The 57671-nt window shown below is 39.9% G+C and carries 52 protein-coding genes, 4 tRNA genes and 1 pseudogene (2 of these 57 cut by a window edge); 24 read left to right on the forward strand and 33 right to left on the reverse strand.

The features are described 5' to 3' along the window. The 3 genes from proB to FTU13_RS00270 all read right to left on the reverse strand — a co-directional run. A protein-coding gene (gene proB, locus FTU13_RS00260) for a glutamate 5-kinase (RefSeq protein ID WP_180133180.1) crosses the window boundary here: on the reverse strand, positions 1 to 524 show its beginning. The gene continues 610 nt to the left of window position 1, outside the view; only the first 524 of its 1134 coding nucleotides appear in the window; its start codon is at positions 522 to 524; the stop codon falls past the left edge of the window. A gap of 40 nt (positions 525 to 564) precedes the next feature. Then, positions 565 to 1779: an Obg family GTPase CgtA gene (gene cgtA / locus FTU13_RS00265; protein ID WP_078190204.1), complete on the reverse strand. Its 1215-nt coding sequence runs from the start codon at positions 1777 to 1779 to the stop codon at positions 565 to 567. A gap of 213 nt (positions 1780 to 1992) precedes the next feature. Continuing rightward, on the reverse strand, positions 1993 to 2367 hold the full coding sequence (locus FTU13_RS00270) for a helix-turn-helix domain-containing protein (protein WP_078191873.1): 375 nt from the start codon (positions 2365 to 2367) through the stop codon (positions 1993 to 1995). A 115-nt stretch (positions 2368 to 2482) separates the two neighbouring features. On the opposite strand from FTU13_RS00270, the pseudogene FTU13_RS00275 reads away from it, so the two are divergent. Then, positions 2483 to 3338, forward strand: a pseudogene (locus FTU13_RS00275) (SDR family oxidoreductase). Between the two features lie 56 nt (positions 3339 to 3394). Here the strand turns inward: FTU13_RS00275 and FTU13_RS00280 are convergent. From FTU13_RS00280 to uvrB, 7 genes are all read right to left on the reverse strand, one after another. Beyond that, positions 3395 to 4075, reverse strand: a complete 681-nt coding sequence (locus FTU13_RS00280; RefSeq protein ID WP_078190209.1) for a hypothetical protein — start codon at positions 4073 to 4075, stop codon at positions 3395 to 3397. A gap of 3 nt (positions 4076 to 4078) precedes the next feature. Beyond that, on the reverse strand, positions 4079 to 4780 hold the full coding sequence (locus FTU13_RS00285) for an MFS transporter (RefSeq protein WP_218955122.1): 702 nt from the start codon (positions 4778 to 4780) through the stop codon (positions 4079 to 4081). A 306-nt stretch (positions 4781 to 5086) separates the two neighbouring features. Next, positions 5087 to 6544: a glyceraldehyde-3-phosphate dehydrogenase gene (locus FTU13_RS00290; protein WP_180127254.1), complete on the reverse strand. Its 1458-nt coding sequence runs from the start codon at positions 6542 to 6544 to the stop codon at positions 5087 to 5089. A gap of 710 nt (positions 6545 to 7254) precedes the next feature. Continuing rightward, positions 7255 to 8931 (reverse strand): hypothetical protein, encoded by a 1677-nt coding sequence (locus FTU13_RS00295; RefSeq protein WP_180127256.1) that lies wholly within the window; start codon positions 8929 to 8931, stop codon positions 7255 to 7257. A gap of 218 nt (positions 8932 to 9149) precedes the next feature. Next, positions 9150 to 10082 carry an EamA family transporter RarD gene (rarD, locus tag FTU13_RS00300; protein WP_180127258.1) on the reverse strand — a complete coding sequence of 311 codons (933 nt, stop codon included), beginning with the start codon at positions 10080 to 10082 and terminating at the stop codon, positions 9150 to 9152. 127 nt (positions 10083 to 10209) lie between these two features. After that, positions 10210 to 10803, reverse strand: coding sequence for a lipocalin family protein (locus FTU13_RS00305; protein ID WP_180127260.1), 594 nt, complete (start codon positions 10801 to 10803; stop codon positions 10210 to 10212). A 154-nt stretch (positions 10804 to 10957) separates the two neighbouring features. Continuing rightward, the gene (uvrB, locus tag FTU13_RS00310) at positions 10958 to 12979 is read right to left on the reverse strand and encodes an excinuclease ABC subunit UvrB (RefSeq protein ID WP_180040495.1); all 2022 of its coding nucleotides are present in this window, start codon (positions 12977 to 12979) and stop codon (positions 10958 to 10960) included. 294 nt (positions 12980 to 13273) lie between these two features. Here uvrB and FTU13_RS00315 point away from each other — a divergent pair, with 294 nt between their 5' ends. Continuing rightward, the gene (locus tag FTU13_RS00315; RefSeq protein WP_180127262.1) at positions 13274 to 14062 is read left to right on the forward strand and encodes a hypothetical protein; all 789 of its coding nucleotides are present in this window, start codon (positions 13274 to 13276) and stop codon (positions 14060 to 14062) included. Positions 14063 to 14261: 199 nt separating this feature from the next. After that, positions 14262 to 15719 (forward strand): sensor domain-containing diguanylate cyclase, encoded by a 1458-nt coding sequence (locus FTU13_RS00320; RefSeq protein ID WP_180127298.1) that lies wholly within the window; start codon positions 14262 to 14264, stop codon positions 15717 to 15719. Between the two features lie 60 nt (positions 15720 to 15779). Here the strand turns inward: FTU13_RS00320 and FTU13_RS00325 are convergent, their stop codons facing one another. Next, positions 15780 to 15959, reverse strand: coding sequence for a hypothetical protein (locus FTU13_RS00325; protein WP_078190224.1), 180 nt, complete (start codon positions 15957 to 15959; stop codon positions 15780 to 15782). Positions 15960 to 16401: 442 nt separating this feature from the next. Here FTU13_RS00325 and FTU13_RS00330 point away from each other — a divergent pair, with 442 nt between their 5' ends. The 4 genes from FTU13_RS00330 (at position 16402) to FTU13_RS00340 (ending at position 20219) form a co-directional block, all read left to right on the forward strand. Then, positions 16402 to 17460 carry an OmpW family protein gene (locus FTU13_RS00330; RefSeq protein WP_180093471.1) on the forward strand — a complete coding sequence of 353 codons (1059 nt, stop codon included), beginning with the start codon at positions 16402 to 16404 and terminating at the stop codon, positions 17458 to 17460. 242 nt (positions 17461 to 17702) lie between these two features. Then, positions 17703 to 18914: an MFS transporter gene (locus FTU13_RS00335; RefSeq protein ID WP_180127264.1), complete on the forward strand. Its 1212-nt coding sequence runs from the start codon at positions 17703 to 17705 to the stop codon at positions 18912 to 18914. Next, on the forward strand, positions 18907 to 19041 hold the full coding sequence (locus FTU13_RS17375; protein ID WP_257226722.1) for a hypothetical protein: 135 nt from the start codon (positions 18907 to 18909) through the stop codon (positions 19039 to 19041). The genes FTU13_RS00335 and FTU13_RS17375 overlap by 8 nt, the downstream gene beginning before the upstream one ends. Before the next feature lie 221 nt (positions 19042 to 19262). After that, the gene (locus FTU13_RS00340; RefSeq protein ID WP_180127266.1) at positions 19263 to 20219 is read left to right on the forward strand and encodes a TauD/TfdA family dioxygenase; all 957 of its coding nucleotides are present in this window, start codon (positions 19263 to 19265) and stop codon (positions 20217 to 20219) included. A gap of 107 nt (positions 20220 to 20326) precedes the next feature. On the opposite strand, the gene FTU13_RS00345 is transcribed toward FTU13_RS00340, so the two are convergent. Beyond that, positions 20327 to 21238 carry a LysR substrate-binding domain-containing protein gene (locus FTU13_RS00345; protein WP_180127268.1) on the reverse strand — a complete coding sequence of 304 codons (912 nt, stop codon included), beginning with the start codon at positions 21236 to 21238 and terminating at the stop codon, positions 20327 to 20329. Between the two features lie 102 nt (positions 21239 to 21340). On the opposite strand from FTU13_RS00345, the gene FTU13_RS00350 reads away from it, so the two are divergent. Further along, positions 21341 to 22192 (forward strand): pirin family protein, encoded by an 852-nt coding sequence (locus FTU13_RS00350; protein WP_180108286.1) that lies wholly within the window; start codon positions 21341 to 21343, stop codon positions 22190 to 22192. Between the two features lie 94 nt (positions 22193 to 22286). On the opposite strand, the gene FTU13_RS00355 is transcribed toward FTU13_RS00350, so the two are convergent. Continuing rightward, a complete protein-coding gene (locus FTU13_RS00355) occupies positions 22287 to 23270 on the reverse strand; it encodes an alpha/beta hydrolase (protein ID WP_257226728.1) in 984 nt (327 codons plus the stop codon). A gap of 335 nt (positions 23271 to 23605) precedes the next feature. Here FTU13_RS00355 and chrA point away from each other — a divergent pair, with 335 nt between their 5' ends. Then, on the forward strand, positions 23606 to 24844 hold the full coding sequence (gene chrA / locus FTU13_RS00360) for a chromate efflux transporter (protein WP_180127272.1): 1239 nt from the start codon (positions 23606 to 23608) through the stop codon (positions 24842 to 24844). Between the two features lie 34 nt (positions 24845 to 24878). Here the strand turns inward: chrA and FTU13_RS00365 are convergent, their stop codons facing one another. Beyond that, positions 24879 to 25991 (reverse strand): AAA family ATPase, encoded by a 1113-nt coding sequence (locus tag FTU13_RS00365; RefSeq protein WP_180127274.1) that lies wholly within the window; start codon positions 25989 to 25991, stop codon positions 24879 to 24881. 143 nt (positions 25992 to 26134) lie between these two features. Further along, entirely contained in the window at positions 26135 to 27550 is a 1416-nt protein-coding gene (sthA, locus tag FTU13_RS00370) for a Si-specific NAD(P)(+) transhydrogenase (protein WP_078190237.1), read from the reverse strand. Between the two features lie 206 nt (positions 27551 to 27756). Here sthA and lipA point away from each other — a divergent pair, with 206 nt between their 5' ends. The 3 genes from lipA (at position 27757) to FTU13_RS00385 (ending at position 32239) form a co-directional block, all read left to right on the forward strand. Continuing rightward, positions 27757 to 28770: a lipoyl synthase gene (lipA, locus tag FTU13_RS00375; protein ID WP_180004941.1), complete on the forward strand. Its 1014-nt coding sequence runs from the start codon at positions 27757 to 27759 to the stop codon at positions 28768 to 28770. A gap of 409 nt (positions 28771 to 29179) precedes the next feature. Beyond that, positions 29180 to 31693 carry an acyl-CoA dehydrogenase gene (locus tag FTU13_RS00380; protein ID WP_180127276.1) on the forward strand — a complete coding sequence of 838 codons (2514 nt, stop codon included), beginning with the start codon at positions 29180 to 29182 and terminating at the stop codon, positions 31691 to 31693. A gap of 159 nt (positions 31694 to 31852) precedes the next feature. Continuing rightward, complete coding sequence (locus tag FTU13_RS00385) at positions 31853 to 32239, forward strand: carboxymuconolactone decarboxylase family protein (protein ID WP_180127278.1); 387 nt, start codon at positions 31853 to 31855, stop codon at positions 32237 to 32239. Between the two features lie 104 nt (positions 32240 to 32343). Here FTU13_RS00385 and FTU13_RS00390 read toward each other — a convergent pair whose 3' ends face one another. Both FTU13_RS00390 and FTU13_RS00395 read right to left on the reverse strand, forming a co-directional pair. After that, positions 32344 to 32601: a hypothetical protein gene (locus FTU13_RS00390; RefSeq protein WP_078191893.1), complete on the reverse strand. Its 258-nt coding sequence runs from the start codon at positions 32599 to 32601 to the stop codon at positions 32344 to 32346. 185 nt (positions 32602 to 32786) lie between these two features. Continuing rightward, a complete protein-coding gene (locus tag FTU13_RS00395; RefSeq protein WP_078191894.1) occupies positions 32787 to 33965 on the reverse strand; it encodes a S1C family serine protease in 1179 nt (392 codons plus the stop codon). Positions 33966 to 34134: 169 nt separating this feature from the next. Here FTU13_RS00395 and FTU13_RS00400 point away from each other — a divergent pair, with 169 nt between their 5' ends. The 8 genes from FTU13_RS00400 (at position 34135) to FTU13_RS00435 (ending at position 37774) form a co-directional block, all read left to right on the forward strand. Then, the gene (locus FTU13_RS00400; protein WP_180127280.1) at positions 34135 to 34893 is read left to right on the forward strand and encodes a Nif3-like dinuclear metal center hexameric protein; all 759 of its coding nucleotides are present in this window, start codon (positions 34135 to 34137) and stop codon (positions 34891 to 34893) included. A 156-nt stretch (positions 34894 to 35049) separates the two neighbouring features. Continuing rightward, on the forward strand, positions 35050 to 35676 hold the full coding sequence (locus FTU13_RS00405) for a superoxide dismutase (protein WP_180127282.1): 627 nt from the start codon (positions 35050 to 35052) through the stop codon (positions 35674 to 35676). A 259-nt stretch (positions 35677 to 35935) separates the two neighbouring features. After that, on the forward strand, positions 35936 to 36400 hold the full coding sequence (locus FTU13_RS00410) for a hypothetical protein (RefSeq protein ID WP_180127283.1): 465 nt from the start codon (positions 35936 to 35938) through the stop codon (positions 36398 to 36400). Positions 36401 to 36487: 87 nt separating this feature from the next. Further along, positions 36488 to 36563, forward strand: a tRNA-Asn gene (locus FTU13_RS00415). 5 nt (positions 36564 to 36568) lie between these two features. Beyond that, positions 36569 to 36644 (forward strand) — tRNA-Asn (locus FTU13_RS00420). A gap of 217 nt (positions 36645 to 36861) precedes the next feature. Further along, a tRNA-Asn gene (locus FTU13_RS00425) sits at positions 36862 to 36937 on the forward strand. Between the two features lie 256 nt (positions 36938 to 37193). Beyond that, positions 37194 to 37269 (forward strand) — tRNA-Asn (locus tag FTU13_RS00430). Between the two features lie 22 nt (positions 37270 to 37291). After that, positions 37292 to 37774, forward strand: coding sequence for a DUF2726 domain-containing protein (locus FTU13_RS00435; protein ID WP_218947253.1), 483 nt, complete (start codon positions 37292 to 37294; stop codon positions 37772 to 37774). A 75-nt stretch (positions 37775 to 37849) separates the two neighbouring features. Here the strand turns inward: FTU13_RS00435 and FTU13_RS00440 are convergent, their stop codons facing one another. From FTU13_RS00440 to FTU13_RS00455, 4 genes are all read right to left on the reverse strand, one after another. Then, positions 37850 to 38110, reverse strand: coding sequence for a hypothetical protein (locus FTU13_RS00440; RefSeq protein WP_180101918.1), 261 nt, complete (start codon positions 38108 to 38110; stop codon positions 37850 to 37852). 182 nt (positions 38111 to 38292) lie between these two features. Next, positions 38293 to 39753, reverse strand: coding sequence for a S9 family peptidase (locus tag FTU13_RS00445; protein WP_180127285.1), 1461 nt, complete (start codon positions 39751 to 39753; stop codon positions 38293 to 38295). Positions 39754 to 39875: 122 nt separating this feature from the next. Beyond that, positions 39876 to 40757, reverse strand: coding sequence for a 4-hydroxybenzoate octaprenyltransferase (gene ubiA, locus FTU13_RS00450; RefSeq protein WP_180127286.1), 882 nt, complete (start codon positions 40755 to 40757; stop codon positions 39876 to 39878). A gap of 22 nt (positions 40758 to 40779) precedes the next feature. Further along, positions 40780 to 41265, reverse strand: coding sequence for a chorismate lyase (locus tag FTU13_RS00455; RefSeq protein WP_180127287.1), 486 nt, complete (start codon positions 41263 to 41265; stop codon positions 40780 to 40782). A gap of 203 nt (positions 41266 to 41468) precedes the next feature. On the opposite strand from FTU13_RS00455, the gene FTU13_RS00460 reads away from it, so the two are divergent. After that, positions 41469 to 42383: a polysaccharide deacetylase family protein gene (locus FTU13_RS00460; RefSeq protein ID WP_180127288.1), complete on the forward strand. Its 915-nt coding sequence runs from the start codon at positions 41469 to 41471 to the stop codon at positions 42381 to 42383. A gap of 84 nt (positions 42384 to 42467) precedes the next feature. On the opposite strand, the gene FTU13_RS00465 is transcribed toward FTU13_RS00460, so the two are convergent. Both FTU13_RS00465 and glnA read right to left on the reverse strand, forming a co-directional pair. Next, complete coding sequence (locus tag FTU13_RS00465; RefSeq protein ID WP_180084127.1) at positions 42468 to 42746, reverse strand: hypothetical protein; 279 nt, start codon at positions 42744 to 42746, stop codon at positions 42468 to 42470. 95 nt (positions 42747 to 42841) lie between these two features. Next, positions 42842 to 44257 carry a type I glutamate--ammonia ligase gene (glnA, locus tag FTU13_RS00470; protein WP_171263711.1) on the reverse strand — a complete coding sequence of 472 codons (1416 nt, stop codon included), beginning with the start codon at positions 44255 to 44257 and terminating at the stop codon, positions 42842 to 42844. 1065 nt (positions 44258 to 45322) lie between these two features. Between glnA and FTU13_RS00475 the strand changes: the two genes are divergently transcribed. From FTU13_RS00475 to FTU13_RS00485, 3 genes are read left to right on the forward strand one after another with little or no spacing between them, the layout of a single operon-like run. Continuing rightward, on the forward strand, positions 45323 to 46534 hold the full coding sequence (locus tag FTU13_RS00475; protein ID WP_180161086.1) for a tyrosine-type recombinase/integrase: 1212 nt from the start codon (positions 45323 to 45325) through the stop codon (positions 46532 to 46534). A 9-nt stretch (positions 46535 to 46543) separates the two neighbouring features. Further along, entirely contained in the window at positions 46544 to 46768 is a 225-nt protein-coding gene (locus FTU13_RS00480; protein WP_180161048.1) for a hypothetical protein, read from the forward strand. Then, complete coding sequence (locus tag FTU13_RS00485) at positions 46761 to 47429, forward strand: hypothetical protein (protein WP_180161049.1); 669 nt, start codon at positions 46761 to 46763, stop codon at positions 47427 to 47429. The genes FTU13_RS00480 and FTU13_RS00485 overlap by 8 nt, the downstream gene beginning before the upstream one ends. Before the next feature lie 135 nt (positions 47430 to 47564). On the opposite strand, the gene FTU13_RS00490 is transcribed toward FTU13_RS00485, so the two are convergent. The 10 genes from FTU13_RS00490 to FTU13_RS00535 all read right to left on the reverse strand — a co-directional run. Then, entirely contained in the window at positions 47565 to 47936 is a 372-nt protein-coding gene (locus tag FTU13_RS00490) for a hypothetical protein (RefSeq protein WP_373684814.1), read from the reverse strand. Continuing rightward, a complete protein-coding gene (locus tag FTU13_RS00495) occupies positions 47936 to 48442 on the reverse strand; it encodes a lysozyme (RefSeq protein ID WP_180161050.1) in 507 nt (168 codons plus the stop codon). The genes FTU13_RS00490 and FTU13_RS00495 overlap by 1 nt, the downstream gene beginning before the upstream one ends. After that, complete coding sequence (locus tag FTU13_RS00500; protein ID WP_180026358.1) at positions 48426 to 48683, reverse strand: holin; 258 nt, start codon at positions 48681 to 48683, stop codon at positions 48426 to 48428. The genes FTU13_RS00495 and FTU13_RS00500 overlap by 17 nt, the downstream gene beginning before the upstream one ends. A 70-nt stretch (positions 48684 to 48753) precedes the next feature. After that, entirely contained in the window at positions 48754 to 50673 is a 1920-nt protein-coding gene (locus FTU13_RS00505) for an SGNH/GDSL hydrolase family protein (RefSeq protein ID WP_180161051.1), read from the reverse strand. Between the two features lie 52 nt (positions 50674 to 50725). Next, entirely contained in the window at positions 50726 to 53518 is a 2793-nt protein-coding gene (locus FTU13_RS00510) for a host specificity factor TipJ family phage tail protein (protein ID WP_180161052.1), read from the reverse strand. Continuing rightward, positions 53496 to 53864, reverse strand: a complete 369-nt coding sequence (locus FTU13_RS00515) for a hypothetical protein (protein WP_180161088.1) — start codon at positions 53862 to 53864, stop codon at positions 53496 to 53498. The genes FTU13_RS00510 and FTU13_RS00515 overlap by 23 nt, the downstream gene beginning before the upstream one ends. Continuing rightward, a complete protein-coding gene (locus FTU13_RS00520; protein ID WP_180161053.1) occupies positions 53861 to 54367 on the reverse strand; it encodes a hypothetical protein in 507 nt (168 codons plus the stop codon). Before FTU13_RS00520 ends, FTU13_RS00515 begins: the two co-directional genes overlap by 4 nt. Beyond that, positions 54368 to 54835 carry a hypothetical protein gene (locus FTU13_RS00525; RefSeq protein WP_180161054.1) on the reverse strand — a complete coding sequence of 156 codons (468 nt, stop codon included), beginning with the start codon at positions 54833 to 54835 and terminating at the stop codon, positions 54368 to 54370. A gap of 8 nt (positions 54836 to 54843) precedes the next feature. Next, positions 54844 to 57321 (reverse strand): hypothetical protein, encoded by a 2478-nt coding sequence (locus tag FTU13_RS00530; protein WP_180161055.1) that lies wholly within the window; start codon positions 57319 to 57321, stop codon positions 54844 to 54846. A gap of 55 nt (positions 57322 to 57376) precedes the next feature. Next, on the reverse strand, positions 57377 to 57671 hold the end of the coding sequence (locus tag FTU13_RS00535) for a hypothetical protein (RefSeq protein ID WP_180161056.1). The gene runs 368 nt beyond the window's last position; the window shows 295 of its 663 coding nt (coding positions 369–663); its start codon lies off the right edge, out of view — the gene reads right to left on this strand; it ends in the stop codon at positions 57377 to 57379.

Consider the following 57671-nt stretch of genomic DNA (forward strand, 5'->3'; position numbering starts at 1 on the left):
AATAAGTCTGCATGTACCTGACCCGCCACCATAGCTGCCAAAGTATCGTTATCACCAAAACGAATTTCATCTGTCGAAACAGTGTCATTCTCATTGATGACTGGAATGACACGCCAGTCGATCAAGTGTTGCAACGCATCACATGAGTTTAAATAGCGACGACGGTCTGCCAAGTCATCATGCGTTAACAATACTTGCGCTGTGCGTATCGAACGTTGTTCTAATACGCTAGACCAAGTATGAATTAAGCCCATCTGACCAATGGCAGCACAAGCCTGTAGACTGGGTAGATCTGTGGGTCGGTTGTCCAAATTCATACGAACCATCCCTTCAGCCACAGCACCGGAAGACACAAGAATGATCTCGTGTCCTGCATTGTGTAGTTCTGCAATTTGTCCCGCCCAATGCGAGATTGCATCCAGATCTAACCCTTTTCCGTTTGCTGTGAGTAGTGATGATCCGATTTTAACAACGATACGTTTACAACCCTTGAGCTGACGTTGCCCATCTACCACTTCTATCATCTTGTCCTCAGACTTGTTTGCTTTGACACTTATTCAGCAATTAACGTACGTAGTACGATTCTGCCTCATCATCACCGTCTTCAAATTCATCATCAAAGTCTTCACCTTGACCTGCCAGACGTTGTTGACGACGCATTTCACGATATGCTTCTTTCGCAGCAAGCGTTTGCTCACGTGTTTCAGCTTCAAGCTGATCACGGAACGCTTTAACTTCTGCTGCATATTCAGGATCTTCAGTTTCGCGTTCGCGTTGTTCTTCAATTTGATCCATCAGGTAGTACACAACGTCTTTAGTACCTTCAAACGTTAAACCTGAAGTTTTGAATACAGGGCCTTTCCACTGCAACTCTTCGAGAATGTGATCACACCATTCATCACGCGTTTCAGCCGCCAATTGGTCTACTTTATTGAGTACCAATACAACAGGTAATTTTGAAAGTGTTGGGGAGAATTTTTTCAACTCTTCCAAAATTGCTTTTGCATTGTACGCAGGGTCAGAACCATCAATCGGTTGAACATCTACGATGTGCAATAAAATACGTGTACGCGCCAAGTGTTTCAGGAATCGAATACCTAGACCTGCACCTTCTGCAGCCCCTTCGATTAGACCCGGAATATCCGCCATTACAAATGAACGGTGACTATCGGCATCAACCACACCTAGGTTTGGCACCATAGTGGTAAATGGATAATCTGCAACTTTTGGTTTTGCTGCTGAAACTGCACGGATAAAGGTTGATTTACCCGCATTTGGCATACCCAACAAACCAACGTCTGCGAGTACTTTTAATTCAAGACGAATTTCACGATATTCGCCTTTTGAGCCGTGTGTACATTTACGTGGAGAACGGTTGGTTGAAGATTTGAAGTGAGTATTACCCAAACCACCTTCACCACCTGCTGCCACTAACACACGCTGACCGTCAGCCACTAAGTCGCCGATGATATCGCCAGATTCTGTATCTACAATTGTTGTGCCCACTGGAACGAGCAATACGGTATCTTCACCGCCACGGCCTGAGCAGTTCGCTCCACGACCATTTTTAGCACGTTCTGCACGGAATTTACGTGTATAACGATAATCTACTAGGGTACTTGTGTCGTTGTCGGCTTGAACGTATACGTTACCGCCACGACCACCATCACCACCATCTGGACCACCAAATGGTACGAATTTTTCACGGCGAAAACTGGCTACGCCATTGCCACCGTCGCCAGCCTCTACGGTAATGACTGCTTCATCAACAAAGCGCATGTTTGCCAATCCTCTAAAAACTTTAAAACCGCTTATTCTGCCATATTTTAAAGAATTTCTCGAACAATATTATTCAGCAATACTATAAATTTCATTCATCTTGGTGCTGATGCAAATTTTTAGGAAAATCCGCACCTCACTCGAAAATCTTTAGCTCATCATCAAAATACCTTTGATAAATGGCAAACGAATTTCACTCCTCATTTCTGAAAGCTATTTACGTGCATTTTCCTTGGCTTCAATAATTTCAGGCAAGGTTCGTTCAACCCAACCAATCAGATGCATTAACTTTTCTGCAGCCTGCGAGCCCATTAAAGTCAGTTGATATTCAACTTTGGGTGGCACGACTGGATAGACTGTCCTTAAGATAAAACCATCTTGCTCGAGCATTTTCAGCGTTTGAGCCAGCATCTTTTCGCTTACCCCTTCGATACGCTGCTTAAGTTCACTAAAACGGTGTACCCCTTCAGTCAAACAACGTAAAACTAATACTGACCATTTATTGGTGAGATGTTCCAATATTTCTCGAGATGGACAATCTGTGGATAAAACTTGACCTAATAATTTACTTGTAGCGTATGTGTTCATTAAATCTTTCCTCAAAGTCACTAACTTACTTTTTGGTATGTACTTACATTTAGTAAGTTAACAGATTAAGATTCAACCATAAAGATCATTTATTCAACAATCAGAGGGTTTAAATATGAAAATCGCAATTACAGGTGCAACAGGTCAACTAGGCCAATTGGTCCTTCAATTTTTATTGAAAGCAACCGCGGCCGAAAACATCATCGCTTTAGTTCGCTCAACAGAAAAAGCAGCATCCCTACAAGCTCAAGGCATCGAACTGCGTCATTTTGACTATGATCAACCAGATACACTGGTTCCTGCACTACAAGGTGTCGATAAATTATTACTTATTTCTGCCAATGAAATTGGTCGTCGTACTCCACAACACAAAGCCGTAATTGATGCTGCAGTAGAAGCGAAAGTTCCATATCTTGCTTATACCAGCCTGTTACGTGCAGATACGTCACCATTGGGTTTATCTCAAGAACATCGTGAAACACGAAAGTTTGATTCAAGCTAGTGGTTTAACCTATACCTTCTTACGAAATAACTGGTATGTCGAGAACTATCTTGCTGCTGCAGGGCATGTGGTTGAAACAGGTACCTTATTTGGTGCAGCAAAGGATGGGAAAATTAATGCAGCGACCCGTGCTGACTATGCTGAAGCAGCTGCAAAAGTACTTACAAGCTCTGGTCATGAAAATAAAACCTATGAACTTGCAAGCTCAGACAGTTTCACCTTGGCACAGCTTGCTGAAACCCTACAGCAAGTTTCAGGTCAAAATGTTCACTATCAAAATTTAACTGCAGAAGACTACACACAAGGCCTATTACAAGCTGGCTTACCTGCTGGTCTTGTAGATGTGATCGTCGATGCTGATATCAACAGCATTGACGGTGCAATGCAAAGTGATCGTAAGGACTTGGAACAGTTACTCGGTCACCCAACCACTACTCTACGCAGTGCTGTTGAAGCTGCTTTAAAATAAGATCGAACCATAAAAAAGCCCGAATTAATTCGGGCTTTATTTGATTTGAATCTAACTTATGGATGTACATTTTTTATCGGCAAATCCATATTCATATCTAAATTTGCCTTGGTATTACGCTCTGCGTTGTACATCGTGGCATTAAAGGTTGCGATTTTTCGCATGGTCATCGGGTCATTGAGTTTTAGCTGTGGTGCAAACTGATGTACCACATGCAAATCGACTTTTTCATTAAACTCAAAATACACAGGACCATTAAAATTAATTCGAATAGGAATGTTATAGGTTCTTTTCAAATGAAAAGGCACATCTAACTTGACAGGAATGTCCATTTTTAACGGAAATTTCGGCACGAGTTTATTTTTAATCACCAAATCTGTGGTCGCCTCAAGCGGCATCGTCTGGTTAATTTGAATATTGGTGGAATAATCAATATCCACTGAGATCGGAACCTCTACACTAAACTGCAAATCTGCCAGATATTTTCCCTTTAAGGGTAGTTGCAGCTTCCGATCTAAAGCAATCTGCGTATCCAGAGTCCCAATAGACTGTGTTTGCAAATAATTGCCAACGGAAATTTTGGTGGGTAGTGAATGCGACAATTGAATATCAGCATTTTTTGCACGTACTTGCATCGACGCATAAATATTTAAATACAACCAAAATAGTACCGCAACCAATAACGCAACTGCGATAAAACTCAAAATGATGCGCTTCGCCGATTGAAATATCCACATGGCTTACTCCTGAACTTTCGCTTCAGTTTTGGCATGCTCTCTGTTGAGTCGCATTGTTTTTAGTGGAATTACCAATTCACCCTTTTTAATTTGAACCGGCAACGTATTTTGCACATCCACTGTCGCTTTTAATGCTGTTTTAATTGGAACATTTAAATTACCTTCAATAGGAATGTTGGTTTTTAAATTTGCATTCAGTGGAATATGTAGGTTTTCTTTCAGCACGGTTTTGACTGGCGCATCAAATTTTAAATGTACTTTTTGCTCCAAAGGCACATTCATATTTACTGGAATATCCAATTGTATCGGGATATCACCTTTGAGCGGCAAAGTCACATCCTGCCCCATGACTTTAACTTTCACTTTGGTATTCACAGGAAGGTTTTGATTCACTTTCAAAGTTTCACGCACTGGAATCGTGGTCTTGATCGGGACTTGATTATCAAAATACACCCGTGGCGTCAGCGTTTGAGTTAAGGGAATATTTAAATTTTCATGTATCGGAATTTCAGCATTCACCCTCCCTGTCACGTCCACATCCAAGGCATCATGAATTTTGACTTCGGCTTGTAACGGCTCTTGCAGGTCAATATTGACGTTCTGATTTTCTAGCGGGATATAAATATTAAAGTGCTTAAACACCCAAATGGCGATAAGTACACCACAGAGCGCAGCAAACACAATAAATGCCAATCCACTGAGCATGTGCTTTGCTTGCAAACTAAATTCCTTTTGCTTTTTATTTTTTACAGTCTCATTTTGAACACATTATACAAACCAGTTTGCAATTTTTTGTATTTAATTCTTTAATAATTTCATTAACTTAAAACTTGAATATTTTAGTCAGCTTTTCATTATAAATGACTCACACTCATCTAACAGTGGCAGAAAAAACAAGAACTTTTGATACTTTTAATCAATCCATTCGTCATCTATGCCTTAAGTTTTTACCCCTGCTCTTTAGATAAAAAAAGAGCCTCAAATGAGGCCCTTTTTTACAGCGTGAACTAATTAAGCATTAGTTTCAGCAGGAACTTTTGGATAGCTTACGCCGCCCATTTGCTCAGCAATACGCAATACTTGGCAGCTATAACCCACTTCGTTATCGTACCAAACATAAGCAGTTAAACGGTTACCAGAAGCGATTGTCGCTTGAGCGTCAAACACACCTGCAGTACGTGAACCGATAAAGTCAGACGATACAACTTCAGTTGAGTTTGTATAACCGATTTGACCTTGAAGGTTAGAGTTGATTGAAATTTGGCGAATGTATTCATTCACTTCTTCACGGTCAACATCTTGACCCAAAGTAAGGTTCAAAATTGCAAGAGATACGTTTGGAGTAGGTACACGTACTGAGTTACCAGTCAATTTACCTTGAAGAGCAGGAAGTGCTTTAGCAACAGCTTTAGCAGCACCTGTTTCAGTGATTACCATGTTTAAAGTAGCAGCACGACCACGACGGTCAGCTTTATGGTAGTTGTCGATCAAGTTTTGGTCGTTTGTGAACGAGTGAACTGTTTCAACGTGACCATTGATCACTGTGTACTTGTCGTTTAACACTTTAAGTGTTGGTGTGATCGCGTTTGTTGTACAGCTTGCAGCAGAGATGATTGTATCTTCATCAAGGATGTCAGCTTGGTTCACACCGTAAACAACGTTCTTCATATCACCTTTACCAGGTGCAGTTAGAATTACGCGTGCAGTACCTGGACATTTAAGGTGCTGTGCAAGACCTTCAGAATCACGCCATTTACCTGTATTATCGATTACAAGTGCATTGTTAATACCGTAAGCAGTGTAATCCACTTCAGATGGGTTAGACGCATAGATCACTTTGATGAAGTTACCGTTAGCAATGATTGCTTCGTTTTCTTCATCAACAGAAATCGTACCTGCGAATGGACCATGAATAGAGTCACGACGTAACAAAGACGCACGTTTTTCTAAGTCACCGTCAGATGATTTACGAACAACGATTGCTTTAAGGTTGAGACCACGACCTAGACCAGATTGGCTGATCATCAAACGTGCAAGGATACGACCAATACGACCGAAACCGTAAAGTACAACATCACGGTTTTCAACGTTAGTTGCATTGCCTTCAAGTGATTTCACAGCGTCAGCAACGAATGCGTCAACATCACCGCCTTTTTCTTTGAACTCAACAGCAAGTTTACCAAGATCAATTTCAGCAGTACCGATGTTTTCGATTTTCGCCAAAGCTTCAAGAATTGGGAAAGTGTTCACAACTGAAAGTTCAACGTCAAGTACACGAGTACGACGATGCGCTTTAAGAATTTGGATAACCGAACGGTTAATTAAAGAACGACCGTATACTGTAGCTACGATGTTTTTTTCACGATATAACTGACCCACTAGGGCAATCATACGTTCCGCGATTTCTTCACGGTTTTTCCAGCGACCTTGGTGCTCTGCATGTAGGGCAACGATAGTGTCTTTGCTCACAGATACGTCCTCTAATTAATTGTAAATCTAAGCATAAATTTCAAAACCCCACAATTGTAATGGAAAACTGAAAATTAATGAATCTAAAAGCAGATTTCGACAAGGTTATTTTGTTATATATTCACTATCAATTTTCAAAATAATCATGATTAGTATTATGATTTTATAGCCGAAAGTTGAAAAACTGGCTTTTTCGCAGATTTTTGTCACAAAATTTCAAATGTAGTTTTATCAACCAGATCTCTGCATATTTAGCTCAAAGATGCACGAATATTTATATTTTCAAATTGTGGTGTTTTTTTATTTTGCTCAATTTATAGTATTTTTACTAATGTTAAGCTCGTAATAATAATTTCACATTTTTAAATGATTTTTAAGACTATTCGACGGAGTCTTACATCTGAGGTTTGAATAAAGGGTTTAGCCTTCAGCTGGAGGTACTCTTACGAAACATTGTTTCTCATTTGGCAAAATGAGAAGCGTGCTTCATAAGGAAACCATCTTGCGGAGCAATGCTCCTCACCGCAAAACTCGTTCACTACCGTCAATTTATTCAAAGTATTGCAAAAACATTTTTTATTAGAAGTAACCCTGTCTCAGACAATTGCGGATAACATTACCGCGTATCGTTCTTTTATTTAAATCAAATTACACCTCTAATGTTACTGCCTAACATTAGTTTTAAAGTCAGATCAATATTTAAAATTCTGTTAATTTTTCAGATTCTCAGCAAACTTTTCCAAATTAAAATCAAAGAAATTTACACTCAGCTCTAATATTTTCGGTAGTGCATTTAAACCATTCTCTCCAGCACTAATCGCAAAATATCTCCGATCACTAAAAGACTGCACCTTTAAGGCATTTTCACATGGCTCAAAATCGAGATTGACGAGCTGTGACGCATGTTCCTTTAGCAACATTAAAACCTGCATATAAGTTTGTCGCTTTTTTTGCTGCTGCGCTTTTAAAGCATCGGCTTCAAGGCTTTCATAATCCCCTGTTTTCGTCATGCGTTTGGAAAATCCAACATGCGCGCCATGGGCACCCGTATTTTCTACGACGGCTTCAGCAGCAAAGATTTTCTGTTGATCCTCGTTCGGCTGCAAGAGCGCTTTCAACGCCGTATGAATTTGCTGTGACTGCTGATGATGTAACTCCCAATCATCTTCATTTTGAACATGAAAAATGTGCGTACGCCGTTTCAACAAAAGCACCTGCCAAGCCTGTAGTTGAAGTCGCAGTCGCTTTAACTCCAAACTTGCCTCAAACTTAGGGCAACTACTCAAGACGTTTAGACTCGTGATGAGCTTCTGAGATATTTGCATGCTATGGAAAAAGACAAAATCATGCTGTATCTGCTCACTCAGTTGATATTGAACAGTCTGATGTAAGGGCTTCAAGATCAATGTATTGAACTGCTGCTCAAAAGCAGGTAAAACCGTCGCTAATTGAGTAGCATCCTCTACATGCAGCATTAAAAGTAGATGCTTATCTAACCGTGTATAAAGTTGCTGCATTAAATTTTGCAGATCTAAATGTATAAAACCTGCAATGGATGCCAACTTTGAGACTCGAAATTTTAATTGTTCGATCTGCTGATTCTCTAAAGCAGTAGTTAAATCTATGGCCACCCCATCAAAAATTTCGTCTGCTAAGGCATCATTATGCTTTGTCGATAAAAACCGAGTTGCTGAATACTGCGTCGTCCAATCTAAATCAGGCGACAAAATATAAATAAACTCAGATGTTTGTACGATTTGTAAATATCGCGTTTTTTGTTCACGCTTTAAATAATATTTAAAAATCGGATGTTGCCAAACCTCAGATGATTTCGGGATAGAAGCATCAAAAACTTGCCCTAACATATGTGACTTTAAGAAAATTTCGATCAAGAAAATTTTGACTTGCAGAGCAGTGAGTTGACGTGCATCACTCGGCGCAATCAAATCCATTTCACGAATGATTTGTGCGGCATTTAAAATGAAATGCTGATGTAATACATTTTTTTCATACTGTAATTCAAAATCTTCTTCTGCATCTATTTTATTGATATAGGATAGGTTTTCTTCTAATTTTTGCGCAACTTGAATACTCATTGTCAATGTTCGAAGTTCTTCGAGCTGTGTTGCCAAATACTGTGCATGCTCACGCATGACATCATATTTTAGTACTTTCATCAGCATGCCCAAATTCATCGGTACATTTCTTTGATACGACTGTGATGAAGACTCCCAACGAATACCTTTTTGCGATAACACCTGCTGTATCTGCGGTAAGTTTGATTGATCAAGATCAGTGCACACTTCAGACACGATACTCTGCCAATGCTGATCCAGCACGGGTTGTAGCTGTAAAAGTTTTGCGCTTAGATGAAATGGGACAACCACTGACTGCTTCCTGTATCTTAGTTCTTTAATCAATCTTTTATCGATTTCAGTTTATTTTTATCTAAAATAAATATTTTTGTACACCATCATTCAATGCTGTTCTTCCTAAACAATAAATTGAATCATGTCTTGTTGTAGTTTTCTAAGTTTAAGATTTTACTAAAAAACAGCAAGCATTAATTGTAAACTGATCAATTTATCGTACCAGCATTTTCAGTTTAAGAATCGATTCGATCATTTAACGCTTTTACATTTTTTGCTAGCGCACGTTCATTTTGCTTTTGTTTAAACAGATGCAAAACACCTTCTATCACCAATAACAATACCGCACCCCAAATTGGAATATAGGTCAGCCATTCTTCGGCTTCTACTCGCTCCCCCAATGCGATGGATGCAAAAGCTAACAACACGGGTTCTAAATAACTCAACAAACCAAAAATCACAAATGGCAAATAACGACTCGCCAACATATAGCTACCTAAGCCAAGCGCACTCAGAAAACCCAGTCCTAAAACCGCCAAAATCAGATACGGGAATAACAACATCAGCGCTAAACTATCGCTATGAATAAATCCTAAATAAAAGGCTACAGGCAAAATTAAGCAAAGATCCCACCAAAAACCACCCAAATGATCGGTTTTAAAGGTACGACGTAAAAAGAAATAAATCGGATAAGCCACAGCGACATAGACAGTTTCCCACGCGATACTGCCAATACGCCAAATTTCGTGGCCGACCCCTAAAATTGCCAATGCCACGGCAGCCATCTGCCATTTAGACAGCTTTTCTTTATACAGTACACATCCAACCAGAACCATTACTAAGGGCAATAGAAAATACCCTAAAGATACTTCTAGCCCTCGGCCATTAATTGGTCCCCACAAAAACAACCAAAGCTGTGTAGTACATAAAAATGAACTAATGATTAACCAAATGAGAAAGATCGGTTGCTTGACCACACGCCAAAAAATTTCACTGACTTTGTTTAAATCTTTCATCCACCACATAAATAAGGTTAAAAATGGCAAGGTCGCCAACATGCGCCATGCAAAAGTTTGCTCGCTATCTAGAGGTTTTAAAAAGATGGTAAAGAAATACAAAATACCGAAAGTGACCGATGCCAATACAGACAATGCAACGCCTTTATACATCTTTCACTCCAGTCCAAATGACTACATAATCTTGATATTTTGCTTGATCAATCAAGCTTTTTGCATGAACATTCTAGCAAATAAAAAACCATGCACAGGCATGGTTTTTTAGCATTTGTTCAAATATTTAGGTTTTAGGTTTCACTGCCTGCTTGGTATGAATAATATCTGATAAATCATAACCAACAGATTGCGCATAGTTTAGATATTCCTGAATCACTTCCTGATCTGGATAAGCCGAACGAGAAAGCACCCACATATATTTACGACGAGGTTCACCCACCAAGACTGTTTGATAGTCGTCATCGGCTTTGAGCACCCAATAATCACCACGCCCCACAGGCAACCAACGAATTGCTTCTGGTAAGAAACTAACTTTTAATTTCGAGTTAAACGGTGCATTTTGTACAAATGCCTCGCCTATTGATTGCTTCTTGGTACCATCTTTAGATACACAGCGATTATTTACATTAATGTTGCCATTTTCATTTAGCGTGTAAACCGCAGTCACATCACGGTCACAGCTTTTTTGAAAAACCATAGGCTTACGAGCTACTTCATACCACATACCTAAATAACGATCGAGCTCAACTTTTTCCACAGTCTGTAATGGTTTCGTCTGTGCATAGGCCATTGTAGCTGCACCTAAACCAATTAAGACCACTACACCTAATGCAATTTTTGCGAGCCTAAAACCAGCTTTCGGAATATTCGTTGTCATTTTATGCCTCATTTCGATGCAAAACATTCGATGAAAATTAAGTAATTCTTTCTCTCGTGTTTTTACTCTAGCGGAAAAAATTGCTCTAAAAATCATTTTCTTGTCTGAATTATGTATGTAATTCAGACAATATTCCGCATCTTGTCTAACAAAATTATGAAATCATCTGTGCTTTTAAACGCAAGATTTCATCACGTAAACGAGCGGCTTGTTCAAACTGTAAATCTTTCGATGCCTTCAGCATTTCTTTTTCCAACTTATTCATATGTTTTGCCAAAAGTTTTGGATCCGACATCAAATGACGCTCATCTGCAGTTAATGCCTTGGCCTGATCTGAAATTTTTGCATCGATTTCATCATCTGTCAGCACTTCACCAGTATCAATATCATTAACGTTTTGGCGTACAGCACTACGTGGTGTAATGCCATGTTCAAGATTAAAGGCGATTTGTAAATTACGACGCCGATCCGTTTCATCAATGGCTTTTTGCATGGAGTCAGTCATACGATCTGCATATAAAATCGCTTTACCGTTTAAGTTACGCGCTGCACGACCAATGGTTTGAATCAAAGAACGCTCAGAACGTAAGAACCCCTCTTTGTCAGCATCTAAGATGGCGACTAAAGACACCTCTGGCATATCTAAGCCTTCACGCAGCAAGTTAATCCCAACAATTGCATCGTATACACCTGAACGCAATTCATGAATAATTTTAGTTCGTTCAACAGTGTCAATATCAGAATGTAAATAAGCGACCTTAATACCATATTCTTTCAAATATGAAGTTAAATCTTCTGCCATACGTTTGGTTAATGTCGTAACCAATACACGCTCATTTAAGTTTTTACGATTATTAATTTCTGACAATACATCATCCACTTGCGTTAACACTGGACGAATTTCAATTTCAGGGTCGACCAAACCTGTGGGTCGAACCACTTGCTCAACGACTTGTTCAGACTTTTCCATTTCATAATGTGCAGGCGTTGCACTGACATAAATGGTCGAAGGAATAATCCGCTCCCATTCTTCAAATTTCATTGGGCGGTTATCAAGCGCACTTGGTAAACGAAAACCGTAATTGACCAAATTTTCTTTACGTGAACGGTCACCTTTATACATAGCCCCAATTTGCGGAACGGTAACGTGCGATTCATCAATGATTAATAAAGCATCATCAGGTACATAATCAAACAAAGTCGGAGGTGCTTCACCAGAAGGACGGCCAGACAAGTGGCGTGAATAGTTTTCAATACCGTTGGTATAGCCAAGCTGCTGCATCATCTCTAAATCATACCGTGTACGTTGTTCGATACGCTGTGCTTCGAGTAATTTATCATTTGCACGAAAGAATCCTAGTCGTTCTGCGAGTTCTTCACGAATCGTTCCAATTGCACGCTGTAAATTATCTTTAGGTGTTACATAATGGCTTTTTGGGTAAATCGTAATACGTGGCACTTTACGGACCATTCTGCCCGTCAATGGATCAAACCATCGAACTGAATCAACTTCATCATCAAATAATTCTATTCGAATGGCATTTTGATCAGATTCAGCAGGAAAAATATCAATAATTTCACCACGAATACGGTATGTGCCCCGTAAAAATTCGAGTTCATTTCGGGTGTATTGCATTTCCACCAAACGACGAATGATATCATCACGGCTAATACGGTCTCCTTCCACGATATGCAGAAGCATACTCATATAAGCATTGGGATCACCCAGACCATAAATAGCTGAAACTGACGCTACGATAATTGCATCACGTCGCTCTAATAATGCCCGTGTTGCCGAAAGACGCATTTGGTCGATATGATCATTAATCGATGAATCTTTTTCAATAAAAGTATCTGAAGATGGAACATAGGCTTCGGGTTGATAATAGTCATAATAACTGACGAAGTATTCCACGGCATTATGCGGAAAGAAGGCTTTAAACTCGCCATAAAGCTGCGCAGCCAAAGTTTTATTATGCGCCATAATAATCGTTGGACGTTGCGTGCGTGCTATCACATTTGCCATGGTATAGGTTTTACCTGAACCTGTTACCCCTAAGAGCAACTGATCATGCATTCCTTTTTCAATCCCCTTCACCAATTTCTCAATCGCTTGAGGCTGATCACCTGCCGGCTGATATTGTGTTACCAGTTCAAAAGGCTGTTCCTGCATCACACTCTTCTTCAACAGTTTTATATGGCTTTATTATGAGGGCAAAGTTGCACAAAACAACGCTAAATTTATGTAAATACCAGAGGCGTGTACAGACTGAAAAATTATAATTCAACATAACCCCATAGATTTTTCTCATGTTTGAAAAATAATTCGCCTGATTTCGCATGTTTTTCTTGAGGAAACTCTTGGCTCTAAAAAAACTCAGGAATAAAGCGTTCATTTATCCCTTATTGACACTTGACCTATGTAAATTTCACCTGCAACATGAACAAAAGGACGCCACAGATCAAACTTATGACTTACCAATATCATGACGAAAGTATTGTTAAAAACCTACCCGAAGATACTATTTTTGTTTTTGGCAGCAATATGGCAGGTCAACATACTGGCGGTGCAGCGCGTACTGCCCTAGAGCATTTTGGTGCAATGAATGGTATTGGTCGTGGATGGGCTGGTCAAAGTTTTGCTATTCCAACAATGAATGAGCATTTACAACAAATGCCATTGTCTCAGATTCAACATTATATTGATGATTTTAAAATCTATACCAAGAATCATCCGAAGACCAAATATTTCATTACTTCGATTGGCTGTGGTGTCGCTGGCTATAAAGTTGAAGAAATTGCTCCCATGTTTAAGGGGATTTCCAGAAATGTTATTTTTCCAATTTCATTCCGTCCTTTCGTTGAAAAAGCTTTACCTAAACTTACTTCGAAACTTCTACATACAATTTTTCAAGACTCGGTAATTTTTGCACCTTCGGCAGATGAATTGGTTGATGTTCTGGCCTTAACAGATAATGAAAAAAGTCTTGCGAAAATTGTGCTGAATACCCAAATGTACCCGACAGATAGCAATGGTCGTGACCGTATTTTTGAAATTGAAGATATTTTGCATGCCCTGAATGGGAAAATATTTGAGCTTCAAAGCAACTCAGAAGGCCCAATGATGTTTGGCGGCGTCATTTTAGCCCTACTTGAACTGTACAATATTAATGAAAAAGATTTCATTGATGTTTGGAAAGCTGAACGTGAAATCGCTGCACCAAAGCCTGAAAATAAAGCTCGTAAAGCCAGCCGCTAAAGACTTTTTTCATCATATCTCCCCCCCCTAAAAAAGCCAAAGTCTACATTGGCTTTTTATCTCAGTTGAATTAACGACTTTTAGCGACATAAGTCACACTAAAAATAAAGTTTATTTTATATATCACATTATTTTAATATCATTTTTTTCATCTTATACTACATGCTGTAATTATCATGAAGAATGACGAGCACATAAAATAGACATGCTAGATTCTCCTTTTTTTGAGCTATCCCCCATTGCCATGTGGCTTGAAGATTACAGTGAAGTCAAAAAACAATTTGATCTCTGGCGTCAGCAAGGTGTGCAGGATCTCGCCACTTTTCTTCAACAAGATGAATCACGAATTCTGCAATGTGCAAGAAAAATAAAAATCTTACAGGTCAATACAAAAACGTTAGAACTGTATCAAGCACGTGACTTTGAACATTTATGTCAAAACCTTGATCTCGTTTTTCAGGCGGAGATGTGTCAAACACATATTAGAGAATTGGTTGCATTATGGAATGGGGAAACACATTTTTCCCATTCTGCCGTAAACTATACACTCAGTGGGCAACGCCTAGACATTCAACTCAAAGGCATCGTCCTACCAAATCATGAGCAGGATTTATCAGCAGTCTTAATTACAACTGAAGATATCACCTCTTATACTGAAGCTTGTCGTTTACATGAACAAAGTCGTCATTTGGCAGAAGCGCGTTTCCATTATTCGCCAACCTCACTTTGGGTAGAAGATTTCAGCCGGATTAAAATAAAATTAGATCAACTTCGCGCTTTAGGTATAGAAGATTTTGTGACATTTTTGGATGTTCACCCCGATTTTGTACAAGAGTGTATTAAGGAAATACTAATTGTTGACGTTAATCAGGCCACCCTTGATTTATTTGGCGCTCCGAATAAAGAAATATTGCTCAAAAATGTACATAAAGTATTTGCCAAAGAAATGCTGCAAACTTTTAAAGAACAACTAATTGAACTTTGGAACGGTAATTTACATCATCAACGTGAAGCTATAAATTATGCACTTGATGGCAGTATTCGCCACGTCTTACTACAATTTACTGTATTTCCCGATTATCTCGACGACTGGAGCACCGTGCAGGTTGCATTAACCGATATTACCGCACGTAAAAAGGCTGAAAATTATCTTGAGTATTTAGGTAAGCACGACGTATTGACCAAACTCTATAATCGTTCATTTTATATAGCAGAACTCAAGCGTCTCGAACGCAATCAATTACGTCCTGTTTCTTGTATTTTTATTGATTTAAATGGACTAAAAGAACTCAATGACAGTATTGGGCACGATGCTGGTGACAGTATCCTCAGACGTCTGGGCAACATTTTAAACCAACTTATTCAGCATACGCCCTATTCTGCTTCACGCATTGGCGGTGATGAATTTGTCATACTTTTACCGGGTGCTGATGATGCAGCATTGCAAAACTGTTTACAAAGTTTGAATGAGTTGTTATTGGTCGATAACCAATTTTATTCTAATCAACCGATGAGTATATCGATTGGTTCTGCCACCAATATCTTGAATGAGCGAATGGAAGATATGCTTAAACGTGCTGATCTTGACATGTATCGTCAGAAAAAAAAGTATTATCTCAATAAAGACCGTAGAATTCAGTCTGAAATACACAATTAAAAACAATAATTTGCAATAAAAAAGCCATGGTTTTAATCATGGCTTTTATATTTAAATCTCTTAACGCTTACCCATCGAACGACGTGTACCGCGTGGCGGCATCCAAGTACGATCAGCATAACGCTGAGGTTTTGGACGCATGTCTTCAAAGATTTCATCCGAAGCATTATCTTCAGCTTTTTTAATCGGAAAAGGCAAATTGACTAAAGCCTTTTTCTTGGGAGGGTTTTGCGTACTCATACGAATAACTCAATTGAATCTGGCGCTATTGTACAAAAAAAATGGTTTTGGTGTAAAAGGCTTTGAGTGATTAGCCTCGATTGGCATATAAAGACTCAATGATCTGCTATGAATTTTATATCTATATAGGACAACAGCACAAAAAAGTGCTTTAAATATGGTCGTTTTAAACTATTTTATTGACCCAAATCAACCAATACACTGTCACTAATGTCAATAAATATTGAATATTTACAAATAGATAGAACAATTTCTAAATTTTAAAAAGTTAGATTTTTTTACACAAATACCTACTTAAAGCCCTCAAATAATACAAATCATCAAAAATGTTACAGGACTATTACGTTTATTCTTGTTTTCTATAACATTTTTTACGCACTAATTTTGAATAATGAGCACTTAGAAAAATTATTATCAATTTACGGACATGGAGTCCTTTAAAATGAAAAAAAGTGTATTGTGCATTGCTGCTTCTATGGCTGCCCTACCTATGCTCAGTCATGCAGACTCACCATATTTTAGTTTAAAAGATGGCGATGGCTTCAAACGTTTTTCTGTCTCTGTTGGTGCTTTACATGTTATGCCACAAGGTAAAGCGCAGCCATTTCGTGTAAATACTGCCATTAATGAAGGCTATGAGGCAGATGTTGGCGAAGTTAAATCACAAACAGTAAAAGACAATATTCGAGAAGGGTACAAAGTTCCGCCCCTACTAGAAGTTGCGCTAAATACTTTGGACACTGTTCCTGCTGCAATGAGTGGTAAAGCCACTATTTCAGGACTTGAACAATGGGACAATCCAGGGACAGGTCTTGAAGCAGACGACGTCACCACGCTTGGGATCATGACCAACTATTTCTTCACTGACAATGTATCACTAGAAATGAAAGCGGGTATTCCGCCAAAAGTTGATTTACAAGGCTCAGGGAAAATTTATGCACCATTTTCTGCCATTGCAAAACCACTAGGCGGTGCATTGGGAAATCTTGAACTTGAAAATGATATTTTCATTACCGACTTAGGCGCACATGGTGCAGCAGCTTCTGCACGTGCATGGACTCCGGCTGCTGAAATCCAATATCACTTTGGTAAAACTGGCGTCAATAAATTCCGTCCCTATGTGGGTCTAGGCGTGATGTATGCCTACTTCAATGAATTGGAAATGAATCCACAAATTGAGAAAGATTTGATTGCCGCAGGTCACATGATTGCCAACATTAAAGAAGGTAATGCAGGCGCCTCTTTGGAAGGAAAACCAAGTAAGGCAAACCCAAAAGTTGATTTAGAGGCAACTGATGTATTTGCTCCGGTTGCGACGGTGGGCTTCACGTATGATTTCAATGACAAATGGTTTGCTGTAGGTTCTGTCAGCTATGCACACCTACAGAATGAAACCACCATTACCGTTACAGATGCGACACATGGTGAACTGATCAAATCTAAAGCCGATATTGAAGTAAATCCAATTCTTGCGTATGCAGGTATCGGTATGCGTTTCTAATTAATAACCTAAATATAAAAAGACGGCTACAGCCGTCTTTTTTATTAGGCTATATATGGTCTTTTATTCTGAAATATCTTTCAATCTCATTTAGACACTTTTGAATTTCTGCTGTGTCAATTTCCTTTATTCATCCATAGTTATCTATAAAAAAAATTTATTGTTTGGTGAATTAAATTTAATCGCAACTCTGCGTTTATTCGAATACCATTGGGTTAAATTTAAAAAATGTAGACTGCTGTATGTCTGATACTCGTTTCTCAAAGCCCCTGATTTACATGCTCATTGGCAGTGCTATTATTTTGGCATTGTCTTTAGGGGTGCGTCATGCATTTGGCCTCTATCTCGTGCCGATGAGTGATGAATTTGGTTGGGGACATAACGTATTTAGCCTTGCCATTGCCATGCAAAACTTAATTTGGGGTGCTGTGCAGCCAATTACTGGGGCTTTTGCAGATAAATATGGCAGTAAGATCGTGGTCGCCGTCGGTGGTGCATTATATGCCCTCGGACTATTACTCATGGCCGTCAGCTCCACCGGTTTACTGCTTAATTTAAGCGCAGGTTTAATCCTAGGTTTAGCCCTCTCAGCCACCTCCTTTCCAGTATTACTCTCGGCCGTAGGACGTGCAGCGCATCCAGACAAACGTAGTTTAGCCATGGGTATTGCCAGTGCAGCAGGTTCTTTTGGTCAGTTCATTATGCTGCCCTCTACATTACTGCTAGTGCAAAAATTGGGTTGGTCTTCGGCTTTGGTGGTCAGCGCCATTTTAATTGCGCTTATTATTCCTTTAGCTTGGATGCTAAAAGCACCAATGTATGTTGCACCAAATGCAACTAATACGCATGAAGCCTCTCTGACTTTTAAACAAATTTTGCAATTGGCTTGGGAGCATAAACCCTTTTGGTTTCTAGCACTCGGTTTCTTTGTCTGTGGCTTCCAAGTGGTGTTTATTGGCATCCATCTTCCGGGATATTTAATCGATCATGGCTTTAATGCCACTACGGGCACTATTTTCCTAGCGCTCGTTGGACTGTTTAATATTGTCGGCACCTACACAGCTGGTTGGCTCGGTGGCAAATATTCCAAACCAAAGCTGTTAATGGGACTTTATGGTTTACGTGGCATTGCCATTATTGCCTTTCTTTTGCTGCCTTTAAGTACGTGGACAATCTATGCATTTGGCGTCATTATGGGTTTACTATGGCTTTCTACCGTACCGCTCACCAACGGTATAGTGGCCAATATGTTTGGCGTTAAATATCTAAGTATGCTCAGCGGTATCGTGTTCTTTACTCACCAAGTCGGTTCATTTTTTGGTGGCTGGTTGGGTGGTGTGAACCACGATATGACCGGTAACTATAATGCCATTTGGATTTTTTCGATTGTCCTGAGTATTTTTGGGGTATTGGTACATTTCATGGTTAATGAGGAAAGTGTCATTCATGACTAATTCAACATTATGGTTCCGACTCAGTATTGCCATCAGTATTCTGGCCTTGTTAGCCTTATCCATCGGCTTATGGGGCCAAACACCTGAATTATTTGAATACTTTAACCAAGCGTTTTGTGCGCATTAAAGACGTATTGAAATCTTAATTCCGACCCAAACTGCTGTTTTATCAACACTACAACAGCAGTTTTTTAGCTATTTTCTACACGATTCAATAAAATCTGCATTTTCAGCATATTAGTATTAATAATAAGTTTTTTCATAAACTTAGCTTATTTTTTAATTTTCCAACCTGCACTTTCTTCCTTAGATTAAGTCTCAATAAAGAACAATTTGAGAACTTATGAAATGACCGCATTAACTCAACTTTCACAAGCCATCCATGATGCTCCGCGTTGGCATCAAGCAGAACATTTTCAAGATGGCAATGAAATTCGTATTGAAGTGCAACATGACCAAGCTTTGGGGGCTGTGGTTTATGGTTTAGATGCGCGTAAAGCACAGTCTGGGGAAACCATCTACCGTTTAAAACAAGCGCTGGCAGAACACTTGATTTTAATTTTTAAACATCAAAGTCTAGATGATTTACAGTATCTCGCGTTTGCAAGCTACTTCGGTTCAATCTTCCGTCCCGGTGCAGATATTCCTGTGCTGGCGTCACAAGATGATACCGGTACACCACCAGACGTCGTACCTGTGTCAAATGCAGTCGGTAAAGGAGACTATACTGGACATGGTGAATTGGCTGCGCATGCAGACCATCAGTGGACTCCACTGCCATCATTTGGTTCATTACTCTATGCCATTGAACTGCCACAAGACGGTGGACAAACCTCATGGTATAACACCATTAAAGCCTATGAAGCTTTAGATGAAGCGACACAAAAACATTTAGACCAACTTCAACTCATTACCTACAACCCATTTGTCCGTGCCAAAAATAATAAAGGCACAACGGGATATGGCGCTACACCGCTTTACCGTTTCAAAGACCAACCGATTGTTGGACATGCCTATCCACATCCGCTTGTACGTACCCATCCAGAAAGTGGTCGTAAAGGGCTGTGGTTAAATGAACGATCTGAAGTGGAATTGGTTCACTACGATGATCAGTCGGGCAGTGAATTGATTGCATCTTTACGTGAACATATATTGAAACCTGAGTTTCGATATGAACATCAATGGGAAGAAGGTGACATTGTGTTTTGGGATAACCAAGCCACTTTACACTCACGCCGCCCTTTCCCTTCAGACCAACGCCGCTTATTAAAGCGAATTAGCCTAGCAGGAGGACGACCATACTAATGTTGAACTTCATGCCAACAATAAAAAATAAATAACCCAGTAAAATCCGTGTTTGAGCAATAACTCCAAATAATTAAAATTTTAAAACAATAAGAACACTGCTCAAATCACGGATGATCTATATCTAATGCCTTAAAACCTGAAATCAAATGATCTAACATCGCACGCACACCCGGCAGCATGCCTTGTCGTGTCGCGTAGGCAACATGGATGACCCCTTGCGGCAATTGCCATTCAGGAAACAGCTCAATTAACTCACCACTTTTTAAAGCATCACGTACAAACACTTTGGGCAAAGAAGCGATTCCCACGCCAGAAAGAGCAGCAGAAATCATCGCACTAAAACTGTCAGTTCTTAAGCGTGGATGAAATTCAATTTGTTGAGTTTCACTTTTTTCACGATGTCGGAAATCCCAAAAATGTTTAGGACGGTCAAAACCAATACACGGAAAATTTTGAATCTCAGCCAATTGCTGTGGCATTTCACACTCGAAGAAAAGTTGTGGCGATGCCACCAAAACATGATCCCAAGCATCTAAATCTCGAACGATCAAATCACTATCCAATAAAGGCATGTTACGCACACGAATGGCTAAATCTACGCCTTCCTCAATCACATCAACCCGATGATTGGTCGCCATCAGATGCACACTGATGTCTGGATATTGCTGCATAAAATCAGTGACCATTTTGGCAACAGGCATTTCCACCAAAGCCACAGGACAAGAGATTTTAATTTGGCCACAGAGTTGGTCATTCAACGTACTAAGCACAAAGTTTTCCGTTTCGCTGACTTCCTCTAAAATTTTTAAGCAGTGTAAATAGAACTGTTGTCCTATTTCAGTTACTGTAAATTTACGCGTATTACGCTGAATCAGACGCACCCCCAAACGGGTCTCTAATTCTGTGATACGGCGTGATAGCTTAGATTTTGTAATACCTAATGCTTCACTGGCTTTGGTATAACCTTGGTATTTCACCACTTGCACGAAATAGTAATAGTCATTTAAATTTTGCATGATTGTTTCATTTTTAGAATAATCTGTTGAGTTTTTCGCCCTGTCATTCCCTCACTATACCTCAATAATAGATCTCAGAAGCAATAAATTGAGGGCTGAATTATGAATTCAATCAAACGTGTTTATCATAGTGATCGTAGGACTTGGGTGGGCGATGGCTTCCCAACAAACTCTATGCTCCCTATGCAAGAAATGGGCAATCAAACCAGTCCATTTCTCGTTATGGGCTATACCGGCCAATATCACTTCTCTCCAAGTCATCATCAACGTGGTGTTGGGTCGCATCCACATCGTGGCTTTGAAACAGTAACCATTGTTTATGAAGGTGAATTGGAGCATTTTGACTCTAAAGGAAATCACGGCAGTATTGCCAAAGACGAAGTGCAATGGATGACCGCAGGTCGAGGCATTATGCATGAAGAACACCATTCTAAAGATTTTGCAAAAACTGGCGGAAATTTAGACATGGTACAACTTTGGGTCAATTTACCTCGTCATGCCAAAATGACTGAACCTCGCTATCAAGAACTGACTAAAGCCAATATTGCTGAAGTTAAACTTGCACAAAATGCTGGCGTGGTACGCGTCATTGCTGGCCAATTTGAAGATACATTGGGCGCCGCTGAAACCTTTAGCCCGATGAATGTATTGGATGTGCGCTTGAATGCAAATGCTGAACAGGAATTTTCATTCAACCCACAGTGGAATAACATGATTTTTGTATTAAGTGGGGCGATCGAAATTGAAGGTCAACGCTTTGATGCGAAACAGACTTTATATGTGAGTGACCAAGTATCGTCCTTGAAACTTAAATCTTTTGAAGCAACCAAACTGCTTATTTTAAGTGGCGAAGCTTTAAATGAACCGATTGCGGCACATGGACCATTCGTCATGAATACTGAAGATGAAATACGTCAGGCATTTTATGATTTTCAACATGGTCATTTTGCTTAAATATTTCCACGATAAAGTCCCAATAAAAAAACCGCCTTCTGGCGGTTTTTTTATATCTATGTTGGTATGAATTACGCATCACGCTTTCAACAGATTATTGCGTGACTTTTTGATAAAACGCATCTATTGCATTGACCATTTGCTCAAGTCCCGGCTGTTCCAAAGGATAATGTCCTGCATTTTTCAACAGCACGACATCGACTGGAACTTGGTGAATCCGTGCTAAAAATGGCTGACTTAAAGCCAAAGGCGTCCAGCGGTCTTGTTCAGGCTGCGTCAGTAAAATTGGGCAGACATCAAACTGCTCCGGTGGCGTGTCATTTTTATAATATAAATACGAATCTAGAAATTTAACCGATACACTATTCCCAGCTGACGTTTTATCTTTTAAAAAGACCTGCAATGCTGCGTCATTATTCACCAAGCGATGCATTTTACTTACCCACCGCATCGGCATTGGCAATGCTGAAAATGGTGTATGTGCTGTCATATGAGCCAGTGGGCTGCCCACGCGGCTCATAAATTTATTCAAAGAGACTTGATCACGCACAGTTTTATTTGAAGTGTCTAGAAAGGTCATACCGACGATACCTTTCACCTTTTTATTTTTTACCGCCACGTGATAGGTCAACATACCACCTGCACTAAGCCCATACAAAACGATAGGACGATGATCTTTTTGTAGCTCGGCTTCAATGAGGTCATTACCTGCTTGAACCCAATCATCATAACGAATTTTTGAGCCCTTTTTGACTTGGGTGAGGCCATAACCGGGCATATCAATAGCGATAGTTTCATAGCCACGCTGTGCCAAAGGATGCCCCAAAATCATCGACATTTGTCGCCCATTTGTTCCCACACCATGAAACAAAATGACCTTCACTTTTGCCTGTGGATTACGATAGGTGTCTAAGTGAACAGTATGCCCCTGCCAATTCCACCACTCTTCTTTGGGTCGCTGCGTTTCGGTTAAATGGTATTCTTTTGGGAGATAGTGCTGAATGTCCTGCCAACTGTTTTGATCTGTATAACTTGCTAATGCTTGTGAAGCAAGTAGCTGATCATCTGCAAATGCCATGCTTGAAAGTAACGATGCAATGCCACTCATCAACCACTTCAATAAAGCGCTCAAAATTTCTGATAAGGTGTCTGATTTTGGAGAAGTCATTTTTAGACAATTTTTTATGTGTATGTGCTGATGCTAATCAGCGGCGGAAACCTACGCCATGTGCATGTGGGACAGCACTATATCACTTCGTCCAATTATCTTTTTCCCTGCTAAGCGCTTCAGAATAATTTTGAAGCAGGATTTACATACTCCTGCAATAATCAGCCTTTAAGATCTTTTAACTTTCATACTTTTATCCTTTAGAAATTCATAACCTTACTTTTGATTTTAAATATTGGTAACGCATGAGCCAGTCCACACCACAACAAAACCTCGTCATCTTTCTCACCTTTTTAAGATTAGGGTGTATTGCATTTGGTGGACCTGCGGCACATTTGGTGTTGTTTTTTCAATATTTTGTGAAACAAGAAAAATGGATAACGGAGCATGAATATGCGCATTTGCTTGCCTTGGCTCAAGTCCTTCCAGGCCCAACAAGTAGCCAGCTCGGCATGGCGATTGGATTTCAACTCAACCGCTATCAAGGTGCTTGTTTTGCATGGTTAGGATTTACTTTACCTTCAGCCCTGCTGATGTGTGCCGCGGCCACTTTAAGTATAAAACTCAGTAATCAACTCTCAACTTTATTCTTTCATGTTATTCAGTTAATTGTACTAGCCGTTGTTGCATGGGCATTTTGGCAAATGATGCGAAGCTTCTGTAAAACAAAATTTCAGTATCTAGTCATGCTTTTAGCTGCATTTTTTATTTATTTCTTTCAATTTTCTTTAAATCAAGTTTTGGTGATTTTATGCGCTGCAATTATCGGTTTAGTTTTATCGTCAAATCAATTACGCAGCCAAAAGCCAAATATCGCCGAAACAGTTCCACCCAAACATGACAGTTTTAGCCAAAATGCACATGAAAATACTCGCACCTCTTGGCTATGGCTTCTCGCCTTTATCAGCCCTTTTTTCGTTCTGCCATTCTTCGATATACAACATAGCAATGTCTTGGCATTTAGCTTAGAAAGCTTCTACCGCACAGCATCCCTCGTCTTTGGTGGTGGACATATTATTTTGCCATTTTTACATCAGGACTTTGTCTCTACAGGACTGATCAGTAATGAAAATTTTGACTTAGGCTATGCCCTTGCACAACTCATGCCGGGACCTTTGTTTAGTTTCGCCGCCTATCTCGGCACACTTTTACCCATGACCGATGTGCCAATCTTGAATGCTGTACTCGCGACGTTAGCGATATTTTTACCATCATTTTTATTATTGTTTGGCTTATTGCCCTATTGGAATAAATTGATGAAATACCCGATACTTTTTGGCACCTTAAAAATAATCAATGCGGCTGTCGTTGGTTTATTACTGTGTCTACTATTTCAAATGAGCCAAAAATACATCATTCAATGGACGGACTTTATATTTGTTGCCGTCGTTATTGCTTTACTTCGCAGCAAGCTGCCAGTCTGGTTTAGCTTAATAAGCAGTTTTATCGGCTATTATGCTTTTTTAACTTTTCTGCCTTTTTAAACGAAAGCAAAAAAACTATAGCTAAAGGAATAATCTAATCCTCATCGATTAAGCTTGCGCCCTTGACCACAGTTTTCCCCTCGACCTGATCCAGTTGATAATGCTGCACATCACTATACTGTTTGATCATTTCAACCAGCTCATTGGAATGTGTGGTCAACCAAAGCTGCGTATAGCGACTTGCTTCGGCAATCAGCATCGCCAAGGCAGGTAATAAATCGGGATGTAAGCTATTTTCAGGCTCATTCAGTGCCATGAAATTTGGGGGTCTAGGACTCAGTAAAGCCACGGCTAAACACAAAAATCGTAACGTCCCATCTGAAAATTCGGCACTTTCTAAAGGTCTTAAGATCCCTTGCTTTTGCATCATCATTTGAAAGCGCCCTCCCATTTCCTGCACATAAAATTGGGTCTGCGGAAAGGCTTTTTCTAGTACTTTAAACAAGGTTTCACTGTTGCCCCGCTCACGCAAGGTTTCAAAAGCTGCGGCTAAATTTGTACCATCATGCGCTAAAACTGGCGAACGAATGCCCACCTGTGGGACACGGATCGGTGAATTTCCACTGACTGAAAACTCATGATAAAAGCGCCAGTTTTTCATGGTCTCACGCACTTGTGAAACTTCGGGGTATAAATGTGGATCGGACAATTGTCCAAACACCGACTCTTCAGGTGTTAAAGACATCGGATAAGCAATCCGTTCTTCATCAACATTTTTAAGAAATGCCGCTTGGTTGGTTCTCTCTAACAACTCGCTCATTTTTCGACGTTGATAGCCGCTCAACCAAATTCCTTCAACTTTGACCAAAGGATCGAGTGCAAACAAGGTGATGAGCGGTTCAGGAAAACCAATTTCAAGTTGATATTCATAATGCTCCATCTCCACTGCAAGCTTCATGCGCTTAGGATCTTTCGATCGATCACCCGCACGGTGACCACCTGCCCACATGATTTTTTGAATCCCGCCCTCATTTGCAATGGCTTGGGATAATTGGCCATTTGCAGCTTCATGCAGGAGACGTACAGCTTTATATAGATTGGATTTACCACAACCATTCGGACCACTGACAATATTCAGACGTGACAAGGTCAGACTCATATGATGAATAGATCGAAAACCTTGAATAGTCACTGAACGGATCATCATGGGCTACCTAAAATGAGTTGGAAATGCTGATGATTATAAGTGGATTGACTGTATATTTTGCATGCACTTTATCCTAACCATAAAAAAACCCGCAAGCCGAAACTTACGGGTCTTTCATTGTACATTCTAAGTTTAATTTAACCTTAGAATAAACGGTTCATACCATTCAATGTTGCAACACGGTACGCTTCCGCCATAGTCGGATAGTTAAATGTGGTTTCTACGAAATATTTAATCGTATTGTTCGGGCTGTTCATCACGGCCTGACCAATGTGAATAATTTCCGCAGCATTATTACCGAAGCAATGAACACCTAAAATTTCTAAAGTATCACGATGGAACAAGATTTTAAGCTCGCCCACGGTATCGCCCGTAATTTGCGCACGTGCCAAATGACGGAAAGATGCCTGACCCACTTCATACGGAATTTTTTCTTCCGTTAACTGTTGTTCAGTTTTACCAATCGAAGAAATTTCAGGAATTGTATAAATACCTGTAGGAATATCCGTTACAGGTGCAATTCCTTCTTCACCGCTCATGTTAGAACCGGCACAGCGACCTTGGTCATATGCAGCAGATGCAAGTGAAGGCCAACCGATTACATCACCCGCAGCAAAGATATTCTCTACTTCAGTCTGATATTGATCATTCACGGTTAATTGACCACGGCTGTTTGGTTTGATGCCTACATTTTCTAGGCCTAAACCATCGGTATTACCAGAACGACCGTTACACCACAAAATCGCATCTGCTTTAATTTTCTTACCACTTTGCAAGTGCAGAACTACATGATCGTCATGTGTTTCAAGATGATCAATCTGCTCGTTGTGGCGAATCAGTACACCCTGCTCACGTAAACGATATGACAATGCATCTGAGATTTCATCGTCTAAGTAGCTGAGTAATTTGTGCTGTGTATTGATCAAGTCTACTTTGTGGTCTAGACCAATAAAGATAGACGCATATTCACAACCAATCACACCTGCACCATAAATGATGATTTTTTGGATTGAATAATCCAGATCCAAAATTTTGTCTGAATCAAATACGCGAGGATGATTAAAGTCTAAAGCAGCTGGACGGTAAGGACGTGAACCTGTCGCAATCACTAATTGCTGGAATACTAAAGTTTCCGTCATACCTTCATTGCTAAAAATCAAAACAGTGTTTTGATCTTGGATATACGCACGGCCGTGGAAAATATCAATTTTATTACGGTCATAAAAACGTGAATGCGTTTCAACTTGTTGTTGAATCACTTTATGCGCATTACGTAACACCTGTTTCATCGTGAACTGTTTCCATTCACCGACTTTTTGGAACATAGGGTCACGTTGGTAACGTAAAATGCTTGAAACGGTCTGACGCAATGCTTTACTTGGAATTGTTCCTACATGGGTACAGTTACCACCAAGCTGTTCACGCATATCTACAATAGCAACTCGCTTACCTGATTTAGCAAGTTTCATTGCAGCGCCTTCACCCGCAGGGCCAGAACCCAGAACTACCGCATCGTATTTCACGAAAGTTCCACTAACGACCTCTTTCTTACGTGGCATTCAACGCTCCTTTACAAATATTCTTTAATCTAGGCTGTATTATGACGTATATCCTAACTTTTTTGGATATTTAGCTCACATATATTATGTGATAACCACATTTATTATATGAATATCGTTTTCCCCCTATTTAAGCTCAAGTCCGCTATAATGATCGAGCTAATTTTTTGAATATCTCCTCGTCAAAAACAGTGGAAAAGTTGAATATGTCTGAGAACCGTAAACCTGTACAGGGTGTAAAACTTCGTGGCGCAGAAAAAGTCGCTCGCATACCTGTGAAGGTCGTGCCAACGGTTGAAACGCCTCGTAAGCCTGACTGGATTCGGGTCAAAATGGCTGCCCCTGATGAAGTTCAACGTATTAAAACAACTTTGCGCGCACAAAAATTACATACCGTGTGTGAAGAAGCGGCTTGCCCGAACTTACCTGAATGTTTCGGTGGCGGTACTGCAACCTTTATGATTATGGGCGATATCTGTACTCGTCGTTGCCCATTCTGCGACGTTGCGCATGGTCGTCCCAATGCTCTTGACCCAGATGAACCACGTCACATGGCAGAAACCATTGCCAATCTTGGTTTGAAATATGCCGTAATTACGTCGGTCGACCGTGATGACCTAGTTGATGGCGGCGCACAGCACTTTGTTGACTGTATTAAAGAAGCTCGTGACTTGAGTCCAAAAACACTTTTGGAAATTCTAGTTCCTGACTTCCGTGGTCGTATGGATGTTGCCCTTCGTATTATGACGGAGTGTCCACCTGATGTGTTTAACCACAACATTGAAACCGTGCCACGTTTGTATAAAGCAATGCGTCCGGGTTCTGACTACCAACACTCTCTAAACTTATTAAAAATGTTTAAAGAATACTGCCCAGATGTTCCAACCAAATGTGGTTTGATGGTCGGTATTGGTGAAACTGAAGAAGAAGTGATCGCGTTATTAGACGACTTAAAAGCACACGATGTTGACTATGTCACCATTGGTCAGTACTTACAGCCCTCTAAAGAACATGCACCGATCGATCGTTTCGTTACACCTGAAGAGTTTGATCGTTACACAGCACATGGTCAAAAGCTTGGTTTCAAAAACATTTGGGCTGCACCAATGGTTCGTTCTAGCTACTTTGCTGACCGTCAATACTATGGTGAGCCAGTACCTGCGGTACGTCGTAAAACTGATCCTGCAAAGAAAATTGCAGTTCAAACGATTGAAGCTTAATCACGCAAAGATTTAAAACATCTCAAATTAAAGCCCTCATTGATTGAGGGCTTTTTTGTGGCTTTCACACTCAGCCCAATTCATTTACCACTATATGATCTTTTGAAAATAGTGCGTTCCTTAAACGTTATCCAGTATATCGAATCATCCAAATTTACGTAATGTGACATTTCTTTGCCCGATAGGGATTGTGTTGTGATTATTCATTAATCAATCTATTGATAACACTTTATTTGCGCTTTCATTATATTCGCGCAATTGTCCAATCATACTCACCAGCCGAGTGATGCCATTTTGACAGTCTCATGCACTTTAAAATCAGAAAGACAAAAGATGAGATCATTTTTAAACGCATGTAGGCGGTTTTAAACGCATAACGCTCTGGCCCTTGTCACTGGAGCCATAACAAATGCTATTTATACTCAGTGCAGTACTCTTTATTTTTGCTCTTTGGGCCGTTTTTTTCTTTGAACTTTCACGAGCTGTAGGTGCAATAACACTGATATTTGTTTCAATTGCACTCGCCTTTTTAACCCCATGGTCATTAATACTTGGCATCCCGCTTATTGCTTTAATTTTAGTTATGTTGATTGACCCACTGCGGCTCAATCTGCTCACCAAACCTGCCTATAAAACCTTAGCAAATGCGATGCCGAGTATGAGTACTACGGAACGTGAAGCGTTGGATGCAGGAACAAGTTGGTGGGAAAAAGAGCTATTTATGGGTGCGCCTGATTGGAAAAAATTTGAGGCTTATCCCTACCCTCAGCTCAGCGCTGAAGAACAATCTTTCATTGATAATGAAGTTGAACAACTTTGTGCCATGCTCAACGAGTGGGATATTCACCATAAACATAAAGACCTCCCACCAGAAGCTTGGCAATTTATTAAAGATAATGGTTTCTTAGGACTGGTGATTCCAAAATCTTACGGGGGCCGTGAATTTAGTTCATTTGCACAAAGCCGTGTCATGAGCAAAATTGCATCCCGATCACTGACTGCCGCAGTCAGTTGTATGGTGCCCAACTCTCTTGGACCGGGGGAATTACTTCTACACTATGGTACCGAAGCACAAAAAGACCGATACCTCCCTGGCCTTGCAAAAGGTGAAGAAATTCCATGTTTTGGACTCACCAGTCCTGAAGCCGGTTCGGATGCAGGCGCCATTCCAGATACAGGTGTCGTCTGTTATGGCACTTTTGAAGGACAACAGGTGCTCGGCTTAAACATGAACTTCTCCAAACGCTGGATTACTCTTGCACCAATTGCCACCGTCATTGGTCTTGCATTTAAGTTATACGATCCAGATGGCTTATTGGGAGATAAAAATAAAACTGAATACGGCATCACCTGCGCGCTGCTACCGGCGAGTCATGACGGTGTCATTACAGGGCCTCGTCATAATCCAGGCTCACCATTTATGAATGGGACAGTTGAAGGTAAAGATGTCTTTATTCCCTTAGACTGGATCATTGGTGGGATAGAAAATGCCGGTAAAGGCTGGCGTATGCTAATGGAATGCTTAGCGGTTGGTCGTGGTATTTCACTCCCTGCATTGTCAACGGCAGCCGGAGAAATGGCATATTTAAATGTCGGTGCATTTGCCAAAGTTCGTCAGCAGTTTAAAATTTCTGTAGGTAATTTTGAAGGTGTGCAAGAAGCATCGAGTGATATCGCTTCAGATGCTTATATGCTTGAAGCATTTCGCTATTTGGTGACTTGTGGTTTAAACCAAGGCGGCAAACCTGCTGTAATGACTGCAATGGCTAAATACTATGCCACTGAAACCATGCGTAAAGTAGTTAATCACGGCATGGACATCGTCGGTGGACGTGCCGTGCAAATGGGACCTCGTAATTTTTTAGCTTTGAATTATCAGGCCATTCCTGTGTCAATTACTGTCGAAGGTGCCAATATTCTAAGTCGCTCTTTGATGATTTTTGGACAAGGCTCAATGCGTTGCCATCCATATTTATTTGAGGAGCTACAATTACTTCAAGCCGAAGATAAAAACACTGCACTCAATTCATTCAATGAAATGCTGTTTAAGCACTTAGGCTATACCTTTAACCGAACTGCACGCGCCTTTGCTTATGCGTTCACAGGTGGCCCATCCGACTCACCAGCTTCAGCAGATGAATTTAGCCGCCCCTACTATAAAAAAATTAATCGATTCAGTGCCGATTTCGCGCTGACTGCAGATATGTGTCTTGGCCTATTAGCCGGTGATATTAAACGTAAAGAAATGCTTTCGGGCCGACTTGCAGACATTCACTCTTATTTATTTATCGCGACGGCTATTCTTAAATATTATGAACAAGGTCAAAGAAGTGAAGCTGAACAATTACATGCGCAACTTGCATTAGATAAAGCTTTGTACAATGTTGAAGAAGCTTTCCAGGGCTTATTTGATAACTTCCCAATGCGACTAGCAGCAAGCGTAGTAAAAATCATCTGCTTTCCGTTTGGACGAGTTGTTGCTAAACCGACAGACCGTTTAAAACGTGAAGTTGCCACTCAAATGATGCTAGACAATACTTTCCGCCAAGAACTGAAAAAGCACGTGTATTACAGCACCGCAGCAGATGAAGTTTCTGGTCGTATGGAAAATGCCTTTTTACAACTGTTAAAAATTGAACCGCTGTGGAACCAATTTAAAAAAGCTGAATCTAAAGGCCAATTTAAAGGTTTAACTTTTGAAGCACATATAGCCGATGCCATTGCACAAAAAGTCATTACTGCCTCCGAAGCTGAACAGCTCAGCACTTACAACATTCAACGCTATGACAGTATGCTCACAGATGTTTTCGATATGCAACTCATCCACGAACTTGAGCTATCCAATCCACATTTAACCGTTTCACCAGAAGTGAAAAAGCAACAACACACCAATGATGAACCAGAAGCATTCCTGCGTTATTAATCAGCTTCTGCATCGCTTTTAAGCTTTATTTTTCTCAAAATAAAAGCCATTCCACTCTTAAACAATGGGATGGCTTTTTTATAAGACCATCAGCCAATGGTATCGTAGAGTCAAAGGTATAGGCTGTATTGCAAAATTACATCACAGAGGGTTTGCTGCATGTCACAACAAGATTATGAAAATGGCTTAAAAGTTCGTACTGAAGTTATGGGTGAGAGTTTCGTCAAACGTGCGCAAGACAATACCGTGCCATTTACTCAACCTTTGCAAGATTGGATTAATGAGCATGCATGGGGTTCAACTTGGCAACGTGAAGGCGTTTTACCCCGTAAATATCGCTCACTGATTACCATTGCCTTTTTAATTGCACAAAAAAGTCCGACAGAACTCAAGGGTCATGTCCGAGGTGCTTTAAATAATGGGGCGACTGTAGAAGAAATTCAGGAAGTGTTACTTCATAGTTTGCCATATTGTGGCGCACCGGCGACTCAAGAAGCCTTTCGTGCGGCACTTGAAGTCATTAATGACTATCAAAAATCTGAATAAGTTACTGCATTATAAAACGGCTTTAGAAAACTACGATTATCGTGGTTTTCTAAAGGGTTTCATCTTGTTTTTAACTTAGGACCTTAAATGCAGTGAATCCCGAATCAAATCCAGTAGACATTAAAATTATAGAAGAATTCATTCACTTCAAATCGAACTTGATATCCCAATTCTGTAAGCTCAGCAGATAAACTTCGAATCTCTTCTAAAGCTAAATGCTTGGGTAAAACCGTAAATACGGCGGTATTCCCCTGTTTGGCATTTTCCTCAATCAGCAAAGCCAAACGTGTCTTATATAAGGCGATATCTAAATTGGCTTGACTGGATAAAACTTTGGCATGTTCAGCGGGTAAAAAGCTCATATTCTTATACGCTTATCTGATTATTATTGCTTATAAATTAAGCCAAATTCAGCAAAGTGTTCAATGCATTTTTGTAATTGATATTTCAATTACAAAGCGCATTGTTTGGCGCAAACGATGCACTTAAAAGCGATGTGCAAAAAAGGAACTAAAAAAAAATCCCTCATGAAGAGGGATTTTCTATGCTAGCGGGGTAATGGAATATATTGCGAGTCACTGTTTTGAGTTTGCGGTTTACGCTCTCCCACTTGTACCGGCAATGTCATCGCCTTTCCGTCTCGCTCAATGTCAATTTGCATAGTGCTCAATGGCGCTTGTTGTGCAACGTAGTTGATTAAATGCGAAGTCGAGGTAATTAGCTCATTATTCACTTTCATGATTTTATCACCACGTTTTAAACCTGCTTGTGCTGCTGGTCCATTGCGAATGACATCTGCGACAATCACGCCATTCACCCGTGGATCTAAAATATTTTCTTGTTTAATTGGAAGTAAACTAATACCTAACCAACCACGTACCACTCGCCCATCTTTTAAAATAGCGTTCAGCACTTGTTGGCACACTTTTGCAGGAATGGCAAAACCAATCCCCAAAGAGCCACCTGACTGCGAGAAGATCGCGGTATTTACACCAATTAAGTTCCCTGCAACATCAATTAAAGCACCACCAGAGTTGCCGGGGTTGATCGCCGCATCTGTTTGAATAAAGTCTTCGTAAGTGTTGATTCCCAAATCTGAACGACCTGTAGCTGAGATAATCCCTTGCGTAACCGTCTGACCCACGCCAAAAGGGTTACCAATCGCTAGGACGACATCACCGACTTCATTGCCACTTAGCTTAAACGGTAAAACCGGTAATTGACTCATTTCAATCTTAATCACAGCTAAGTCTGTATCTGGGTCTGTGCCCACAACTTTCGCTTCAGCACGACGACCATCATGTAAAGCCACAACGATCTGATCGGCCTGTGCAATCACGTGGTTATTCGTCAAAATATAGCCATCTGGACGGACAATCACACCTGAACCTAAACTATTTTCATTTTGATTGGTTTGATCTGGAAGTTGATTACCAAAAAACTCACGGTAAACAGGATCATTTAATAAAGGATGATCCAACTGTTTCACTTTTTGCGTAGTGAAAATATTCACAACCGCTGGAGCAGCAACTTTTACCGCAGCACTATATGAAACCACACCGCCTGTACGCGACGTATCAATGAGGGGCTCAACCTTTTCTGCAGGCATTTTGACCCCATCTGGGGCAATGGGTGCTTTAGGTTTTTGAACCTGTTGCCATGTAAAGAAACCGATGATCACAAGTATTAATAATACCCAAGGTAACCATGTAAAGGTCCGACGCACGTCTATATCCTCTAAATTTTATAATTCATTGATGGCTAAATAATTTATATCGTATTGTAATGTAATATTTTCAACAAAATTAAAAATAAATACAGAGATTTGTGATTCTTTAGTTACAATTTAAACAATCGTAAATTTTGATGCATCTCTTTGAGATTTTGGACAGTATATGGCTCATTTAAGTGAAATTATTCAGTGGTGTGACAGCACACTCAAAGCACATGAATTTAAGGACTATGCTCCCAACGGCTTGCAAATTGAAGGCTCAGCAGAAGTACATAAAATTTTATGTGCAGTTACCGCATCACAAACAGCGATTGAAGCCGCGATAGCAGAAAAAGCTGATTTGCTATTGGTACACCATGGTTATTTTTGGAAAGGTGAAGCTTACCCAATCACAGGTATGCGTGGCAAACGCATCAAAACCCTGATCAAAAACGATATTTCACTCGTTGGTTATCACTTACCTTTAGATAGTCACCCTACTTTAGGTAATAATGCAGCGATAGCAGATTTGCTCGAATTAGAGAATATTGAAGCCTTAGATCCTACTGAGCGCAATCCTATTGGTAATGTTGGTTATTTAAAACAAGCAATGACTCCAGCGGCGTTTAAAGACTTCGTTTCTGAAAAATTAGGATTTGATGTCATTCACCTGCCGGCAGATAAACCATCGATTCAAAAAATTGGTTTGTGTACGGGTGGCGCACAAGACTTTATTGGCAAAGCCGCTGCATTAGATTGTGATGCGTACATTTCAGGTGAAGTGAGTGAACGTACTTTTTACGAAGCTGAAGAATTAAATGTGCATTATTATGCCTGCGGACATCATGCAACTGAAAGATATGGTGTACAACGACTCGCAAAAGCTATTTCAGAACAGTTCAATATTGAGTATAGTTATTTCGAATTAAACAACCCGATTTAATTTAAATCGTCTTGGTCTTTGACTCAGTCCTTATACGTATATTTTCAGGCTTTATTCTGTATTGTTATTTATAAGCAATGCGCATTTTACTGCAAGAATCTATTACAATAACGGCACTTAATGTCAAAACCCAGCAAAATGCAAGGAATTGAAAACATGACAACGATTACTTTACCAGCATTACCTTACGGTTACGAAGATCTTGCTCCGCACATCAGCAAAGAAACTTTAGAATACCATCACGACAAACACCACAATACTTATGTGGTTAACCTAAACAAAGCAATTGAAGGTACTGACCTTGCTGGCAAAACTTTAGAAGAAATCATCACTACTGTTAAAGGCGATGCTTCTAAAGCTGGTATCTTCAACAATGCAGCTCAAGTATGGAACCACACATTCTACTGGAACTGTATGGCTAAAAACGGTGGCGGTAAAGCTACTGGCGCTTTAGCAGCTAAAATCGACGAAGCTTTCGGTTCTTACGAAAAATTCGCTGAAGAATTTGCAAATGCTGCTGCAACTCAGTTCGGTTCAGGTTGGGCTTGGTTAGTTGCTGACGAAGTAAACGGCAACCTTTCTATCCTTAAAACTTCAAATGCTGACACTCCACTTGCTCACGGTAAAGTTGCAGTGTTGACTATCGACGTTTGGGAACATGCTTACTACATCGACTTCCGTAACGCTCGTCCTAAATACATCTCTACTTTCTTAGAAAGCCTAGTGAACTGGGACTATGCAAACGCTAAATATGCAGGTCAAGCTGCTGGCGTTGAAAAATAAGTTTTAAAACTTATTCAAAAGTCAAAAAAATCACCCTTTTAGGGTGATTTTTTATGCTTTAAATATCATACGGCCACAACAAACAATATTACACAAAAGAATGAATCAAGAGCCATTACTAATCATAAAAGCAAAATATACCAAAATATTAGTGATGTTTATCTTTATCACTATAATCCAGTATGTGAGTTACTCTTATGTTCAAGAATCTATTAAATATAGCTTTAATTCAGCACTAATACTGACTGGATTATCAATTATGGAATTCGTCTTAATTTTACTTATCATCAAAAATGGACTGCCACAAATTAGATTTTTCGAAAGTCATTGTATAATTCAACTTTATATAATGAAAATTCAGTTTAACTATGATCAAATAGAAAGCATATCCATTAACAACACAAAAAGTCACTACAAACTATTACCTGTCGGTAATGAATATTTATTAAGGATTGTATTCAAACACAATCAAAATCTTTTTAATCTACACCAAAACACCATTAAACCTGTTATGTCTTTTTCTAAATTTCATTTAGATACCTTCGCAAACCATCAAATTTTAGAAATATATTTATTATTCCAAATTATAATTCCTTTAGATCAAGAGAAACGCATAACAACGCTTAAAAATTTAAATCTACAAAATTTGACGATAAAGCAAATCAGCAACCTAGATGATATAAAAAACTTCAAAAATAACCGCTATTTAAGAAAAAATTTCTAGACTTGAACAATAAAAAAACATTCAAATAGTCATTTCATCAAATCTGCTTGACCACTTTAAAATTCATCCCTAAAATGCGCATCAGATTCTCCAATAGCTCAGTCGGTAGAGCGACGGACTGTTAATCCGCAGGTCCCTGGTTCGAGCCCAGGTTGGAGAGCCATCTATTCTTCCATAGCTCAGTCGGTAGAGCGACGGACTGTTAATCCGCAGGTCCCTGGTTCGAGCCCAGGTGGAAGAGCCAGATTCTAAAAAGCCCACTCATTGCGAAGTGGGTTTTTTATTGCCTGATATTTAACAAAGCATACCTACCTTTTTGTTTTTGCTTTCCTAAAAAGTATCCGTATATGTACCAAGTTGTCTGATTCGGCTATTTTTAAAACACTTAATTTGATTTTTAAGTATTTTATTTAAATCAGGCTTGACCACCCTCCCATACATCTTTAGAATCCACTTCAGATTCTCCAATAGCTCAGTCGGTAGAGCGACGGACTGTTAATCCGCAGGTCCCTGGTTCGAGCCCAGGTTGGAGAGCCAAATTCTAAAAGCCCACGCATTATGTCGTGGGCTTTTTTTATGCTCTGACTTTTGTTTTAAGATAAGTATAACTTGCTCTATGACCTAAGCTATTCACTTAGCTCTCCGACCACATTAGAAAGAATAGTCAGAGCTTAAGTTTTAAAAACGCTTTATATTAAAGGTGTTTATATTTAATACATTCAGCCTAAATTTCCTTATTTTTTGCAATTCTGACTTGACCTCACTGCATTTGCCCCATAGAATGCGTGCAGATTCTCCAATAGCTCAGTCGGTAGAGCGACGGACTGTTAATCCGCAGGTCCCTGGTTCGAGCCCAGGTTGGAGAGCCAAATTCTAAAAAGCCCACGCATCATGACGTGGGCTTTTTTCATATATGTAGTTTATTTCGTGCCAAATCTCAGTCAGTTTACATTTTTTATTATTGGTTGCTTGGCAACTTTTGCCCTTGTCTGCTTAGTCTTTCCGAGACTGTTTAGAAGCAAACAAAAGTTTTTCCCACGTCGTGTAATCACTGCCTTTGAAAGTAAGATGTTTCATCGTTTAAATGAAGCATTTCCGGACTACCACATTTTAGCACAAGTGGCGTTTAGCGCACTGATCACCACTCAAAATTACAAAATCAGAAATAGATTTAATCGAAAAGTCACTGATTTTGTCATACTTGACCAAACTTACGATGTGCTTGTAATTATCGAACTGGATGACCCCAGTCATATAGGCAAAGAGCAAGAAGATGCTGAACGTGATGCAATGCTTGAAGAAGCTGGCTACCGTGTAATCCGCTATACCAGTATTCCAACAGTTCACACGCTCAGGCATGATGTAAATAAATAGTTGTTAAATACCTAAGGTACAATCGAACATTGAGTGAATGCGCATTGCATTCACATCCATAACGTAAGCAGAATTTTATTGAGCATTTGACTCTTGAGCTGCCAGCACTTCTGATACTGCTTGGTCAGCCTCAGCAGCCAAAGCCTCATCTTGTGCTTCTTTTGCTTTAATACGCTCAATCATCTCAGCTTGTTGTTGCTTATATTTTTCTTGGTTTTTGGCATCACTATTGACTGCAAGAAAAGCCATACTGACCAAAAATATAGGAATCAATAGCCCAAGTGCCATCAGAGTGATCATCTTTTTGGTATTGGGTTTTGGCTTAACTTCAGACATAACTATTCTTTCATATACATAAATAATTCGACGCCCAATATAGCAAAAAACAAAATTCGCTCAAGTATTCATAACATTCTTTGCTCGAACTAACTGTGCCCCTCATTTTTAAGGATTGAATGATTAATAATCCAATATGCAAAAAAAAGGAGACATGCTCCTTTTTTTATTATTGAAAAAACTTAGCTTGAAGCAGCTACCCCCTTACAATGTGGACTTTGGCTTGCATCTTTTTGCTCATTGGTTAAGACAATACCTGTACCTGCAGACATTTTAGCTTGAATAAATTCGACCGCTTGCGCATTTCTACAGATAATTGCCTGTGTATGACTTGCATTTGGCACAACGTCTAATTGATAACCTTCAGCATAATTTTCATCTGGGAAATACTTCTTCGCTTGTGTTTTCATATTTGCAAATAGCGCTTGCGTAACCACAGGAATAACTGCCTGATCATTTGCACCTTGAATAATATACACAGGCGCTTTAATTACTTTGGCAGCAGTAGCATTTGTCGCTGGCTGATTATCATTTAAAAATTTCTGAACGACAGGATCGGTATCAATTTTATTCAAATCAATTCCGTACTGTGAAACCTTATGCATTGGATCCTTTAAGAATTCAATCACAGCTGCTTTAAACTGTTCTTGCAAACCATTTGCGCCATTTGGATCGGCATAACTTAAACATGCACCGTCATCCCCTGTACGTCCATAGGCTTTTTCTGCAATAACACCAGCATCAGCAGTAAAGATATTTTTTAAATCATAATTTGGCTCATAGGCTTTAATACCCGAACTGGTCAATGCAGCATATGCCAAAAGCTCAGCATAGCCATCTGCAATTTGATCAATTAACGCTTGTGCTTGAACCTCCGAAAGCTGCCCCACACCAAGTGCATAACGCACTTGAGCCAACTGTTCATCCAATCTATTCAATCCATGGGGTTTAGGTTGACCGTTTGCATCAACATTTAGTTTTGGATCTAAATAAATCTTAATAATCGTGCCTAAACTCGACGCAGGTGCGGCTGCTACTGCACCTTTATAGTTAGTATCGGTATTCGCAAATTCCGCCGTGCCTAAGGATGCATGACCACCTTGCGATTGACCAATCGACATCCACTGACCATTGAGTTGCTTACCATAATGTTCTTTTGCCGCTTTAACTGCAGTAAGCGCCGAATTTGCCGCACTTGATAAATTAAGGTATGGATGAACTCCTTTGGTTCCTAAGCCTTCATAGTCTGGCGCCACAATTACATAACCTGCCGCCATAAGCGTGTTAGCTAGAATTTTAAAACGTGGATGAATTACATTTTTACTTGGAGCACACTCATCTCCTGCTCCAACTGTTCCATGCTCCCACACCACAACGCGATACCCATCTTTAGGTTGTGTAGCTTTTGGAAATAATACCAAGGCTGTTGCAGTCGCTGCTTTCCCCTGCACATTGGTCATGTTATACGTCATGACTTTTATGGACGATGTATTGTCTACAGTATCTAAAGCATAATTTGCTTCAGAAACAAATGTTGATTTTTGATTCGAAGATGATGAGTCATTATCATCATCATTACACGCGGTTAAAGACAGCATAGAAACTGCAACTGTCAGAGCTAATGCTATTTTTGAACGTTTCATAAAATATCCTTTTTAATCATTATTCTTTAAACATGAAACTACATGCCTTTTTATTAAGACATAAAAAAAAGCACCCGAATAGGATGCTTTAGTTCATTTTAAACAGTTTCAGATCAATGACATTAAAGTTTAAGGGCCATGAAAATCCCTATAAAAATCATAAGCCCTACCCAACGGTTATGGCGAAACGCCCAAAAACATAACTGCGGATCACGGTCTTTAGTTTTAGTCCACTGGTAAATAAAATCGGCAGCCACAGCCAACAACGCGAGCAAACCGAATGGCATCAAGAGATCTTCTAAATACAACGCAGAACCAATCAGTACAATGCTTAGCGCCTGTAATAAAGAAATGATTTCAATATCATATTTACCAAATAAAATCGCAGTCGATTTCACGCCAATTTTCAAATCATATTCACGGTCAGTAATGGCATATTGTGTGTCATATGCAACGGTCCACGCCAAATTACCGAAATACAATAACCAACACGTTAAATCAGGTGTTTGCCCCACAGCGGTATAAGCCATAGGAATCGACCATGAAAATGCCGCGCCTAAAAATACTTGTGGCAGATGCGTGTAGCGTTTCATAAAGGGATAAATGAACGCTAAAAACAATGCACCAAAGGACCAATAAAAAGTTTCTATCGGTAAAAAGAACAACATACATGCGCTAGCAAGCACCAAGATCAAGAACACATATATGGCTTCTTTAGCACTAATCACCCCAGTGGCTAAAGGACGATGCTTGGTTCTTTCCACAGCACCATCGACTTTACGGTCAGCAAAGTCATTAATCGCACAACCTGCTGCACGCATAAATATCGTGCCCAAAATCATGGGAATCAAAATACTGAATTGCGGTGTTCCTTGATTGGCAATCCACAGTGCCCACATGGTTGGCCAAAAAACCAGTTCCGTGCCAATTGGCTTATCGAAGCGACATAAATAGTAATAAGCTTCTAAACGCTGCTGCCAAGTAATCTGTTGCACCACGGCCATGACTGTCCTTCATCTGGTAATGTTATTTCTGCAAATATTGCTCAAAACTCGCTAAAAAAGTTTCCTGAACTATAAATTTACAACCATGCCAAGTATAACAGCTCTGACGTGTCCAACCATCGCCTAGCCACAGTACACGCCGCTCACACTTCGGATTGGTACGCTGAAATAAAAAATGTCCGATCGGTTTTTTACCAATATGCTGAAAAATCCGCGCACGTCCTTGTATGCTAAGGATTGGAAATATACTTTTTGCCTTGACCCACGGCTCAGCTTCACAGCCATATAAATAACTTTCACGTACCCAAGCTGTGTGCTGTATTGGCATTTGTAGCCACCGTGCATCTTGAAGCGTCATACGTTGAAATTGCTCAATACTCGGCTCAACCTTAAATACGCCTTGGGCAAAATCTGTTAATTGTTGGGTTAATGAACCCGAAGCATACAACCATGTTCTTAATTCAGGAGACATTCTTTTATCCCGCATTTCGCATGCTTGACGCTGCATATTTCATTTCCCTTATAAGCATTTGCTGAGTATAGCGAATCCTTAGTGTAACCAACTCAACATCGTTTTTCATGACCCATAGCTTGTTTTCAGTAAAATGAGCAAAACCAAAACGGCTTAAGTACTTCATTACATATGCAATCAACACAAACCTCACTTACCCAGTATGATGTCGTGGATAACCACCAAATTACACAAGCATAATGTTTCCATATAAGCCGCTATATGTTTTTATTTTTTTCGTTTTACTTTGTGCCAATATCACGGTTCAAGCAAAATCTCTTGCACTCAGTTTTGATGATGGATTAAATCCAGCGTTTAACGCACAAGCGGAACAAATCAATGCCCAAATTTTAAAACATCTGCATGATCAACAAATCAAAACTATTGTCTTCCCTAGCCTGATTAAAATTGGCGATTATCAAGGTAAACAACTGATTCAAGCGTGGGGACAATCTGGCCATCTGATTGGCAATCACAGTGCATTGCACCAAAACCTGAATAAACAAAGTGTCACTGTACACGATTATCTGCACAGCATTGAACATGCGGATACAGTGTTAAAAACGCTGCCGAATTACACACGTATCTATCGTTATCCATTTTTAAAAGAAGGTAATAGCGCTGAAAAACGTGATGCTGTCTATCAGTGGTTAGAGCAGCATCAATACCGCATTGGCGGTGTGAGTATAGATGCCAGTGACTGGTTTTATAACCAAAAATATCTCGACTATGCCAAACAGCAAGATCAGGACAAATTAGACCGACTAAAACAAGCATATATTGCTCACCTGCTTCACCGAGCAGATTATTATGACCAACTTGCCCAGCTCACCATAAATCGTTCACCACAGCATGTTTTACTTTTACATGTAAATGCTATTAATGCCGCATTTTTAAAAGATCTCATTACCGCCTTTCAGCAGCATGGCTGGACATTTATTTCAGCAGCAGACGCCCTACAAAACCCACTATATGCACAGCGCAGCCAAAACATCCCTGCGGGAGAGAGTGTGATTTGGTCCATTGCCAAAACCAAAGGATTAGAAAACTTACGCTACCCTGCCGAAGATGCGCCTTATGAAATCGACAATTTAAAACAGCATGGTTTGCAATGACGATTAGCAAATCACTTAAAGCTCAATAAAAAATGACCTGCAATATTGCAGGTCATTTTTTCAGTTCAATTTTTTAGTGTTGAATTAAAAGTTATCTGTCTTGGCAATGGCTTCAAACTTGCCTTGCGGCGTTTTTATTAAAACCAACCCTTCGGTCGTAATATAAAAACTTTCAGGGTATTCAAACTCCAATGCCAGCTCTGGGTTTTTCAACTCGACAAATTGAACCTGTTTATAGCCTTCAACGGTCCGCCCCACTTCCAAATAAGTCACTTCTGAGAAGTTAAGTTTAAATCCCTTTGCCTGATCCGCTGGATCAATCCAAGGGAAAAAACCGGTATGTTTTTTACGTGGTTTTGCCATGTTTAGATATTCATTCAACTCTTTGCTTTATCTTAACCCATCTCATAAAAAACCCGCACAAGGCGGGTCTTTTTACAGTGCAATTCTGTACAGAATTACAAGCTGTAGTACATGTCGAATTCAACTGGGTGAGTAGTCGTGTTAAGACGACGAACTTCTTCAGTTTTAAGTTCGATGTAGGCATCAAGCATTTCTTTAGTGAACACGCCACCTTTAAGAAGGTAATCATGGTCAGCTGCAAGAGCTTCAAGCGCCATATCTAAGCTATGAGCCACTGTAGGGATTTTAGCTTCTTCTTCAGGAGGAAGGTCGTACAAGTTCTTGTCAGCAGCTTCACCTGGGTGGATCTTGTTTTGAATACCGTCAAGACCAGCCATAAGAAGTGCAGCGAAACCTAAGTACGGGTTCATCATTGGATCTGGGAAACGTGCTTCGATACGTTTGCCTTTAGGGCTAGAAACGTAAGGAATACGGATAGAAGCTGAACGGTTACGTGCTGAGTAAGCAAGCATAATCGGTGCTTCGAAATGTGGAACTAAACGTTTGTACGAGTTAGTTGATGGGTTTGTGATTGCGTTCAATGAACGAGCGTGTTTGATCACACCGCCAATGAAGTACAACGCCATTTCTGAAAGACCAGCGTATTCATCACCAGCAAACAAGTTCTTGCCATCTTTAGAGATCGACATGTGAACGTGCATACCAGAACCGTTATCGCCAACCATTGGTTTAGGCATAAATGTAGCAGTTTTAGCATATTGGTGAGCAACGTTCCAAACAGCATATTTGAACTGTTGAACTTCGTCCGCTTTGCGAACCATAGTGTTGAAGCTTACACCGATTTCAAGCTGGCAAGATGCAACTTCGTGGTGATGTACTTCTACACGACCTGGGCCCATGATGTCTTCAATTTTTGCACACATATCTGCACGCATATCTTGTGAAGAATCTACAGGAGGAACTGGGAAGTAACCACCTTTCACACGTGGACGGTGACCAGAGTTACCAGCTTCGTAATCTTTACCAGTAGACCAAGCAGCTTCTTCAGCGATTAATGTGTGGCGCGCGCCAGACATATCGATGTCCCATTTTACTTCGTCAAATACGAAGAATTCTGGTTCTGGACCAAAATAAGCAGTATCACCGATACCAGTTGATTTTAGGTATTCTTCCGCACGGCGAGCAATAGAGCGTGGATCACGTTCATAACCTTGACCAGTTGAAGGTTCGATAACATCACAAGTCACAACAACTGTAGCTTCTGCAAAGAACGGGTCGATAAAACAAGTTTCTGCATCTGGACGTAAGATCATGTCAGATGCTTCAATGCCTTTCCAACCAGCAATTGAAGAACCATCAAACATTTTGCCATCTTCAAACGTATCTTCGTCGATTGAATCTGCTGGGTAAGTTACGTGTTGTTCTTTACCCTTAGTATCAGTAAAGCGAAAATCGACCCATTTTGCGCCACTTTCTTGGATGAGTTGAAGGACCTTGTTCGCCATGCTCATTTTGCTCCGATGATTTTTTTGTGCACACTGAAGTGCGTGTTAGTAGTTGGTAGTTATTAAGCAATTACCGTACCAACTTTTAAAAGCCAAGCTAAAATATTGAATTCCTTATCAGAATAGAAGATTTTAGCTCCTAGCTTTTCGACTATTATACTGTGTGTAACAGTAAATGCACCATATTCAGCCACTCTTCATCACTTTTGTTTAAAAACTTCTCGCAGGTGTATCAAAATAGTGCAACTTGGTTTTGCACCAAAATGATTAATCGCTTTCAACGATAAAATCATTGAGATTTTATCAATGCTTTAAGGTCGAATTTAAATACGATAGAAACTAATGGCTTAGCTAGTTATAAATGGAAAAATACTGGCGTAATAACTGAATTAATGATCGATATCTAGGTTTTTTGAGCCCGTAAAGTATCCATTTTTTGACGTTAATTTAACCATTTTGTTTTAATTTTAATCAATTTACCTTAACATTAATTGTGCTCCATTTTGGTGATTTTGCTTCAAAACGGTTCATATTTTTCCATCTAGAGCCTGAATTGCTATTTTTAACGACATCAAGCAGATCTTTTTAAAATATCAATTGAACATATTTTACCCACTTAAATTCAGCCTAATGTCTTGTTCAAATTAAATCCCAAATTTATAAGTCGAAAATTTATTGAAATGATTTCAGTTGCGATGAACTTTGGCGAAATTGTTCAGCAGAAATTGAATAATATTTGCTATGATTGGCTGCATTCTAAATATTTCACTATTTTTCTATTTAAAATATCCACACGATATTTGGGTCAATATACAACTATTTAGAATCATTTCGGACTATTCAAAGCACATTTAAGTGCATAAATTTCAAAGGTTAATACGCTCATGCTTTTGATGATCGAAAAGAATCAGATTTGTTAAATATTATAAATTGTTATAAAAATAAAATACTTAGCCTTACTCAACACACCCTCTTACATTAACTGCCGTAAATTATTGTCTAATTGCATTAAATGGATATGTGAGTAAGATTGTGAGTAACAAGCTTTCGACACTTCGTTACTCACAACCTATGCTAAATGATACCAAGATCAAACAATTAAAACCAAGAGATAAAATGTACAGGATGGCAGATCATTCTGGACTATGTATTGAAGTGCGTCCGAATGGATCAAAGCACTGGCGTTTTCGTTATCGTTTTCTCGGGAAAGCATCAATGTTAAGTCTCGGTGAATACCCTGTTGTAAGTCTGGCTACTGCCCGTCAAAAAACCATAGATCAAAAAACACTGTTGGATCAGAATATTGATCCAGCCAAATATCGAATTGAGGAAAGGGAGCAAGCCAAACTTAAGTCAGAATCTACATTTAAGGATATTGCCCTTGAATGGTATGAAGTAAAGAAAAATAAAAGGTCTGAATCGTTTAGGCTTACCGTAGAGAAAGCTTTTGCGCGTGATTTATTTCCTGCATTTGGCAGTAAAGATTTAAAAACAATTACTCCGCATGATGTGCTCAGAATGCAGAAAGATACGATTAAGCGCGTATCTAAGCAGATGAATCATGGTACTGGTGAAAGCACGGCTATTCGTAATCGCCAACTTGTGAATTCAATCTTTAACTACGCTATCGCCAATCTGCGCTGCGAAAGCAATCCAGCAATATCACTTGGCCAAACTGTTGAGCGCCCTCCAAAGCAAACCGCTAGACCTTTAACGAGTGATGAAAAATCACGTTTTAATAGTGCGCTAAAAAACAGTCGATCTACTGAAATGGTTAAAAATTCAATACTCCTTTTATTGTATTCAATGATGCGATCAATTGAGGTTTGTCGCTTGCGTTGGGAGTGGATTGATCTTGAAAATAGATTAATCACTATACCACCAGCAACGAAAGAGCAGCTGGATCAAGGTGAGCGAAACATCAAAATGAACAGAACTCATTTGGTGCCAATTAGCGATCAAATTTTTAAAATCTTAGAGAGTCAAAAACTACAATCAAATGATGAATATGTGTTTTGCTCGGTCTTTAATAAATCAAAAATAATGAACAAAACCACCATAAATCGAGCGCTTGGATCTATGGGTTTTGAGTTCACAGCACACGACTTTCGAGCCACAGCATCAACATTGCTTCATGAGGCTGGATATAGCTCAGAATGGATAGAATTGCAGCTTGCGCATGTAGATAAAAATGCGGTTCGTGGCACATATAATCACGCTCAAAATTTAGAAGAGCGTAGAAAAATGATGCAAGATTGGGCTGATATGGTTGATAGCTGGTGAGGTGAATCTATGATTGTTATGAAGAAAAATAAAAAGTATCTCTCCTATGTAAAACAAGAAGATGATTTGGATTATTGGGAATTGTCAGAAGTGAATTTTGTAGATCAATCGGGTTGGCATTGGACCAGTGATTACGAGAAAGCCAAGTATTTTATGAGTGTTCGGGATGCTGATATTTTCTTGGCGAAAAAGAAGGGTGATTTCTGGGAGGGCGTGGAGATAGTTAGTGAGTGATATTCAAAATAAAATTATAAATATTATTGCCATTACAATGGCCATAGGCTTTTTCTGTTTTGCTTCATCTTGGATATTGTTTGAATTTAAGGGTTCATCAAACTCACTAAAAGACACTTGGTCTATTGTTTCCTCTTTTTTTAGTGGTGGCGCTACCCTTATCGCAGCTTATATTGCGACTCTATTATTTAATGATTGGAGGGAGCAGCATAACAAAAATATAGATGTTGCATTTATCAATCAAATTCTAAGAAATTTTGAAGATTTTGATTTAATGTTTTCTCGACAATACATCTTTTTTCAAGATTTATTTTATGAAATGCAAGACAGTAAAGTCCAATTAGATGTGGATAGGCGTAAATTGGTTTATGAAGATTTAAAAGCGCATTTACCTGAGCTGCATATTTCTTTTTTAACATTAACGAGGTCAATACAAACTCTAGCAATTATCAATAATAATTTTATCGATACAGTGGATAGCTTAAAAGTTTATAAAAGTGCCTTTAGAGATTTTAAGCAAAAAGTATTGGACTCAGGAAATCAACAAACACCTCCCAACATGCTTATTATTTTTCATGCATTTAGAGATTTTCAAGACTCTCTAGTTAAACTTGAAAGAAATTTCATTATAAAAAGGACAGAATCTCTTAAGGAAAAATAAAGCCCTCACTTGAGGGCCTTCACAATTGCACCATGTCGTGCCTTACAGTCATTGTATTTAGCAACCGTATCAACAGACCAAAGCATTAAAGCCTTACCCTGCCCTGACTCTAGTTGTTGCAGATCTGCGCATGGCTCAAGGAGGTTTGCTGGCACCACTGGCGATAAGTGAGTTGAGTTGCTGCACGCCGTCACTGTCAAAGCAGTCATTGCGATAAACAGGCTGCTCAATGATTTTTTGAACTTCACGTGTGACTGTTTCTGTTTTAATGCGCTGTTCTGATTTAAGTGTTTCATAGTCTGCACTTACCTGGTTGATTTGATTTTGTTTTTCAGCCAAAGCCTTAAGGTGCTTTTGCTCAATTTCTTGGATCTTTGCATTACATTGCTCATGTGCCTTGCGCAGCTTCCCAGACAAGTGATTGGTATAAGCAATTTGCCCCACGTATAAAACAAAAAAGACCGCAACTGCGATCCATGTTTTATATTTCCAAAGTAATAACGGCACTATTGAGCTCCTATGCATTTTTGATGACGCTCTAGTTGTCGAATCCATACGCCATAGCAATTGTTTGACCGCACCGAGCAATCGCGCTTAGCTACATATTTCCATTTCAGCAATGAGTTACAAGCTTGCTTATATTGTCCTGCTTTCAAATTGCGTAACATTGAAGATGAGCGCCAGTTAGCCGCACCAAAGTTATATGAAAAATCTAGGTACACATCGTATTCAACTTGCGAAAGCTTCACGCCCTCAAGTGACTTTCGAAATATAACCTCATCTTTAGACACGTGTGCCATTGCCCATTCTTGAGCGGTCTTTCGCGTGATTGGTGGATCAGTCATTTTGATTGGCTTACCATCTGGCTTGGTTGTAGATCCAATGCCCTGTGTTACAACCCCACCGCTATCTTTATAGGGTTTTGCTGAGTAACCTTCATACTTTTCTAAGCCCACAAAAAAAGCAGCCGAAGCTGCTAATCCATACGTCCAATATTTAGTCTTGTTTGACATTGCATTCACCGTTTAATTTTCGCTTTGTAAGCTCGTGAATTTCTTTTTCGCGCTGATTTCGCTGCCATGAGAAATAAACATTAATGAGTAAGCCCAGCACAGCAACGCCTATACCTACCCACCCCATCCAATCAATGCCCATAAAAAAACCGGCAAAGCTTGCTGCTCCACCGGTCACTGTTGCTTTTGAACCCAAAGCTGCAGCTGATGTTTCTGCCACCGCTGCTGTCGTTTCAGACATGTTACCCCCTAATTTTTGGCAATAAAAAAGCTCGATCTCATTAAAAATCGGGGTTTTGGTGCCGCGTAGATTAAATTGACTCTAAAAAAAACCTAATTTTGTCAGCCATTACTCGTTGCCCTGCGTCGTTTGGATGCAATCCGTCGGGCGTTGTTGATGCTGGTGCTGTGAAGTAATATTGATTCGCTGCAGGAATCCACACCGGCAAATTGCTTTGCTCATAAAGATTTAAAAACGGTAGCGAGTAGTGAGCTGCATACTGTTTCAATAAATCAACATGCTGTTTTAATGTATATCCAACGCTATTAGGCGCTGCATTGGATCCGTAGTTAGTCAGTCTCGGAAGTGCTGAAATAATCGCAATCTTAGCAAGGGGATATTTTGTTATTAAAGCATTCAAGCAAGCATTGATGCGACCTGAAATTGTTTCAATATCTGTACTTAAAAATGTGCCAAGCGGATATGTATTTCGAACAAGGCCGAAATCGTTTGTACCCCAAAAAACTGTTATGTAGTCGGCTTGCTCCGTGAGTGTGTCTGCCACATTCATGCGGTCGTGAAAACCCGAGCCTGAAATTCCTTTGTTATAAACAGTCATCCCTCCAACATCTTCACAAATAAAATCATGATAGTTTTTATTCGCACGTATATTTTTTTCAGTAATCGAGTCACCAATAGCAATCCATTTCTTATCTTTAAGCACTGAAGTCTGAACAATATTTAAGTCATTTAAACGCTGCTGAGCTAATGGGTCACGGATTTCAGCTCCTTTAATAGCTGTTACTGTTTGTACATCAAACTTACTGGTTGCCGTTCCTTCATTTACCCAAAAAACAGAACGAACATCAAATGATAATGAAGGAATTAAGGTTGTGGCAAATACATAGTTCATTCCACTTGGCACAGTAAATAACTTCACGTTCACATTGCTTGTATCGCTAAGAGTAAGCAGGGTTGTTTGCTTGTTGTTAACTACAGAAGAATCTACAGATGCTCCCATAGCGAATAAATTTGGCGAAAAATTTGTTGAATAGACAGCATAGGTTTTGCCGGGTTCGACAGGAAAAACCTGAATAGCCCCATTAGTAAGTGTTCTGACTTGAGCTGGAGTGGCGTTTGTTGTCGATGACAAATAAAATCCTGTTACCTCATTGGTCGCCAAATTTTTTGCAACACTGCTAACAGTCAATTGTGATTCAGAAATAGAAGGTGGATTGATTGCATTGTCAAATCCAGCTAATTTTGCATTATGCTTATTTATGACAAGTGTTGTTGTAGCATCGTGGGAAGTGGTCGGGATTTTGGTATTAAAGAACAGATAATTAAAACCATATGGGATCACAAACTTTTTAATATTTGCATCGCTTGTTGCAATTAACTCCACTTGTACTAATTTTTTATTAGCAGTGACTGAGCCATCCTTGGACAAGGAAAATGCTAAAAGATCTGCAGCAGTCCAGTTTGGCATGTATACAAGATATGATTCTCCTGATTTTACTGGCATTTTCTGTAGGCGCGTGCCTGTCAAACTATTGATCACAAATGGATTTGCTGCTGTCTTGTTTGTTATATAAAAATCTACCACATCATTAGCCGTTGCATACATATTCTTTGATGTATTAATTACATCTGTATCTGATGGCTCAAAGATTAATTTTGAGAGTTGATCTTGTGTGTATGATTTAGCTTGATCAGTTGCACTCAGCCCAGTATCGCTCCAGCCCCCATTTTCCCACAACCATATTTTATGGGTGTCCAATGAATAAGCAGCTTTTTTATCAAGCACAGGTACACTAGCTTTTAAAAGTGCTTCAGTCTCAAAAGGCTCGAAGCCTCCAGTGTCAAGAACCTCTTGAACTGCTAGAGGTAAGGATTTATATGCCTCACCTTCACGTGGTGTGATTATTGCCTTTGTGTTTAGAGTTTTACCAATATCTTCAATATCGCGCTCAAGCTGCGACATCTTATTTGGTGTAATGATCGGAGTCATAACTAATGTCCACAAAAAAGCCCGCAATTAAGCGGGCATAAGTTGAATTGATTTAAATCAAATTGTTGATGATGTCTTTATCATTTCGGTAATAACGCTCATCGTAATTGATTGCGCTTAATTCATTCTCAAACACATCGATTGGCTTCTTGCTTGATACAAGAAACTTTTGCTCATTCTGGCTATCATCGGTCGTGACTGAATATACAGTTTTAACCTGCCCAGTTGTGACCAGAGCTTCCATTGGTGGACGTTCAAGCACAAAGTGAAACTCGTCTTCACCCTGAGTGATTTTCATCACATCAATGACACCGCTTTTCAGCTGTAAATGAATCACATATAGCTGATTTGGCACCAATTTAAAGGGCTGCGAGACTTCAATTGAAAGATTATTCCAACTCAACACTTCACCACTGGTGCAGCCGCCCAGTCGGGTATCATCAGTGTTCAAGATACAGTCACCACGAAATACCAGATCACTCTCGTGATAAGCAGTGAAGCGTGCAGTCACACGGCTAAACTTCAGTTTATTCCATGCTCTCCAAGCAACTATATGTGCTTGCTGCTTGTAAACAATACCGGTACCTTCAATTTTCTTCGGATTATTGATCGCTTCATTCGGGATTTTCAGTGTCTTTTCAATCCAACCTTCATCCGAGTCGATATATGTCAATTCAACACCGTCATGCCGATTTTCAACCCGAAAGCTATGGGAACGGACCTCTGTTTGAGATTTCTTATTGCGATGATTAAATAATATTAATGGCTCATTTTCAGCGCCTTCAAGATCATAATAAATCTTTCGATTCACCCGACGATCATGCGTACACGTAACTGCTGACATCATGCGCATAATCTCTTCAAAAGAGGTGTTTGTGTTATCAAGCGTATAATTAAATTCAGTCATTCGCTCAGAACCAAAATATGCTTGCAGATCATCAACAACTTGATAGATTCGATCAAAATCAATTTCAGATTCAAATCGTCGCCCTATTTTTGGATGCAAAGCTAAATCAATAGTTGTATCTGCAATATTGCGTGAAGCAATACGCTCAGCTGATTTAACCCCACCTCGATATGAATACACTAGGCCCTCAGCGATACAGTTCAACTGCCGTGAATCTTGGCTAGTTGCATTCGCTGTGGCCACTGTCCTTGCACGAACAATAATCCGATTCGGATAGGCCAGTTTTTCAAGATAATGATATGCATAGGCTTGATAAAATTTAGTTTCGTCAATCAAATCTGCTGCATCACCATTATCGTTAGTCCGACGTGCACGAAATCGTACAGCTCCGCTGAAAGGCAAATCAATCCACATCGATGCACCGACGGCATCACGGTTATTTGCCTTACCGGTTAAAGTTAAGCTTTTGCGATAGATCTGACCAGTTGGCGTATTATTTACAACTTGCTGATATTCGGCCTCAATACTCACACTTTTGGCTGATGAGCCTTTGTAGATACCGTTGCCCGCTTTAAAATTTAACAACAACCCTTTTGCTTGAGGTGAATCAATCGTAAACCAACCAATATAATTCTCCTGATTACCACGCAGCTTAATGCGTGTTGTTGGGGTTTGCTGTCCATTTAAATCTGCTAGTTTGTTCCAATCTGGATTGGTTGTACTTGGAGTTGCAAGCGTCATCAAGCGGTTGGCTTTATCAATGCCAGTAATCGTGTATGTGCCATCTAAAAAGATGTTTGCAGTATTGGCCGTTAAATTTGCACTCAAATTCGTTACAGCATTTTCAGTTAAATTTGCAAAATTTGTATTGGTACTGGTCGCATTCAACAGCTTTATGGAATACACGCCCGCACTATACGAAATACTTTCAACATCATATAAGCCAGCCAGATCAAGCTGCCCTTTAACAGGATCTACAATCAGCATGGCTGTGATATTGATCTTGCGAAAGTCTTGAAAATTAACAGCAGTTTGATTTGAACTTATTTCAAGCGTTTGGGTTAAATAGTTGATATTGACCGAACCGGTGATAGCTAGATCCGCAATACCAAAATTAGCCCCTTCCACAGTTACCAACTCATTGACTACAAACTTTTCAAAATCAGAAGTATTGTTGAGCGTCTTAATCTGATTTGGATATACAAAATATATGTCAGAGCGTTCAAATCGAGTGCTATTTGGTGGTAGCAAAGTCTGACCGTTCACTGAGCTGTTTTGTTTCGCTACAACTGGCGCATCGGTAAAGCTATCACCAATTTTGTAAATATTTTCAGCTCCGACAATGGACTGATTCAAGTTATAAGCTGTGACAGATTTACCAGGTATTTCAGCAACTGGTGTATCACCTTCCTTGAAGTTTGATACGTGTACAGGATTTTCACACAAGCACATCAACAGCTCTTCAACCTCAATGCCTTCCTTAAAATACCGAAGTGCCGGTGCAATAAGGTCGGGAATCGCCTTAACACGGCCAATAATGTAGGGAATACGCTCTTTAATACGCTGTTTGTTTTCAGGATTGGATAAATTGTTATTGCTTGATCCAGAAGATGTGCCTTTATCAAATTTAGGCGTTTTGACGAAGTACTGAACCGCTTCACCAAATATTTTAGCTACAGCATAGTTCACCGCAGAGATGATATCTCCTGGATGACAAACAATTGTTAGATCTTCATTTATCTCTAACAGTCGTGCAATGCTTGCTTTATCTTGCTGCGTTGGCGTGATGTCATTCTCAGGACATAGATTCCCGCGATATATCCGCGCATGCGGATGGTTTGCTCTAACTTTAAGAAATGTTTTTAATGCATTTTCAGATTGCACAATCTCTTGCTCTGTTTGATCCAAAGCATTCTTAATGATGCAGATTTGGCTCATAAAAACGCATCCTTTTGAATAATGGTTTTGCTTGTTCTAACGTGATTCGTTGTACGCCTTTTTCTGTTAAATGAAAAATCCGTTGGCGATAAAAAAGCCCGACATGCGAGCTTTCGTTGTGGTATGACATCAGGACGATACAGCCCTCAATTGGCCGATCTATACGCTTATTTTTGATCATCGTTGAACGTGAAGCTTTCACCGTTTCATCCAGTGAACCCGTCAGACCAATAAAACTTGCAGAGTAATCTTTGCCGTAGAGCACTCGAGCTGCTTCAATCACAAAATGGACACAGTGATATTTCTGCGGATTGTATTCACAGTGAAATAAGCGATTAATCATCAGTAGAATCCTATTAAGCTTGGATCTGTGGATGCCGAATAGACCTCACCATTTCCCGAATCATTCAACCCCGGTGCTTTTGAATCGCCTTGCGTGCCTTTCCAATCCCGCGTCACATTTTCAAGTTCAAGGTCACGTGCAACAAAGATTGGGGAATCATATTGACCAATTAAATAAGCCCTATATGACACCATCGGCAATTCAATCTCCTCATCGTGAATAATCAGGTCGATCAGTGCCGGTACTGTCTCACCAATATCACCAAGACTAAAACTCAACTCTTGCTCAAGCGTATCCTCGTCTGAAGAACGGGTGATGCTGATCGGTGCATAGACGTATTCAAATGATTGGGCATTTTCATGGGATAAAATCATTGGCTCACTAGAGTTAATCACATAACGCAAAACAGCCGGCCATTTCGAATGTGAAATTTCAATGCACTCGATCAGCCCTGTCGGCCCTGCGGACTGATCTAGCAAGGACGACATTTCAGCAGCAATTTCCATTTAAACCCCCACAGCATCGGGCAACCAGACATTCGGGATTTTCTCAATATCACTCAAATTATTGATTAATCCTGATTGCCACAAATCTATGATTGCTCTATCAAAAGCTGGATCGCGCTTAATTGGGACAACATAAATATTAATCGTTACTTTACGCTTTACACCCTCAATCAAATTTTCTTGCGGCACGCTTTCAGCTGAAAATTGACATAGGCAATCTTCTTTAATGCCGTTATCCAAAGCCAGATTCCAGCGCCAAATTTTAGTCTGATTGATTCGCCAGAATGCCCAAAAATATTGACGAGCCTGTGGATCTTTTAGATAGACAGCGGCAGAAACAGAATGAATTGCCCCGACAAATTTGATCACTTGCCGAGGCATGCCGCCTTCTGTTTTTTGTTCACGCACATTATTACCTGGCGTAAAAACATACCCTTCCTGGAGAGGGCAAAGCATAAATTGATCCATGTTTTTTCCTATCGTGAAGGGCTTAAACCAAAGGTTTCTTGAAACACTCGGCTTTCAGTACTGTTTGATCGTCGTACGTTGTTAAATGCACCTGCAATCTCTTGACGTACAACATCAACAGTCACAGTACCGTCAGCACCAACATTATGATTTGCTGTGTGTCCAGCTGGCACATTGATAATGACTTTTGGACCGTTATTGTTGTTTGCAATAAAGTCTTTTAAGTCTCCGTTTGTGCGTGCATCAACTACACGCTCACCCTTGTCTAAAAGCCATGTACCTTCTTTCGGGATATTGTCTATACCATCGTGGGCCATACCGCTAAGTGATACAGACTTCACTGTTGCCAGTTGAGCCAACTGAGTAGCAATAGCCACACCACCAGCTATTGGTGCCAAGACAGGACCAACTAAAGGAATACCAACCATTGAGTTAAATGCTTTTGAGTATGACTCGGGCGCATTCAGCAAAATTTGCGCAATTGCAAATGCTTTCTGAATACCAAACATTGCTTTATAACCAGCGGACTGTTCACCAAGCAATGCCCCCATTAAGTCAGTCATATTGCCGAGCATGTCGCCAGCTGAAGCCATCGCGAGTGCCCTTTTTGACTCGTTATAACTCATCTCAATTGCGGTCATTCGTTCATGATGCGCTTGCCATATCGCTTCACGTTGCTCAGCAGACTCAGCTAACGCCATTTGTGCATCAAACAACTCTTGCGACTGATCAAAGCGATTAAACTTTTCTGACTCAATCCCAAACTGGTCGCCTGTGCCTGTCATGTCTGAATATGTGCCGCCCCATGCAGCCATGGCTGAATCTGCTCGTGCTAATTTGTCAGCTTGGATGTGTGACAGCTCTAATCGAGCTTTGTCTTCGAGTGCTGCTTTTCGCAAATCCAATTCGTTTTTATTGAGTCCGCGCTGAGCATCAAGACGAAGCTTATTAATATTTAGTTCGTCTTTAAGTTTGTCTTCTTCAGTTTTACGATGCCCAAACAGCTCATCTTCAAGTTCTGCAAAGTACGCTTTCTTCCTTGCTTCAGCTTGTAGCTTGGCAACCTCTGAATAACGATCTTTCGCTTCCTGTTTTAAAGATGCACTGCGAATATCCTCAAGATCATTTTCTAAATCTTTTGCTATTCTTAGTTGCTCATCACCATATTCATAAATTAGACGCTTACCAAGTTCTACCGCTTGGTTATATTCGCGTTGCGCTTTGGCTGCATCAGATGTCGCTTTTGCGTTTGATTTTGCGGCTTGAGTAGCTTCATTTTGCTTCTTCACCCATTCCTGAGAGCCCTTTGTAACACCCGCTTGGCTACTCTGAATCTTAGCCATTTGTTTAGTAGCAGCACTAGCAGTATCTGAATACAGTCTGTTAATGGAGTTTGCTACATCCTCGATAACTTTATTGTTATCTTGAGCAGCCATCGCTATACCACTGTTTTCAGAAGTTCTTGCGGCAGCAGTGCCGAGTATTGCGCTCTTAAGGAAATTTATACCCGTCCACTTCTTCCAACCAGATTCGACCTCCATGTGCTTTTTAGCCACATTTGCATCGTAAGCCAATCCTGCAATTGAATTGGATAGAAGTTTAATTGTTGCATAAACACCCATGCCTGTTGCTGCAACACCCTTAAATACATCGCCAAGCAACTCACCTGCATCTGCCATCATGTTTGTATTCACAGTGGCATCAGACATGGCATCCCCCACAGAAACAAGTGCTGGCATTAAACCTTGGATAAATTGGTTTGTTACCCCTTGAACTTGCAGATCTAATAATCCAAGCTGTACTTTTAGTTCTGCAGCCTTGGTGATGGCTGATTCATCCATGATGACACCGGCGCGTTCAGCCGCATCTGCCCAAAACTTAAACCCCTCACCTCCTTGTTTAAGCAACGGGATTAAATTAGTTGTATCCGAGGCCATGCTTTCCAAATAGAAAGACATTTGTTGCTGAGTGACACCCGCTTCCTCAAGCTTATCTACATACAATTGAAGAGCTTTTGGTCCAGATAAGTTTTGCATCTCCAAAGCAAGTTTTCTTGCTCCTTCAGCGCTCCCTTCAGTTTTAATTGCAATTTGTTCAAAAAAATCTACAGCACCACCCGAACCAATTGTGATGAATTCCCCTAGCTTTTCATTGAAATCTTTTAACTGGTCTGCGAGCTTTTCTTGGCTGATACCCATTGTTTGAGCACCAACTGCCATTGCTTGAAATTCTTGATTACTGGCATTCGCAATACTTGAAAAAATACGCAGTTCTTGTGCTGCATCAGCATAGTTCTTAGCCATTGCAAATGCAGCTGCTCCTGCTGCAGCAGCACCCGCCACCGCAACTGAGCCAAAATTATTGACATGCTTGCGCATACTTTCAAAACTTTGCTTAGTTTGTTTTTCTGCGTCTTTAATTGGCCCAACAAAGCTGCCAATCTTGGCAATTAAATCTAATGTTAATGTTCCAAGTTTGGTGCTCATACAAAACCTCAGGCAATAAAAAAGCCCGCTTAATGCGGGCCTTGTATAACTATTCTTACTTCCAATCTAAATTACTCACATCAAATGTGAATTGCTTACCACCCTCTTGATAAAAAGGGGCTTCAATAGTTAGTTTTTTGCTTGTTTTCATCTGATTAATGATTTTTTTAGCAGTGGAATCGTGTGCCACAAACAATACATCAGCGGAATGATTATCCGGCTCTGACATCGTAATTGATTGGATAGGATTGTTATCAAATTTAAATGCAACCTCGCAATTGCGAATACTACAAAGGATTTGCCCCTTCGTAATCGCTATTATCACATCAGTAGCATCTCCTTTCTTTCTT

The sequence above is a fragment of the Acinetobacter sp. YH12064 genome, assembly GCF_013419735.1.
GTDB lineage: Bacteria > Pseudomonadota > Gammaproteobacteria > Pseudomonadales > Moraxellaceae > Acinetobacter > Acinetobacter amyesii.

Coding starts and splice junctions, on each gene's coding strand:
- FTU13_RS00400 (WP_180127280.1), top strand. CDS start 34,135: ATGGCTCATTTAAGTGAAATTATTCAGTGGTGTGACAGCACACTCAAA.
- FTU13_RS00285 (WP_218955122.1), bottom strand. CDS start 4,780: ATGCTCAGTGGATTGGCATTTATTGTGTTTGCTGCGCTCTGTGGTGTA.
- FTU13_RS00495 (WP_180161050.1), bottom strand. CDS start 48,442: ATGTCAAACAAGACTAAATATTGGACGTATGGATTAGCAGCTTCGGCT.
- FTU13_RS17375 (WP_257226722.1), top strand. CDS start 18,907: ATGACTAATTCAACATTATGGTTCCGACTCAGTATTGCCATCAGTATT.
- FTU13_RS00530 (WP_180161055.1), bottom strand. CDS start 57,321: ATGAGCACCAAACTTGGAACATTAACATTAGATTTAATTGCCAAGATT.
- FTU13_RS00270 (WP_078191873.1), bottom strand. CDS start 2,367: ATGAACACATACGCTACAAGTAAATTATTAGGTCAAGTTTTATCCACA.
- FTU13_RS00500 (WP_180026358.1), bottom strand. CDS start 48,683: ATGTCTGAAACGACAGCAGCGGTGGCAGAAACATCAGCTGCAGCTTTG.
- cgtA (WP_078190204.1), bottom strand. CDS start 1,779: ATGCGCTTTGTTGATGAAGCAGTCATTACCGTAGAGGCTGGCGACGGT.
- FTU13_RS00305 (WP_180127260.1), bottom strand. CDS start 10,803: ATGACAACGAATATTCCGAAAGCTGGTTTTAGGCTCGCAAAAATTGCA.
- FTU13_RS00475 (WP_180161086.1), top strand. CDS start 45,323: ATGCTAAATGATACCAAGATCAAACAATTAAAACCAAGAGATAAAATG.
- FTU13_RS00315 (WP_180127262.1), top strand. CDS start 13,274: ATGACTTACCAATATCATGACGAAAGTATTGTTAAAAACCTACCCGAA.
- FTU13_RS00455 (WP_180127287.1), bottom strand. CDS start 41,265: ATGCAGCGTCAAGCATGCGAAATGCGGGATAAAAGAATGTCTCCTGAA.
- sthA (WP_078190237.1), bottom strand. CDS start 27,550: ATGCCACGTAAGAAAGAGGTCGTTAGTGGAACTTTCGTGAAATACGAT.
- FTU13_RS00465 (WP_180084127.1), bottom strand. CDS start 42,746: ATGGCAAAACCACGTAAAAAACATACCGGTTTTTTCCCTTGGATTGAT.
- FTU13_RS00345 (WP_180127268.1), bottom strand. CDS start 21,238: ATGCAAAATTTAAATGACTATTACTATTTCGTGCAAGTGGTGAAATAC.
- ubiA (WP_180127286.1), bottom strand. CDS start 40,757: ATGGCCGTGGTGCAACAGATTACTTGGCAGCAGCGTTTAGAAGCTTAT.
- lipA (WP_180004941.1), top strand. CDS start 27,757: ATGTCTGAGAACCGTAAACCTGTACAGGGTGTAAAACTTCGTGGCGCA.
- chrA (WP_180127272.1), top strand. CDS start 23,606: ATGAGCCAGTCCACACCACAACAAAACCTCGTCATCTTTCTCACCTTT.
- FTU13_RS00505 (WP_180161051.1), bottom strand. CDS start 50,673: ATGACTCCGATCATTACACCAAATAAGATGTCGCAGCTTGAGCGCGAT.
- FTU13_RS00355 (WP_257226728.1), bottom strand. CDS start 23,270: ATGGCATTTGCAGATGATCAGCTACTTGCTTCACAAGCATTAGCAAGT.
- FTU13_RS00330 (WP_180093471.1), top strand. CDS start 16,402: ATGAAAAAAAGTGTATTGTGCATTGCTGCTTCTATGGCTGCCCTACCT.
- FTU13_RS00410 (WP_180127283.1), top strand. CDS start 35,936: ATGGAATTCGTCTTAATTTTACTTATCATCAAAAATGGACTGCCACAA.
- FTU13_RS00525 (WP_180161054.1), bottom strand. CDS start 54,835: ATGGATCAATTTATGCTTTGCCCTCTCCAGGAAGGGTATGTTTTTACG.
- FTU13_RS00480 (WP_180161048.1), top strand. CDS start 46,544: ATGATTGTTATGAAGAAAAATAAAAAGTATCTCTCCTATGTAAAACAA.
- FTU13_RS00340 (WP_180127266.1), top strand. CDS start 19,263: ATGACCGCATTAACTCAACTTTCACAAGCCATCCATGATGCTCCGCGT.
- FTU13_RS00520 (WP_180161053.1), bottom strand. CDS start 54,367: ATGGAAATTGCTGCTGAAATGTCGTCCTTGCTAGATCAGTCCGCAGGG.
- FTU13_RS00460 (WP_180127288.1), top strand. CDS start 41,469: ATGTTTCCATATAAGCCGCTATATGTTTTTATTTTTTTCGTTTTACTT.
- FTU13_RS00435 (WP_218947253.1), top strand. CDS start 37,292: ATGACGTGGGCTTTTTTCATATATGTAGTTTATTTCGTGCCAAATCTC.
- FTU13_RS00325 (WP_078190224.1), bottom strand. CDS start 15,959: ATGAGTACGCAAAACCCTCCCAAGAAAAAGGCTTTAGTCAATTTGCCT.
- FTU13_RS00440 (WP_180101918.1), bottom strand. CDS start 38,110: ATGTCTGAAGTTAAGCCAAAACCCAATACCAAAAAGATGATCACTCTG.
- rarD (WP_180127258.1), bottom strand. CDS start 10,082: ATGTATAAAGGCGTTGCATTGTCTGTATTGGCATCGGTCACTTTCGGT.
- FTU13_RS00365 (WP_180127274.1), bottom strand. CDS start 25,991: ATGATGATCCGTTCAGTGACTATTCAAGGTTTTCGATCTATTCATCAT.
- glnA (WP_171263711.1), bottom strand. CDS start 44,257: ATGAGCATGGCGAACAAGGTCCTTCAACTCATCCAAGAAAGTGGCGCA.
- FTU13_RS00510 (WP_180161052.1), bottom strand. CDS start 53,518: ATGAGCCAAATCTGCATCATTAAGAATGCTTTGGATCAAACAGAGCAA.
- FTU13_RS00380 (WP_180127276.1), top strand. CDS start 29,180: ATGCTATTTATACTCAGTGCAGTACTCTTTATTTTTGCTCTTTGGGCC.
- FTU13_RS00280 (WP_078190209.1), bottom strand. CDS start 4,075: ATGTGGATATTTCAATCGGCGAAGCGCATCATTTTGAGTTTTATCGCA.
- FTU13_RS00350 (WP_180108286.1), top strand. CDS start 21,341: ATGAATTCAATCAAACGTGTTTATCATAGTGATCGTAGGACTTGGGTG.
- FTU13_RS00385 (WP_180127278.1), top strand. CDS start 31,853: ATGTCACAACAAGATTATGAAAATGGCTTAAAAGTTCGTACTGAAGTT.
- FTU13_RS00405 (WP_180127282.1), top strand. CDS start 35,050: ATGACAACGATTACTTTACCAGCATTACCTTACGGTTACGAAGATCTT.
- FTU13_RS00335 (WP_180127264.1), top strand. CDS start 17,703: ATGTCTGATACTCGTTTCTCAAAGCCCCTGATTTACATGCTCATTGGC.
- FTU13_RS00390 (WP_078191893.1), bottom strand. CDS start 32,601: ATGAGCTTTTTACCCGCTGAACATGCCAAAGTTTTATCCAGTCAAGCC.
- FTU13_RS00445 (WP_180127285.1), bottom strand. CDS start 39,753: ATGAAACGTTCAAAAATAGCATTAGCTCTGACAGTTGCAGTTTCTATG.